This is a genomic window from Rhodococcus sp. P4_F5 (assembly GCF_056401315.1).
The window spans coordinates 1-55,755 of sequence record NZ_JBFUJP010000016.1 but is presented as its reverse complement, the minus strand read 5'-3'; the positions used below and the strand labels follow the sequence as shown (position 1 = coordinate 55,755).

Genomic DNA, 55,755 nt, shown 5'->3' with positions numbered 1-55,755 from the left:
TTCGCCCGGCTGGCGGAGTGGCAACTGGGTCTGCTGAACAGCCACATCCTGGAGCGGGTGGAGCGCGAACGGACCGGCCGCGAGGAGGTCAGCGTGCTCGCGGTCGCCGCGCAGGCCGCCCTCGTCGCGGAGCAGATGCTCCCCACCCTGCAGGAGTTGCAGTCGTACGTGTGGCGTCGCCACCTGGCCTCGAACGCCGCCCGGTTCCTCGACAACCGCGGGGAGGAATCCGAGACCCGCACCCTGGTCATCGGTTTCGCCGACATGGTCGGCTACACGAGCCTGACCCGGCGGATCGACGTCACCGAGCTCACCCGACTGCTGGAGTACTTCGAGTCCACCGTCACCAACGTGATCAGCCAGGGTCGCGGCTGGGTGATCAAGAACGTCGGCGACGAGGTGATGTTCGCGGTCGAGAACCCCGCCGACGCCGCCCGGATCGCGCTGGCGCTGCAGGACGCGGCGCACAGCACCGAGGAGCTGCCGGACCTGCGGGTCGGGCTGGCGATGGGCACGGTACTGGTCCGGTTCGGCGACGCCTACGGCTCGGTGGTCAACGTCGCCGCGCGGCTGACCAGTTCGGCGCGGCCCGGCACCGTGCTGGTCGACACCGACCTCGCGGACGCACTCGCCGACGACACCGAGGTTCAGTTGCGGTCGCTGCGGACCCTCCGGGTGCGTGGATACAACCGCCTCAAGGCCCACGCCCTGCGCCGGGCCTGAACCCGCCAGGCCCGGCGCCGCGCAATCAGATCCCCTCGGCTCCCAGCGATTCCAGGGTGTCACGGGCCTCCGCCAGCTGCCGGCTGAGCTCCTCGACCCGGCGGGCTGCGGCCTCGCGGGCCGCCGAGAGCACCGACGCGACCGCCTGCTCGGCGGCCGGGTCGCCGAGTTCGCGGACCGCCCGCTCCACCGCGTCCGCGGACACCGGAGCGGCCTTGCCTGGACGCCGTTCGCCGTGGGTGACCGTCACCGTCCATTCGTTGCCCGCCTCGGCGTGCAGCGTGACGCTGACGCTGGCCGGGTCCTTCGCGCGGCGGGCCCGCCGCGGCGCGGGTGCGGTGTTCTCGGACGCCCGGGTGTCGGGATCGGCCTTCGGTGCGGTCACGGTTGCCTTCGGTGGAGTGGCGGAGACCGTCGCCGCAACCGGCGCCGGCTTGGGCGGGGCGGCGGGCGCCACCCGGGTGTCGACAACCTTGGCGGGCACCGACTTCGGGGCCGCGGCCACAGCGGGCTTCGCTACCGCGGACTTGGCGGCCGCGGGCTTGACCGACGCGGACTTGGCCGACGGAGACTTCGCGACCGCGGGCTTGGCCGACGCGGCCTTGGCCGCCCGGGCCGCCGTCTTTGCCGGGAGGCGGGTACGGCGCAGCTCGTCGGCCTCGAACGGCAACTCGTCGTTGACACCCTTCGGCCGGATCAGCACGGTGGCGCCGTCAATGGACAGCACTCGGGCCGAACAACCCTCTGCCAAACCGAGACTCGGGGTGGCGTCGTTGAGGTACACGGTCGCGCGTTTACCGGCGGCGACCGCTGCTGCCAGTTCTGTCAGGTCCTGCTCGGTCAGGCGGTCGACGCTGTTCTTACGAGGTGGCATCGGCGGCTAGATCGGGCGGAAGCCCGCGCCGGCGCCGCCACGAGCGTTGATGTCGCTCATGATGACGTCGATGTTCGTGCCGAGCTCCGGGCCCAGACACGCGAATCCCACGTACGCATTCACCATGCCCACCAGGGTAGTGCCGAGCACCACCGGGCTTCCCGAGTCACCCTCTATAACGCACATCTGGGTCCAGGTCTCGTTGCTCTGCAGCAGGTCTCCCCACACCACGCCACAGGTGTTACCCGTCGTCAGACCCTCTTTGCACACGATGGCCGGGAAGCTCGCGGGCGCACCGATCCCGGTGATGGTGACGTTGCCGACACGGTTCACCGGAGTCACCCGGGACGCGTCGAACTCGATCACCGAGTAGTCGAGCTCCCGGCTCTTGGCGACCATGTGCCCGAGGACGCCGAGATCCTGCCGGTCCGGTGCCTCGACAGCCATCCCCGGTTCACCGCAGTGTCCCGCGGTGATGCCGACCAGGCGGCCGGCGTTGTCGTGGCCGATGGTCGTCAGCGTGCACATCGCCTCTCCGCCGAGGAGGATCCCGGAGCCACCGCCGAGGACGGCCCGCTCCGCGGCGGCCGCGGGCCCGACCGCCAGGAACCCGAACATCGCCATCGCCGTCACGATCAGCAGTGCAATTCTCTTGAGCATCGTGCGTCCCCTTATCGCCAGGTCCGACGCCGCCAGACTCTGCCCGTACCGGGACGGACCGGAATGGCATCTGCCACTTCCATCGAACCCGCGGCGGCCTGACACATGCTGCGCTCGATCCTCAGCCGCACCGGGTCGTCGAGCTGCGCTGATTCATAGTATCCGCGCGACCGACCGCCGTGCGAGGCCGAACAGCGAATTCACACCCTCAGGGGGAGCGCGAGGATCACTGCGCCGCGGACCTGGCCCGCAGGAAGTCGTCGACGATCCGCTCGCAGGCGTCCGGTCCCAGTGGGGGCAGGGTCGCGAGCCGGGTGAACACGATCGGCCCGACCAACTGCGCCAACGCCAACTCCCGATCCATGTCGCCGAGCAACTCGCGAGCCGGGGTGCCGGCGAAGATCCGGTCGAACGGCAGCCGGTACTGCTCGGCGATGTGCCGCCGCAGCGACCGCAGCTCCGGACGGTCGGAGTGGTCGGGGTGGTCACCGAGCCCGGGCCCCATCCCGAGCCAGCACATCGCGGTCAGCTGCATCGGCGCCTCCTCGATCAGCTTGGCCTGCGCGGTCAGCAGCGACACGAGCTGTTCGCGGAGGTCGCCGCCCTCCGGCTCCGCCACCACGGGTGGCACCAGTCGCCCGAAGGCGGCCGCGAGAAGTTCGGTGCCGCTGTCGAAGTGGCGGTACAGCGTCGCACGGGCCACCTTCGCCGCGCGCGTGACCGCGTCGATGGTGACGGCCTCGGTCCCACCCTTGACCAACAGTGCGGTGGCCGCGTCGAGCAGCCGGGTCCGTGAGCGCACCTTGCGCGGGTCCTCACGGGACCCGGCATCGGCCGCGGTGGTGGGCTGCTCGCCCATGACGCCTCCGAGGGGGTTGTGGAACCGCCGGCCACAAACGATACTGGCGGTCTTGTTACTAACGATACCAACGGTCTTGTTTCGCTATCGAGAGGTCGACATGATCCGGCAATCCCCGCTCGACGAGACGAAATGGTCCGCCCGGGAAGTATGGACGCTCACCGTCGTGTGCGCCGCGGTGGCGATGGTCATGGCCGCGGCCGCGGCCCTCTACTCCGCCCTGCCCGGCCTCGCGCTGGACACCGGGGCCACCCAGAGCCAGCTGACCTGGATCGTGGACGGTTACACCCTCACGCTGGCCGCGCTGCTGCTACCCGCGGGCGCGCTCGGCGACCGGTACGGCCGCCGCGGCGTGCTGATCATCGGGCTGCTGATCGTCGCCGCGGCATCCGTCGTCCCGATCTTCCTCGACTCGCCCCAGTGGCTGATCGGATCGCGCGCGGTGGCCGGCGTCGGCGCCGCCCTGGTGATGCCCGCGACCCTGTCGCTGCTGACCGTGAGCTTCCCGCCGGCGCAGCGGTCGAGGGCCGTGGCCATCTGGGCCGGGGTCGCCGCGTCCGGCGGGATCGCGGGACTACTGGTGTCGGGCCTGCTGCTCGAACTGTGGCAGTGGCAGTCGATCTTCGTCGGCTTCACCGTGGCGGCACTCGTCCTGTTCGCCCTCGCCTGGACCCTGCCGTCGTCCCGGGACCAGGACTCGCCCGCCTTCGACATCCTCGGGGCAGTGCTGTCCACGGCCGCGATCGGGCTGTCCGTGCTGGGCCTGCTCGAGGGACCGATCCGCGGCTGGACCGATCCCCTGGTGGCCGTCGCGCTGATCGTGGGCATCGCGGCCGGGGTCGCATTCGCCGCCGTCGAGCTGCGTCGCGAGCATCCGCTGCTGGACGTGCGACTGTTCGGGATCCGCGGGTTCGGTGCCGGCGCAGCCTCGCTGACCCTGCAGTTCGTCGGGACGCTCGGCCTGTTCTTCCTGCTCATCCAGTACATGCAGCTGGTGCTCGGCTACAGCGCGCTGCAGGCCGCGCTCGCCCTGGCCCCGATGGCCGTGCCGATGATCGCGGTCTCCGCCGTCACGCCCTGGCTGATCCCCCGGGTCGGGATGCGCGCGCTCACCGTCGCCGGGCTCGCGCTGGCCGGGCTCAGCCTGGTGCTGATCGGCAGGCTGGAGGCCGACGGCGGATACGGGCCCGCCGTGGTCGCGTTGCTGATCTTCAGCCTCGGGCTCGGCCTGTGCACCGCGCCGGCGACCACCGGCATCGTCGAGAACACCCCGGACGGCAAGCAGGGCGTCGCGTCCGCGGTGAACGACACGACCCGGGAGATCGGCGCGGCGGTCGGGACCGCGCTGGCCGGCAGCCTCCTCGCGGCCACCTACAGCCACAACATCGCGCCCGCCGTCGCCGCGGCGCCGGAGATCGCGAAGGAGCCGGTCGGCAGTTCGCTGGCCGCGGCGCTAGAGGTGGCCAAGTTCGCCGGCGGCCCGCAGGGCGAGCAGCTCGCGGAATTCGCCCGGTCGGCGTTCATGGCCGGGATGTCGCACGCGTCGTACGTGCTGGCCGGGGTGATGCTCGTCGCGGCGGTGGCCGTCGGCATCTGGGCACCCGGGCGCAAGGGCGCCCCCGCGCCGACCACGGCCGAGGAACTCGCCACCGCCGACGCCGGCTGACCTCCCGCCGGCCGGTCGCGGTCCACGACCGACCGGCGGTGGCGAGTCGGTGCGCCGAGGGCCGGGTCAGCCCCCGACGACCGTCAGCACCAACAGCGCCGCGTTGAGTGCGACGATGACGCCGGTGGCCGTCCACGCCGCCACCGTCGTGCCACGCCGGTTGCGGTGCTCGCCCATCAGGGCGGTCTCCGACGTCATCCGCACCAACGGGATCAGTGCGAACGGAATGCAGAAGCTCAGCACCACCTGGCTGATCACCAGCGCCATGGTCGGGTCGATACCCAGGGAGAGCACCACCAGCGCCGGGATCAGTACCACGGTGCGCCGCAACAGCATCGGGATCCGGTAGTGCAGCAGCCCCTGCATGATCTCCGCGCCCGCCGCGCATCCGACCGACGTCGACGCCAGGCCGGACGCCAGCAGTCCTACCGCGAACACCACCGCCACGGCCGGGCCGAGCGCGCTGGAGATGGCGGCGTGGGCGCCCTCGATGGTGTCGGTGCCCTCGAACCCGCGCAGCGCGGACGCGGCCAGCAGCAGCATCGCGATGTTCACCGAGCCCGCCACCAGCAACGCGAAGCCCACGTCCAGCTTGGTGGCCTTGAGCAGCCTCGGCAGCAGAGCGGCCTTGATCCCACGGCCGTGCCGATCGCGGGCCAGCGCGGAGTGCACGTAGATGGCGTGCGGCATCACGGTCGCGCCGAGCATGCTGGCGGCCAGCAGCACGGTCTCGGTGCCCTCGAACCGCGGCACCAGCCCGCGCAGTGCCTCCGCGCCGTCGACGTCCGTGAACGCGAGGCCGCTCACGAAACCGAGCGTGATGATCGCGAGCAGGCCGATCACCACGAACTCGAAGGTGCGCTGACCGCGGGACTGGGTGGCCAGGATGGCCATCGACACCGCGCCGGTGATCAGCCCGCCGAGCGGCAGCGGCACCCCGAACAGCAGGTTCAACGCGATGGCGCCACCGATCACCTCCGCCACGTCGGTCGCGACGGCGGCCAACTCGGCCTGCACCCAGAACGCCTTGCGCTGCGTCGGGCGCAGTCGCTCGCCGAGCATCTCCGGCAGCGACCGACCGGTCACCAGGCCGAGCTTGGCGGAGAGGTACTGCACGAGCACCGCCATCGCGTTGGCCGCGACCAGCACCCATACCAGCAGGTATCCGTACTTGGCGCCGGCGGTGAGGTTGGCGGCGACGTTCCCGGGGTCCACGTACGCGATCGCCGCGACAAAGGCCGGACCCGCGAGCGCAATGAGCCGCCCGACGCCCGAGCCCCGGCGCGCAGGCGCCCGTTCGACCGTCTCGACACGGACGCTTTCCACCGATCACCTCGTTCTACTCGTTAATATTTGATCGACCATATCAAAAAGTTTGGCGACCCGAACTTACGGCGGTCCGACCGATTCCGAGTGACTGTTGTCACACCATCCCGGCAGCAGTACAGTCCGAGTAACTGTTACTCGTTGTTACATAAACGAAGGGCCGGGAATGACCACCGCCATCCCGATTCAGCGCCACCCGGTCTCCGATCGCGAGGAGACCGCCGCGAGACTGCTGGCCTCCTCCGCACGCAAGTCCTACGACCCGATGATCGAGGTCGACTGGGACGCCCCGGTGCCGACCGACAAGTACGGGCTCACCCCGGAGTGGAGCACGCTCTACGGCACCGCCCTGTGGGACGAGATGACCATGGAACAGCGAGTCGAGCTCACCAAGCACGAGGCGGCCAGCGTCTCCGGCGCAGGATCCACGTGCTGGAGGAGGCGCGGCACATCCGCTTCGCCCGCGAGGAGGTCGGCCGCCGGCTCGAGGGGGCGAGCAGGGGCCGGCTCGCGGCCGAGAGGGTGTTCACCGCAACCGTCGTGTTCTTCGTGATGAAGTCGATGATCAGCAAGGACGTCTACGCCAATGCCGGCCCGGACCCGCGGCGCGCCATCGCGGCCGCCAGGACCAACACCCACTACCAGGACCGGGTCCGCAGGTCCGGGGCGAAGCTGATGCAGTTCCTCGACGGTTCCGGCCTGGTGGGTGGACCGTCGAGGATCTTGTACGAGAAGGTCCACCTGCTCTGACCGCGCCCGCCCATCGCCCTCCCCCGCCCATCGCCCGCCCCGTCATCCGCTCCCGAGGAGCCGTCTGTCATGGCCTACGTGATCACCCAGGCGTGCTGCAACGATGCGTCCTGCGTCGCGGTGTGTCCGGTCAACTGCATTCACCCGACGCCGGAGGAGGCGCAGTTCGCCACCACCGAGATGCTCTACATCGAGCCGCGGGCCTGCATCGACTGTGGGGCCTGTGTCGACGCCTGCCCGGTCAACGCCATCTTTCCGGAAGATCAACTGGCCGAGAAGGACTCGCGGTACACCGAGATCAACGAGAACTACTACGCCAAGCACCCGATGTCGGCGGGCTGGGCGCCGCTGCGGCCGACCGAGGCCAAGCGGGTGGACCTCGGCACGCTGCGGGTGGCGATCGTGGGCGCCGGCCCCGCCGCCTGCTACGCCGCCGAGGAGTTGCTCGTCCACTCGGACGTCGAGGTCGAGGTCTTCGAGAAGCTGCCCACCCCATGGGGGCTGATCCGAGCGGGCGTGGCACCGGATCATCCCGGCACCAAAGCCGTCTCGGACTCCTTCGACTGGACTGCGGCCAAGGACGGCTTCCAGTTCCACCTCAACGTCGAGGTGGGCCGGCACCTGAGCCACCAGGACCTGCTCGACCACCACCACGCGGTGATCTACGCGGTCGGCGCGCCGCACGACCGCCGCCTCGGCATCCCCGGCGAGGACCTGCCGGGCAGCCACGCCGCGACGGAGTTCGTCGCCTGGTACAACGGGCACCCCGACCACACCGACGCCCGATTCGACCTGTCCGGCGAGCGGGTGGTGATCGTCGGCAACGGAAATGTCGCGCTCGACATCGCCCGGATCCTCACCATGAGCGTCGACGAACTGGCCGCCACCGACATCGCCGACCACGCGCTCGAGGCCTTGCGCCACAGCAAGGTTCGCGAGGTGGTGCTGCTGGGTCGACGCGGGCCCGCGCAGGCCGCGTACAGCGCGCCGGAGTTCCTGGCGCTCGGCGACCTGGCCGGCGTGGACGTGGTGATCGACCCCGCCGACCTCGAACTGGACGCGGCCACCGCCCTGCGGTTCGACCGCGGCGAGCTCGAGCCGTCGACCGTGTTCAAGATGCAGCTGGCGCGCGAGTTTGCCGACCGCACACCGGATCCCGGACACAGGCGGATCGTGTTCCGGTACCTGACGTCGCCGACCGGGGTGGTCGGCGACGCCCGTGTCGAGGCCGTCGCCGTCGTCCGCAACGAACTGGTGCCCGGCGACGGCGGCGTCCTGTCGGCCCGCCCCACCGCGACCACCGAGCAGGTACCGGCGTCACTGCTGCTCCGGTCGATCGGCTACCGCGGCAGGGCCGTCCCCGGCGTGCCGTTCGACGAACGCCGCGGCATCATCCCCAACGACCACGGCCGCGCCCGGTACGCCGGGAGGACGGTGGACGGCGTTTACGTCACCGGCTGGATCAAACGCGGACCGAGCGGCGTGATCGGGACCAACAAGTCCTGCGCCAAGGACACCGTCGCGCGTCTGCTCGAGGACTTCCAGGCCGGCCGGCTGGACCGCCCGGTCGGCAGCCGCACCGACCTGAACAGGCTCGTCGCCGCTCGTCAGCCGGCCCGCATCGACTACCGCGGCTGGCAGGCGATCGACGCCGCCGAACGTGCCCGCGGCGCCGCGTCCGGGCGTCCCCGCGTGAAGCTGACCGACGTCCGGGAGCTGGTCGACGCGGCCCGGGTCAGGCGGCGGTTGCCACTGCTGCGCCGCTGACCGCCCGCTCCCCCACCCGCTCTCACTCCGACTCTCCCCAACGTCACATCGGGTATCCCGGTGTTCCCCAATGTGACGTTGGGGAACACCCAAAAAGCCGGGTACGGTTTCCTTCGGTCGTGTCGGACGGCCGTACGAGCGGGAACGGCGGTAGGGAGTCAGGTGAGCGGGCGGGCGGTAGGGCTCTTCGCGGGCATCGGCGGCCTCGAACTGGGCCTGAGCGAACACGGCTGGGACACCGAGCTCTACTGCGAGATCGACACCGGCGCACAGGCCGTGCTCGCTGCGCGGTTCCCCGGTGCGGACCTGCACACCGACGTCACCGCACTGCGATCCCTACCCTCAGGCATCGATCTCGTCACCGCCGGTTTCCCCTGCCAGGACCTGTCCCAGGCCGGCCGGACGGTCGGCATCACCGGCTCCCGCTCCGGCCTCGTCGACGAGGTGTTCCGACTGGTCAAGCGGAAGAAGGGTCCCCGCTGGCTGCTGCTCGAGAACGTGCCCTTCATGCTGCAACTCGGCCGCGGTGCCGCGATGCGGCACGTCACCTCGGCGCTCGACGAAATGGGCTACCGGTGGGCGTACCGGGTGGTGGACGCGCGCGCATTCGGGCTGCCGCAGCGCCGGCAGCGGGTGCTGATGCTGGCCTCGCGCACCGAGGACCCCCGCGAGGTGCTCTTTGCCGACGACGCCGGCCCAGCCGACGAGGGCGACCCCGGCGATCACCCGTGCGGCTTCTACTGGACCGAGGGGACCCGCGGTCTCGGCTGGGCCGTCAACGCCGTCCCCACGCTCAAGGGCGGCTCGTCGCTCGGCATCGCCAGTCCCCCGGCGGTGCGGATGCTCACCGGCGAACTGGTCACCCCCGGCATCATCGGCGCCGAACGGCTGCAGGGCTTCGACCCCGACTGGACCCGACCGGCACTGGAGGTGCCCGGGTTGCGTGCCGGACACCGTTGGAAGCTGGTCGGCAACGCCGTGAGCACCCGGATGTCGTCGTGGGTCGGCGACCGGCTGGCGAACCCGTTGCCCTACGACGGCTCCACCGACCGGCCACTGAAGCCGGGCGACGCCTGGCCGATCGCGGCCTGGGGACAGGGCGGCTCCGCCTTCCGGGCTGACCTCAGCACCTGGCCGGTGCAGGACCGGTACGAGGATCTCGGCGGGTTCCTCGACGACTCGAAGCTGCTCTCCGCGCGGGCCACCGCCGGCTTCCTGCGACGGGTCGGGATGGGCAGCCTCCGCTTCGTGCCCGGCTTCCTCGACGACGTCACCGAACATCTCGACCGCATGGGTGGGTATCCGGCCCGCGCCGCGTGACAATGGCGTCATGGCTCTGCCCGACCACGAGCCGACTGCGGACCACGAGCCGGCCTCGACCCCGGTACCCGCGTCCGCGTCGGTCCGCGCCCGGATGCGTGAACAGCGCCGCCGCGACACCGCGCCGGAGCTGGCACTGCGCCGCGAACTGCACCGGCGCGGCCGCCGCTACCGGGTGGACCGGGCGCCGCTGCCGGGCCTGCGACGACGCGCCGACCTGGTGTTCCCGACCGCCCGGGTGGCGGTGTTCGTCGACGGCTGCTTCTGGCACTGCTGCCCCGTGCACGGCACCCGGCCGAAGAACAACGCCAGCTGGTGGGCGGCCAAGCTGGACACCAACGTCGCCCGCGACCGCGACACCGACACCCGGCTCGCCGACGCCGGCTGGCGGGTGGTGCGGGTGTGGGAGCACGAGGACTCGGTGACCGCGGCCGACGCCGTGGACCGGGTGCTCGACGGCGCTCCGTGATCAGCTCGAGTTGCCCACCAGGCCGTCGTGAAGAACGCCGGACAGGAAGCTGCGCATCATCTGTTCGTACAGCTGCTTCGGCGTCCGTTGATTCGATGCGAGTGCGGCGTCGAGGACCGGGTGGGCAACTCGGTCGACGTTGGCGAAGACGGCGGAACGCGTGGCCTCGGGCCTCATCGCCTCGGTGAGGGTGGCGCCCAGCGCGAGCTTCTCGAGCCCGTCGAGTATCTGAACATGCAGCCGCGCAGGAACTCCCGCGCCGGCGAGACACACCGCCGCGGCCTCGAAGTAGTCGGTGACGAGGTTGCGCGGGAGGAACTGCAGCATCAGCGGCGCAGCATAGCGGTGCCGCATCACCACATCCCGGAAGTTCAAGCCGTACGCGACAACCCAGTCCTGCCAATTGTCGAAGTCCTCTTGGCGCGGGATCGCGGTCTCGAGCACGATCCCACGCGCCACCTCGGTCAGGATCTCCGTCCTGTCGGAGAAGTGGTGGTACAACGACGGCGCCTTGACGCCCAGATGCTTGGCCAGACGCGGGAGGCTGAACGCGTCCAGACCCTCGCCGTCGATGATCGCGATGGCCGCCGCCACCGCGGCGGTGCGACTGATGAAGGGTTTCGACGGTCGAGCCATGGTGCGCGGTCCCCTCCGAATCGGAATTGGACGATCGTACAAGTTCCGATCGCCGAACCGTCGGGCCGCCGGACAGGTGCGCCGAACCGTCCCCGAGCCTGCGCGGTGACACCGAAAAGTCGTGTGAGGGGCCGATCGCGCCTATCGGCGGTGCGTCACGCGCAGGGGTTCGGTGAGCGCCTCCACCGGGTCCTCGCCTCGACCGCCCAGTCCCACGCGGGCCAGCACCGCGACCGCGACCGGCGCCAGGACCACCGTCACCGCCACCGTGATGGATGCGCCGAACACCAGCCCGGCCACCACGTCGTGCGGGTAGTGCACACCGCTGACCACCCGCAGCGCTGCGGTGACGACGGCCGTCAGCACCGCGACCACCATCAGCCAGGTCCGCCGGCTCCCGGCCGCCAGGCCCGCCAGCACCACCGCCGTCGCCAGCGCCGCCGCCATGCCGGAGTGGTTGCTCGGGAAGGACCAGTCGCCGATCGGCGGGCACTCGGAGAGCGCATGCATGTCGGGCACCGCCTCACACGGCCGCGGTTCCGCGATCATCGCCTTGACCACCAGCGTGGACGCCGCCGACCCGACGAAACCGGCCGCGCCGGCCACCCCGACCGCGACGACACGGATGTCGGCCCTCGCCCACCACACGGTCAACGCCAGCAGCCCGGCGAGCACCACCAGCAGCCCCTCGGTGACCAGCTCGGTGAGCGTTCCGGCCTGCGCCGACCAGCCCGACGTCGCCTCGTCGACCCAGCTGTACATCGACGTCGAGTCACGAATCAGCGGGTTGGTGGCCATCTTCCAGGGCCCGAGCACCGTCACCGCGAGGGCGGCGATCAGCAGGGCCAGGACGACAAGGGCCCAGTCGCGGGGAAGTTCAGTGAGTCGGCGGTGCATCCGCCGAAATTTACTCAGTGAAACTGGCAGGACGCTGAGAGGCACCCATACCGCGCAACCCGGGCAACCGGGAGGTCAAACGCCCACGGGAACGCCCGAGCAGGTGTATCAATACACCCTATAACGAAATTGTCGTCGGCAGGAGTACGCACATGACCAGCAGCGCGCCCGATCTCCCCGCGGGCTTCGACATCACCGACCCCGACATCTACGCCCAGCGGCTGCCGCTGCGCGAGTTCGCCGAGCTGCGACGCGCCGCGCCGATCTGGTGGAACCCGCAGCCCCGCGACGTCGGCGGGTTCGACGACGACGGCTTCTGGGTGGTCACCAAGCACGCCGACGTCAAGGAGATCTCCCGGCGCAGCGACGTCTTCTCGTCCTGGGAGAACACCGCGGTGCCGCGCTACGCCGACGACATCACCCGCGAGAGCGTCGAGATGCAGCGCATCGTGCTGATGAACAAGGACGCCCCCGAGCACACCCAGCTGCGACAGCTCGTCTCGCGGATGTTCACCCCGCGGGCCGTGTCGTCCCTGCGCGAGACCCTCGCGGAGCGGGCCGCGCTCATCGTCACCGCGGCCGCGCAGAACCCCACCGGCGACTTCGTCACCGAGGTGGCCAGCGAGCTGCCGCTGCAGGCCATCGCGGAACTGCTCGGCGTGCCGCAGGAGGACCGCGGCAAGATCTTCGACTGGACCAACCAGATGACGGCCTACGACGACCCGGAGGTCGCCGGCGACCCGTTGCAGGCCTCGATCGACATCCTCGGGTACGCGTACCAGATGGCGGAACAGCGGCGCGCCTGCCCGGCCGACGACATCGTCACCAGCCTGGTCCACGCGGACGTCGACGGGCACGCGCTGGCCCCGGACGAGTTCGGCTACTTCGTGATTCAGCTCGCGGTCGCGGGAAGCGAGACCACCCGCAACGCCATCACCCACGGCATGCTGGCGTTCCTCGACAACCCGGACCAGTGGGAGCTGTTCAAGCGGGAGCGGCCCTCGACCGCCGCCGACGAGATCGTGCGCTGGTCCACGCCGGTGATCGCGTTCCAGCGCACCGCGTTGGCGGACACCGAGCTGTCGGGCACGCCCATCAAGAAGGGGCAGCGGGTGGTCATGTACTACAGCTCCGCCAACTTCGACGAGGACGTATTCGATCAGCCGACCAAGTTCGACATCACCCGGAACCCCAACCCGCACCTGAGTTTCGGCGGCACCGGGGCGCACTACTGCCTGGGCGCCAACCTGGCCCGGGTGGAGATCGACCTGATCTTCAACGCCATCGCAGACCATCTGCCGGACATCTCCCGCCTGGGTGACCCGCAGCGGCTGCGTTCCGGCTGGCTCAACGGAGTCAAGGAACTGCAGGTGAACTACGGCGCCTGCCCGGTCGCGCACTGACCGACCCGGGGGCTCAGCCCGCCCGACCGGTCCTGCGCTTGATCGCAATCAGGCGCAGGACCGCCCGGGCCTTGCGGAATCGGCTGGGCCGACGCACCGTCCCCAGGCTTCCCACGGGCGCCGCGTCCAGCTGGTCGAGCAGGCGACGGAACCCTTCGATCTGACGCGCCATCAGGTCGACGTCGACCAGCGACTCGCTGCCCGGTTCCCTCAGTGCCAGGAGGTACTGGGGCGCGGTGACAAGCGCGACCGACGGAATGCCGCGCTCGTACATCGGTTCGGCCTCACCGAAGTGCACCAGTGGACCCGGCGCCGAGATGACGGTGTCAGGCGCGACCGCGGCCCGCCAGGTGCCCGCCACCATGTCCCGCAGCTCGGATGTGGTGGCGTAGAGCAGTTCTGGCTCCGTATCGGCGGCCACGCTGTACGTGCCGGCCGCAATGTCCTCGACATCCGCCCTCGCGCCGAGGTGCTCCAGGCACAGCCCCGCGACGGCCCGCGCCCCGCTCGGGCCGCCTTCCCACAGTTCCGGGTGCGCCCCCATCCAGGCGCTGGTTGCCTGCCCGTGACTGGAGATCGCCGGGATGCGCAGGTGCCCCGTGGTGAGCACGAAAACGAAGGTGCGTCGGTGCTGGTGCCGGGCCGCGTGGCGGGCGAGCTCGAGCAATCCCAGGTGGCCGTTCTCCTCGACGCCGTTGGTCCCGTCGCTGTGGGTCACCACCAGGATCGTCTCGGAGCGTTCCGATCCGGCGGAGACGGCCCACACCATGTCCGTCCTGCAGTGCCGATCGATACTGCCGTTCATCCGGAGCGTCGCGCGGGTACCGGCCCGGGCCGCGGCCAGGAGGCGCTCGCCGGATTCGCCGGCCACCCAGACCGCCGGGAGATCGTGGTACGGCTGGGTGAACGGCAGGTATTGGCCGCGGGCGTTGTCCTCGGTCATGTCGCGCCACACCGCGACGACCGCGAGCACGCCCGCCTTCCGGGCCTTGTCCAGGTCCGGGCCGAGCAGCGTCGCCGACAGCACCGGGTTACGCAACCTCTGCGTACTCGCGTCCGCGTCCCAGTCTCGAACCAGCAGGTCCCGTGGGAACTCGGGGTGCGCGACCTCCACGACCGCGATCTCGCCACGAGCCTGCGACCAGCGCCGGCCGGCACCGAGGTACCGCAGCGTGGCCGTGACTCCCGCGGTGCCCGTCAGACCCGAGTACGGGAACACCGACGAGATCCGCACCGGCCCGTCGGGCAGGTCCAAGCCCAGGCTGTCGGGTCCCTCGGGCAGGTCCCAGCGATCGAACCGGTGCTCGTCTCGATGCACCTCGTACCCGAGTTCGGCCAACTCGTCGGCCACCCCGTCGATCACCCGGTTGTGCGCCGCGGTGCCGGTCAGCCGGGGACCGAGGTCGTCCAGTTCACGCTGCCTGCGGGCGAGGTCGTCCGGATCGATGTCGGTCATGCACCGAGTATTACCTACCCCCAGCGGGACTGGCCGCCGTCGAGCGGGATGGTCGCGCCGGTCAGGTACCGGGAGTCCTCGGAGACCAGGAAGACGACGGCCCGGCCGATGTCGGTCTCGGGGTCGCCGACCCGGCCCATCGGGATGCTCGCGACGAACTCCGCGGCCTCCTCCGGGTTGTTCTCCATCCACCATTTCAGGCCCGGCGAGAGCGCGTGCGGCGCAACAGAGTTGACGCGGATGTTGTCCGGTCCCCACTCGCATGCCGCGGCGCGGGTGAGCGAGCGCATGCCCTCCTTGATGGAGCCGTAGACGCCGTAGTTACTGGCGTCCCAGCGGACCGCCGCGGAGGTCACCAGGTTGATGATCGAGCCGCCGCCGCGGGCCTTCATGTGCGGATGGCAGGCCCGCATGGTGCGCAGGGTGGCCAGCGGCCCGGTCGCGAACGACTTCTCGAACTCGGCGTCGTCCGCGTCGAGCAGCATCCCCGGCTTGCAGTCGTTGGCGTTGTTGACCAGCACGTCGACCCCACCGAGTTCGGCGACCGTGCGGGCCACCGCCGCCTCGATGTCCTGCGCGTTGCTCACGTCGCAGCGCACCGGGATCGCGGTACCGCCGATCGCCTCGATCTTCGCGACCGTCTTGTCCAGCTTGGCCTCGGTCCGACCGGCCACCGCGATCGCGACACCCTCCTTCGCCAGGGCCAGCGCGATGCCGCGCCCGATGCCCTGCCCGGCGCCGGTGATCAGCGCGACCTTGCCGTCGAGGATTCCCACAGTTGCTCTCCGTTTCAGCGGTGCGTTCTCCAGGTGCATGCCCGACAGGCACGCGAGTGTGCCTGTGGCTCAGGCGAGCTCGGGATGAGTCGCCAGGTACCGGGCAGGGTACTCGCCGCCGCCGTGCACTGCCAGGTCCGCGCCGTTGACGTACGACGACAGCGGCCCGGCCAGGAAGAGGCAGGCGCCGGCGATGTCGTTCGGCACCGCCATCCGCCCGATCGGCAGGGTCCGCGTCACCGCGGCACCGCCGTCCTCGCCGTACACCGACGCCGCGGACTCGGTCCGGATCAGTCCGGTGGTGATGTGGTTGACCCGCACCTTCGGCGCCCACTCCAGTGCCAGCGAGCGGGTCAGCACCAGCAGGCCCGCCTTGGCAGCGGAGTACGCGGCGGTACCGGGCTGCGGATCGTGGGCGGAGACCGAACCGATGTTGACGATCGACCCGCCGTCGGACTGCTCCCGCATGATCCGGTTCGCTGCCTGCGCAACGTAGAACGGCGCCAACAGGTTCAGCGCCACGATCTTCTCCACGAACCGCGGCGACACCTCCGCGGCGTCCGCGTCCGGCGATCCGCCGGCGTTGTTGATCAGCACGTCGAGGCGACCCATCGCCGCGGCGGCCTGCTCGACCATCTCGCGGACGGCCTCGGGGTCCCGCACGTCGACGGCCAGGAACGCGGCCCGGCGGCCGTCGGCCTCCGGCAGCGTCTCGGGCTCGGACCGCGCGCACACCGTCACCTGGGCGCCGGCGGCGAGGAAGGTCTCGGCGACGACGCGCCCGATTCCCTTGGTGCCGCCGGTGATCAGTACCGCGCGGCCGGTGAAGTCGGCCGGGTTCTCGAGCAACGTGCTCACCGTGCGAACTTCGCGCGGGCGCCGCCGATGGCCACGGTGTCCGCGCCCACCTCGAACTCCACCGTGGCATCGGACGACTCGGCGTCGCCGCGCCACCCGCGGACCGGCAGCGTCTGGCCCGGGAACGCCGGGGCCGCAAAGCGTCCGGAAAGCTCCACCAGGTCCGCCGGGTGCACGCCGAGCTCACGCGCCAGCGGCAACGTGCTCGCCGCCAGGGTGCACAGCCCGTGCATGATCGGGCGCGGCTGGTTGATCCGGGCCGCGGCCTCGGGATCGATGTGGATGTGGTGCCGGTCCCCGAGCAGGCGGTACAGCGCGGTCTGGTTCTCCCAGGTCGCCAGCTCCGCGGCCACGTTCGGCTCGCCGACCGGGCCCGCGGGCTTGGACGGCCCCCGCTCCCCGCCGAAGCCGCCGGAGCCCGGCGCGAACAACGACCACGTCGCGACGAAGTACTCGCACTCGACGAGCACCTCGAACACGGCCGCCGCGCCCTTGTCCCACACCTCGCCGACGGAGGCCGTCAGCGTCACCTCGCCGGACCGCGGCAGCGGCTTGAGGACCCGCAGCTCCTGCGAGCCGTGCAGCGCGGTCTTGGTGTCGAATGCCCCGCGACTGCCGAGCTCGTCGGGCGCCCACTGCGCCAGCGTCAGCGCGAAGGTCGGCAGCACCCGCAGCCGGTCCTCGAAGACGAGGTCCAGTTCGGTGGCGTGAGCACCGACGGCGAGCGCGTAGATGATCGCGTCGCGCTCGGTGTAGCTCACAGTGCGGGTACCCAGGTCCGTGCCGCGCCAGCTGCCGGCGTTCTCGACCACGGTTTCGGTGGTGCTCATCTACTCCACTCCCAGAATCAGTGCACTGGTCGGGACCGCGGTGCCCGCGGTGACCAGAACGTTCTCCACGCCATCCGGCTGGTTGGTCGAGGTGCCACGCAGCAGCCTCACACCTTCCGCAATTCCGTTGACGCCGTGCAAGTATGCCTCGCCCACCTGACCGCCATGAGTGTTCGACGGCAGGCGCCCGCCGATCTCCAGGTTGCCCTCGCGGATGAAGTCCTTCGCCTCGCCGGGCTTGCAGAAACCGAGTTCCTCGAGCTGCGGGAGTACCAGCGGGGTGAAGTGGTCGTAGAGGACCGCCGCGTCGATGTGCTCCGGCGTGAGGCCGGACTGCGCGTACAGCTGCCGACCGACCAGCCCCATCTCCGGGATGCCGCTGATGTCGGGACGGTAGTAGCTGGTCATCATGTGCTGGTCCTTCGCGGACCCCTGCGCTGCGGCCTTGATGACGACGGGCTTGTTGGCCAGCGTCCTGGCCCRCTCGGCCGAGACGACGACCAGGGCCTGGCCGCCGTCGGTCTCCTGGCAGCAGTCGAGCAGGTGCAGCGGCTCGGCGATCCAACGCGAGTTCTGGTGGTCCTCGAGCGTGATCGGACGCTCGTAGAACCACGCCTTCGGGTTGTTGGCGGCATGCTTGCGCGCCACCACCGCGACCCGTCCGAAGTCCTCACTCGTCGCACCGTACTGATGCATGTAGCGCCGGGCGAACATGGCGACCCACTGAGCGGGAGTCGACAGTCCCTGCGGGGTCATCCAGGCATACGCCGCGCGGTCCGCGGTGCTGTCCATCGGCCGGTCGTGCTGGCCGAGGCCGTAACGCACGCCGGAGCGTTCGTTGAAGGCGCGGTAGCAGACCACCACGTCCGCGACGCCGGTCGCGACGGCCATCGCGGCCTGCTGCACGGTCGCGCAGGCCGCGCCGCCGCCGTAGTGGATGCGGGAGAAGAACTTCAGCTCCCCGAGACCGCAGTTGCGGGCGACGATCGCCTCGCCGTTGGTCTCGGAGGTGTACGTCGACAGGCCGTCGACCTCGGACGGGTCGATGCCGGCGTCGGCGAGCGCGGCGACGATCGCCTCGCAGGCCAGCTGCAGCTCGCTGCGGCCGGAGTTCTTGGAGAATTCGGTGGCTCCGATGCCGACGATCGCGGCGGCGCCGGAGAGCGGGCTGACTGCCATCAGGCGGCCCCTCCTGTGCTGGTGCGGTCCGGGAACGCGACGGTGACGGTGCCGGTCGCGTGGTGGCCGAGGCTGTTGACGCCGCGGACGTTGACCACCACCTGCCGCTCCGACTTCGAGGCGACCTCGCCGGTCATCGTCATGACGTCACCGGGGTAGTTGGGCGCGCCGAGCCGGATCGCGACGCGGCGCAACGTCGCGTGCGGGCCCGCCCAGTCGGTGACGAACCGCCCCACCAGGCCGTTGCTGGTGAGGATGTTCATGAAGACGTCCTTCGAGCCGCGGTCGCGGGCCAGCTCCGGGTCGTGGTGCACGTCCTGGAAGTCGCGGGTGGCGATCGCGGTGGAGACGATGAGGGTGCGGGTCAGCGAGATCGCGAGCTCGGGCAGCACGTCGCCGACCTCGATCGCGTCGTAGCTGCGTCCGGTGGCCACGGCGGTCATGCGACCACCTCCACACCGGCGGCGAGCTGTGCACCGAGGCGGGCGAGGTCGGAGCTGGCGCCTCCCAGGGTGGCGGCGATCTGCTTGCCCCACAACAGGTGACGGTGCACCGGGTAATCGGTGTCGACGCCCATGCCGCCGTGCACGTGGGTGGTGCGGTGCACGACGCGCTGCCCGCCGTCACTGGCCCACCACTTGGCGACCAGCACCGAGGTGCCCGGGTCCAGGCCCTCGGACATCCGCCATGCGGCCTGCCACAGGGTCACCCGCATCGCCTCGAGGTCGATGTAGCAGTCGGCGAGCTGGTGGTTGACGGCCTGGAAGGTGGCGAGCGGGCGCCCGAACTGCTTGCGCTCGTTGAGGTAGGTCACCGCCTGGCTCACCGCGCCCGCGCCGACACCGAGCTGGATCGCGGCCAGCGCGAGCTCCACCCGGTCGATCAGCCAGGAGACGGTGGTGCCGTCGGCCGCACCGAGCAGCTCGGCCGGCGCCGCGTCGAAGTCGACGTTGGCGCAGATCTCGTGCGTCGTGGACTGGGTCTGCTCGAGCGTGACCCCGGCCGCGGCGAGGTCCACCAGGAACAGCGCGGGCCCGGTCTCGGTGGTCGCGGAGACCACCGCGCGGTGCGCGATGTGGGTGACCGGCACGACGGCCTTGGCCCCGGTCAGGCGCCACTGGCCGGACGCGTCGACCACGGCCGCCGTGGCGGGCGCGGCGTCGACGTAGGGGCCGAACTCCTCGAGCCCGACGGTGAGGAAGTGGCTGCCGTCCGCGGCGCCGGGCACCAGTGCGGCGGCCTGCTCCTCGGTGCCGAACTCGCTGATCGCTAGCGCGGCGAGCACGGTCGGCCAGATCGGCACGGGCGCGACGTGGCGGCCCTGCTGCTCGAGCAGCACGTACAGCTCGGACAGACCGAGCCCGCCGCCGCCGAGGTTCTCCGGCAGCGCGATGCCGAGCAGACCGGTGCCGGCGAGCTCTCGCCACAGGTCGCGGTCCACCCGCTCGGCGGTGCCCTCGACCGCCTTGATGCGGTCGATGTCGGCCTTGCTGGTGAAGACCTCGTCGGCGAGGCCGCGGATCGCCTCTTGCTCTTCGGTGAAGTTGAAGTCCATCAGGAGTCCTCCCGTGCGGCCGGCCGGAACGCGGGAAGCGTCAGTTCCGGGTCGGCGTCGATCCAGTCCAGTTCCACCGGCATGCCGATCTCGACCTGATCGGGCGCGATGCCCGTCATGTTCGCGATCAGCCGTGTGCCCTCCTCGAGCTCGATGGTCGCCACGATCAGCGGGTAGTCGAAGGCATCGATCTTCGGGTGGTGGTTCACGACGAAGCTGTAGACGATGCCGCGGCCCGAGGCGTCGACGGTGTCCCAGTCCAGCGAGCGGCACTCGCCGCACATCGGGCCGGTGGGGTGGCGCAGCACGCCGCAGTTCGTGCACCGCTGGATGACCAGGCGGTGCTCCTTGGTGGCCTCGAACCAGAAGGCGTTGTCCTGGTTCAGCGCCGGGCGCGGGCGCAGGGCCCGCGGCTGCTCCGGCGTGGCGGCCGGCTCGTCCGACTTGGGCCGGAAGCGCAGCGTCCGCCACCGCTGGGTGCCGACGACCTCGTCGTCGCCGTTGCGGTACGTCTTGAGGGTGGTGACGAAGTGTCCGGCGCCCAGGCCGGTCTTCTTCTCCTCCGAGACCGACTCCACGACCTCGGTGACGCTGACCCGGTCGCCGGGACGCAGTTCGGCGAAGAACTCCTGGTCGGAGTCGGTGGCCACGACCGAGCTGAAGCCCGCCTCGTCCAGGGTGCGGATCAGGTCCGTCCACACCGTCGACGGGTCGTTGCCGGCCATCTTGTCCGCGAAGGTGCGCATCGTCCACACCTGCAGCATCTGCGCGGGCGCCACGGCGCCGTCGCGACCGGTCGCCCGGGCGGCCTCGTCGTCGAGGTGGATCGGGCTGGTGTCGCCCATCGTCTCGACCCAGTGCCGGATCATCGGGGTGTTGACCTCGTCCGGCCCCCAGGTGGCGGGGACCAGCGTGCGACCCTCGAAAGCCTTGAGCTTGGTGAGGAACTCGCTCACTTGACCCTCTTTTCCCGCACCAGGCCGAGGCCGATGGTGCCGACCATGTCGCGGAGCACCTCGTTGACGCCGCCGCCGAAGGTGTTGACGACGCCCTGCCGGGAGATCTGCTCGATCTGACCGGCGAGCAGCGCGCCCGGGGACTCGGGGCGGATCCGGCCGGCGGCGCCGAGGATGCCGAGCAGGGTCCGGTACACGTCGACGTGCGTCTCGGTGCCGTAGGTCTTGGTGGCACCCGCGTCGGCGCCGGACAGCGTGTCCTGCGCGACCGCGGAGGTCATCTTCCAGTTCAGCAGCCGCATCGCCTCGAGCTTGGCGTGGGTGCGCGCGAAATCCTGCTGCACCCAGGGGATCTCGATGACGCCGTTGTCCTTGGCCCACTGCAGCACCTGGTGCCACAGGCCGTAGGTGCGGCCGCCGATCGCGGCCAGGCCGATCCGCTCGTGGTTGAGCTGCGCGGTGATCAGCTGCCAGCCGCCGTTGACTTCGCCCACCACGTCCTGCGCACCCACCCGGATGCCGCTGTAGTACGTGGAGGTGACCATCAGGCCGCCGACGGTGTTGATCGGCGACCACGAGAAGCCCTCGTCGTCGGTCGGCACGATCAGGATGGAGATGCCCTTGTGCTTGGGCGCGTCGGCGTCGGTGCGGCACGCCAGCCAGACGTAGTCCGCGGTGTTGGCGCCACTGGTGAAGATCTTGTTGCCGTCGACCACCCACTCCTCGCCGTCGAGGACGGCGCGGGTCTTGAGCGAGGCCAGGTCGGTGCCGGCCTCCGGCTCGGTGTAACCGATGGCGAAGACGATGTCGCCGGCGAGGATGCCGGGCAGGAAGCGGTCCTTCTGCTCCTGCGTGCCGTACTTCATCAGCGTGGGGCCGACCGTGTTCACCGTGACGAACGGGAAGGGCAGCCCGGCCCGCTGGACCTCGTCGAAGAAGACGAACTGCTCCTCGATCGAGCGGCCCTGTCCGCCGTACTCCACGGGCCAGCCGATTCCCAGCCAACCGTCCTGGCCCAGCAGCTTGACGATCTCGCGGAAGTACTCGCCGCCCACGCCCTGCTCGCCGGCAGCCCGGCGCTTCTCCTCGGGCAGCAGGGCCGCGAAATACGCGCGCAGCTCCTGCCGAAGCTCGGCCTGCGCCGCCGACTCCCTCAACTCCATCGATGTCTCCCATGTCTCGCGTCACTAGCCGCAGCTCGGACGCTACGTCGGAGCGCCGATCGCCTCCCGGGAAATCTCACTGAGCGGTAGCCGGGCGGCAGCTGCGCGGGGTGGCGGCCGCATACTCGGTGGATGACCGCCGCCAGTACCCTCACCGCGCTCGCCGACCGTCTCGCATTGGCGGACCTGGCCGGCCGGTACGCCGCAGCCGTGGACGCCCGCGACGCCGCGGCGCTGACCGCGTTGTTCACCCCGGACGCGGTGCTGGTGCAGCCGCCGGCCCTGGTGCGACGCGGCCAGAGCGCCGAGGTGTCCGGCGCGGAGGCCGTCGTCGCGACCGTGCTGGGCGCGACGGCGCACCTGCACTCGACGCATCACGCGGTCGGGCAGCAGGTGCTCGACGTCGGAGATGCCACTGCGACGGGCCAGACGTACTGCCTGGCGCACCACGTCTACGCGGGCAAGGACGGGTTCCGGGACAACAGCCTGGCCCTGCGCTACCAGGACGAGTACCGCAGGGTCGACGGCCGCTGGCTGCTCGCGCGGCGCCGACTGGTGGTCGACTTCGCCGAGGACCGAGCCGTCACCGTGCCGGGCGCCTGACCGGTCAGGGCACGCCGAGCAGCCGGAGCCCCGCCGCGACGACGGCGGCCGCGACGACCGCCACCACGAAAGGCGCTTTGCGCCAGGCCAGTACGCCCCCGACCAGTACCCCGACGGGCCGGGCGATGCCCGCCGCGCCCTGGTCCTCGGTCAGCGCGGAGGTGGCCGCCACCGCGACCAGCAGCACCACCGCGGCGGTGCCCATCAGCTTCTCGGTCCGTGCCGGAACGCCCGCGCGGGTCCGCAGCGCCGGGCCCGCGAACCGGATGGCGAAGGTCCCGGCGGCCAGCAGCGCCACCGTGATCATCACCGCCACAGAAGCATTCACCGGAACGCCGCCTTCTTCCCGACCACCGCGACCACCCCGACCAGCGCCGCCAGCACCGGGATCCCGGCCGGCAGAAAGGGCGTGGCGGCCACCGCCACGGCGGCACCGACGAGGGCGGCCTTGGCCGTGCCGACGTCCCGCAGGGCCGGGAGCACCAGCGCCAGCAGCACGGTCGGGAACATCGCATCGAGCCCGAACACGTCGGTGTCCCCGATGACGGTGCCCGCCGCGGCACCGACGAGGGCGCCGAGCGGCCAGCAGATCAGGATCCCGAGTCCGGCGAGCCAGAAGGCGGCGCGCCGGCGCGCGGGTTCGGGTTGGCCCAGCGCGAAGACGACGCTCTCGTCGTTGAGCAGGTGGCTGCCGAGCACCCGTCGCCAGCCCCGCCCGGTGACCTCGCCGACCGCCAGACCGAACGGCAGGTGCCGCGCGTTGACCAGCAGGCCCGCGACCATCGCCGCGACCGGGCTGCCACCGGCCGCGACGATCCCGAGGTAGAGGAACTCCGAGGCCCCGGCGAGGACCAGCACCGCCATCAGCACCGGCAGCCACGGCTCGAACCCGAGACCGACCGCGATCGCGCCGTACGAGATGCCGACGACACCGTCGGCCAGGCACACCAGCGCGATGTCCGCCCGCAGGCCGCGGTCAAGTGTTCGCCATGTCGAACGCATGGACTTTATGATGAACACTCCGCGGTTCGTTCGTCAAGCCGAACGCATCGACCGATAGAGTGAACGCATGACATCGGGAGGCAAGGCGCCGCTGGCGGTCATCGCGGCCTCGCTACGGCAGGAACGCGAGCGGGCCGGGCTCTCGCTCACCGAGGTGGCGCGCCGGGCCGGGGTGGCCAAGTCCACCCTGTCCCAGCTCGAGTCCGGCAGCGGGAACCCCAGCGTGGAGACCCTGTGGGCGCTCTGCGTGGCACTCGACATCCAGTTCTCCCGGCTGATCGACCCGCCGCGGCCGCGCGTCCAGGTGATCCGGGCCGACGAGGGCCCCGCGGTGCACTCCGAACGGTCCGACTACCAGGCCACCCTGGTGGCCTCGTGCCCGCCGAACGCGCGCCGCGACATCTACCGCCTCACGATCGAGCCGGGTCCGGCGCGCGAGTCCGATCCGCACCCGCCCGGGGTCGTCGAGCACGTCGTGCTCAGCGCCGGCCGCGCACTGGTCGGCCTCGCCGGCGAGCCGGTGGAACTCGGCCCGGGCGACTACATCTCGTACCCGGGCGATGTCGCGCACGTCTTCCAGGCGCTCGAACCGGGCACCCGCGCGGTGCTGGTCTCCGAACACTCCTGACGGGCCCGTCAGCTACGCCCCTACTCCGGACCCGCGGCCGGCCCGGTACGCGTCCATCGCCCGCGCGACCTGCTCCTCACTGACGTTCGGGGCGACCCGCAGCTCAGACAGCGGAACCTCGCGGCCCGACTCGCTGCGCACCTGCACCCGAACCCGCTCGCCAGTCGTGTCGTCGAGCAGCCCCAGTGGGCCGCCGTGCCCGCCCTGCAGGTACTTGTCGCCCCACTGCATCAGCGCCAGGACGGCGGGCAGCAGGTCCCGCCCCTTCTCCGTCAGCACGTACTCGTAGCGCGTCCGCTGCCCCGGCTCCTTGTACGGCCTGCGCTCGAACAATCCCTCCGCCGTCAGTTCCCGCAGCCGGGACGCCGCCACCGCCTCGGTGATGCCGACGCGGCGCGCGAAGTCGTCGAATCTGGTTGTCCCGTAGTAGGCCTCACGCAGGATAAGTATCGCCGAACGGGTGCCGACGACCGCCATCGCCCGGCCGATCGAGCAGTACGAACCGGCCTGCCACGCCCCTCGATCCGCGAGAAATCCGTCCAACCGTGCCGCATCCATGCCGTCCAGCATACCCCTGGCTTGCCAAAAGCATAGCCAGTGTCTACGTTGCTGACTATGCAAACCAATAGTCAGGTGGTCGGGGCGCGGACCCCCACACCCACTCGGATCGGCCCACTCCTCGCGGTCCTGTCGGGAGCGGCCTTCGTCGCCAGCCTCGACCTGTTCGTCGTGAACGTCGCGTTCGACGACATCGCCGAGAGCTACCCCGGACACTCACTCGGCCAACTGAGTTGGGTTCTCAACGGCTACGCGATCGTGTTCGCGGCGCTGCTCGTCCCGATGGGGCGGTGGGCCGACCGGGTGGGCCGGCGACGCGGCTTCCTCCTCGGCCTCACGCTGTTCACCGCCGCCAGCGCGGCCTGCGCGCTGAGCCCGACGCTCTGGCTTCTCGTCGTCGCCCGGCTGCTCCAGGCGGTGGGTGCCGCGGCCCTGACGCCGTCGAGCCTGGGCCTGCTGGTCAGCACGGTTCCCGAGGCGAAACGCGCAGGGGCGGTTCGGATCTGGGCAGCATCCGGCGCCGCGGCGGCAGCGCTCGGTCCGGTGGTCGGCGGGCTCCTGGTCGAGGCGTCGTGGCGCTGGGTGTTCCTGATCAACGTCCCGATCGGCATCGCCTTCCTGGTGGCCGCGACCCGGATCGTGCCGGCCACCCACCCGGACCCCGACGACCGCCCGCTCGACCTGTTCGGCGCGGCCCTGCTGACCGGCGGCATCGGCGCGCTGTCCCTCGGCCTGGTCCAGGGTCCCGACTGGGGGTGGACCGATCCGCGGATCCTCGGCGCCTTCGTGGGCGCCCTCGTGGCGGTCGCGGGGTTCTGGCTGCGCAACACCCGGCGCCCGGCGCCGCTGATCGAGCCGGCACTGCTCCGGGTACGCACGTTCGCGTGGTCGAACGCGACCGCGCTGGCCTTCAGTGCCGCCTTCGCGGCCGGATTGCTGGCGAACATCCTGTGGCTGCAACAGGTCTGGGACTACTCGGCCCTGCGTACCGGGCTGGCCATCGCGCCCGGCCCCCTGCTCGTCCCGGTGTTCGCAGTGGTGGGCCAGCGGCTCTCGAAGCGGTACGCACCCGGCACCCTCGCCGCCGCCGGGTGCGCGCTGTGGGCCGCGGGCACCGCGCTGATCCTCGTCTCCGTCGGCCCCGACCCGAGCTACGCGACGCAGATCCTGCCGGGCTGGCTGATCGCCGGAATTGGTGTGGGACTTGCCCTGCCGACCATCCTGTCCGCGGCCACCGCGACCCTGCCACCGGACCGCGCCGCCACCGGAAGCGCCGTCGTCAACATGACCAGGCAGATCGGCTCGGTTCTCGGGGTGAGTCTGCTCGTCGCCGTCCTCACCGTCGACCCTGCCGCGGGCTACGACGCCACCCACAGCGCGTTCCGGACGGCGTGGTGGCTGATCGTCGCGGTGGCCGTCGTCGCGGCGCTCGCCTCGGCCGGCATGAACTCTCCCACCCACGATCCGGAGGCAAGGCGATGACCTCGACCACCGCACCCACGTACAGCGTCGAGTTCGATTCCAGCTGGCGCAGTTTCGACGGCATCCACGGCGGGCTCGTCGTCGCGACGATGCTCCGGGCGGCCGCCGAGGCCACGGGAGCCGTGCCGGCCGCGGTCAGTGCGCATTTCACCCGGCCCGTCCCGCCCGGCCCGGCGGAACTGACGACCGGTCGTGAGCACGGCGGGCGCACCGTGAGCTCGCTGGTCTCCCTGTCCGACGCGGCGCTCGCGCTGGTGCGGCTGACCCGGGACCCGGGCGCGGTGACACTGCCCGCCTCGGTGGTCGAGCCGAGCCCCACCGCCCCCGAGGCCACCGAGCGCCTGCGGATTCCGGTCGACTTCGTCCCGTTCTCCCAGCACCTCGACATCCGGCCGATCAACGACGCGCGGCCGTTCGCCGGCGGCGACGTCCCCGAGTTCGACGTCTGGATCCGCCTCGATCCACCGATCGGGTTCACCGGGGCCGAGCTCGCCGCGGTGCTGCTCGACGCCCTTCCGCCCGCGCTCTACGCCACCCGGACCACTCCGGTCCCCATCCCCACCGCCGAGTACAGCGCGCACTTCGTGCCGACCGTCCGCTCCGGTTCGCCGTGGCACCGGCTCCGGCACCGCACCGTGTGGGCGACCGACACGCTGTGCGTCGACGAGACCGAACTGTTCACCGACGACGGCCGGCTCGCCGCCCAGGCCCGGCAGCTGCGCCGGATACTCGGGTGACCTGCCGCGGAGGCGGACAATGGGGCCATGACCGAACGGAAGCCCCCGGACGTCCCCTTCGAGTCGTGGGTGGAGCGGCAGATCCGTGTCGCGCAGGAACGCGGCGAGTTCGACAACCTGCCGGGTGCCGGACAGCCGATCCCCCACCTCGGTGACGACGACGAACTGTGGTGGGTGAAGAACAAGCTGAGGCGCGAGGGTCTGTCGACGGAGGCGCTGCTGCCGCCGTCACTTCAGCTACGACGCGAGGTCCAGCGGGTGCCCCACACGGTCGCGGACCTGCCGACGGAGTCGGCGGTGCGCGAGGTTGTCGCCGACCTCAACCGCCGCATCGCCGCCCACCTGCTCGCGCCGAGCGGGCCCCTGGTGCCGGTCCACACCGTCGACGCCGACGAGGCGGTCGCGGCCTGGCGCGCGAGCCGGGGCGGCGGCGGCCCCCGGGACAAGTGACGGGGCAGGCGGTTTCGGAGGATGACCCCCGCTTTCCGGGGCTGATCCTGCCGAAACGCGGGTCAGGACAGGCCGAGCCGGGCCGAGCACTCCGCCATCTCGTCGAGGACCGCCTCGAAGGTCGTCGCGCGGCGCGAGGCCGACAGCAGGATCCGGTCCGAGCCGAGCGAGTTCGCCCACTCGATCTTCGACTCGTCCATCCTCGGCAGCACGTGGCCGAGTACGAGCGCCACCTCGGCCGGGTCGCGGCCGGCGTCCGACGCGGCGGACCGCATCAACGCGACCGCCGCGTCCAGGTCGTCCCCGCCGAGCCCGAGCGGCTGGAAACCGTTGCCGAGGCGTCCCGCCCGACGCGCCGCCGCCTTGCTGTGCCCGCCGATGTAGAGCGGCACCCCCGACTCACGCACCGGCTTCGGGTACGAGTACGCCCGCGCGAACCGGTAGTACTCGCCGTCGAAGTCGACGCCGTCCGCCCCTCCGGACCACAGCGCCCGCATCACCGCGACCGCCTCGTCGGCCATCTTGCCGCGGCGCTCGAAGTCGCCGCCGCAGGCCTCGACCTCCTCGCGCATCCACCCCATGCCGAGGCAGATCCGCAGCCGGCCGCCGGAGAGCCGGTCCAGCGTCGCCAGCCGCTTGGCCAGCACCACCGGGTTGTGGTTCGGCAGCACCAGGACCCCGGTCGCGAGCCCCAGCGTCCTGGTCGCGCCCGCCACGAAGGACAGCAGCTCCAGCGGGTCCGGCAACGGGCAGTCGTCGGGCAGGTGCGACTTGCCCGTCGGCGAGTACGGGTACTCGCTGCCCGTGTCGCCGATGACCACGGCGTGCTCGACCGCGGAGATCTCGTCGAAGCCCAGTGACTCTGCCGCGCGGGCGAATTCGAGCATCCGGTCCGGGTCCCCGGCCACGCCTAACTCCACCGGAACCACTACGCCGAGCTTCAACGGGACATCCTCTCGTCGGGCGAGGCGGCTCCGCCGCCTGTGCGCACTCTTGGTAGCTCCAGCTACCAGAGCGGCGCACAGGCGCGGAGCGCCTACAGGAAGCGCTGGCGGCCGAAGCTGTCGAACTCGGCCTCCAGTGCGGTCTTGTCATCCTCGGTCATCGCCCGGTACTCGACGCCGCCGCGTCCCTCCCAGCGGTACACCGGTTCCCCGGTGCGCCACTTCTCGGCCTGCAACTCGCGCTTGAGCACCTTGTTCGAGCCGGTCACCGGCAGGTTCGTCGACACCCGCAGGAACCGCGGCGTCGCCTTGCTGCCCAGGTCCGCCTGCCCGTCCAGGTAGGACGCGAACTCGGCCGCGTCGAACTTCTCCAGGTCCGCCACCTCGATCGCGGCCATCACCTGGTCGCCGGAGCGCGAGTCCGGAATCGCGTACACGCCGGTCGCGATGACCGCCGGATGCCTGCGCAGCACCCGCTCGATCATCAACGCGGAGGTGTTCTCGCCGTCGACGCGGATCCAGTCGCCCTTGCGGCCGGCGAAGTACAGGAAGCCTGCCTCGTCGACGTAGCCGAGATCGCCGGTCCAGTACCAGCCGTGCCTGATCCGCTCGGCGTCCGCGACGTCGTTCTTGTAGTAGCCCTCGAAGGCGCGGGCGCCCTCCTTGTTGATCATCTCGCCGATCGCCGCGTCCGGGTTCAGCACCCGGCCGTGCTCGTCGAGGATCGCGCGGGCGCACTCCTCCCGGGTCTCCGGGTTCACCACCGCGATGCCCTCGTGCGCGGGCCGGCCGAGCGCGCCCTCCGGGGCCGCCGGGTCGAGCTTGACGGACCCGGCACCCTCGCTCGAGCCGTAGCCCTCGAACAGTTCGGCGCCGAAGCGGCGGACGAACTCGACCTTGTCCTCGGGCGAGGCCTCGGTGCCGAACGCCCGGACCAGGGTGTTGTCGATGTCGCTCGGCGTCTCCGGCGTCGCCATCAGGTAGCCGAGCGCCTTGCCGACGTAGGTGAAGAAGGTGGCGCCGTAGAACTTGACGTCCGGCAGGAACCCGGAGGCCGAGAACTTCCGGGTCAGGCACACGGTTGCGCCGTTCGCCAGCGCCGGCGCCCACAGCGCCATCAGCGCGTTGCCGTGGAAGAGCGGCATGCAGCAGTAGTCCACGTCCTCCCGGACGTGCCCGTACTTGACGGAGTTCGAGTAGGCGAGCCGGGCCAGCCGGCCCTGGCTGCACTTGACGCCCTTCGACATGCCGGTGGTGCCGGAGGTGAACAGCAGCAACATCAGCGTGGACTCGTCGACGTCCGGCTCGATCACCGGCCGGTCCACCGTGTGCGCGGCCAGCCGGTAGGAGTACGCCGGGTCGTCGACCAGCAGGAACCGGTCCGGCTCCAGCCCGAGGTCCAGCTCACGCAGTTTCGCCATGCCGGCCGCGTCGGTGACGATCAACTGGCAGTCGACGTACCGGATCTCGGCCTCGAGTTCGGTCGCGCCGCGGGTCGGGTTGATGCCGACGATCGTGGCGCCGGACAGTGCCGCGCCGCCGAGCCAGAACAGGAAGTCCGGCACGTTCTCGAGCAGGACACCGATGTGGAAGGGTCCCTCGCGGCGCAGCGACTTGGCCAGGGCGCCGCGGGCGGCCGACTCGCGGACCACCTCGTCCCAGGTCCAGTCCTGCTCACGGGTGCGCACGCCCAGGCGCTGGTCGCCTAGGCGGTCCAGCAGCATTTCGGCGATGGTGGCGCGTTCCAACTTGACTCCTGTACTGGTGACCTCGGTTGCGCCCGTCATCACGCGGGCACCGGGTGGTTGGCGGGCTTCGGGTTGAGTACGCAGTGGGTGCCACCGTAGACGGCGCACATGCACCTGTCCTGCGTCGTCATGCCGACTCGGCCCGACACGGGCCTACGATGGAAATCGATGAACTCGTCGGTCATCAACCCCTTCGGGGTCAGGCCCTCGAACGTCGCGGCCTCGACGGCGCGGTTGCGCCGGGTCGGCGGACCCGACGCCGCGGGGGCCAACGGGTCCGGCGCCTTGAGCCTGGGCGGGTCGAGATCGGTCATGACAACTCCTCGTACTGCAATTTGTCCCGACGCTATCGACGCCGTGCGCGGGCCAGCGGGCCGAGTCCCGGTCAGTGGAAAAGCCTTCCGCACGGGTGGGTACCCGTGACATGTTCTGTGCAGTTCGCGCGCTCGAGAAAGGCACTTCCACCTATGACCACTGCCGCTGACCAGCAGGCCTTCGTGGCCTCCGTCATGACCCGACTGACCGGACCGGACGCCCCGTTCGAGCTCGTCGAGGAAGACGTGCTCGGCGCCCGGATGCCCGTCATGCGTCACCGCGGCCGGGCGGTCCACGAGCTGCTCAGCGCCTCCGTCGCGTACGGCAACCGCGACTACCTGGTCACCGCGGACCGCCGGATGTCCTTCGCCGAGCACGCCGACGCGGTCGCTGCATTCGCCGCGGTGCTGCGCGAGGACTACGGCGTCGGCGCCGGTGACCGGGTCGCGATCCTCGCCGCCAACACCATCGAGTGGGTCGTCGCGTTCTGGGCAACCCAGGCGCTCGGCGCCGTCACGGTCGGCCTCAACGCCTGGTGGGTGCCGCGCGAGATCGAGTACGGCCTCCAGCTCAGCACCCCGAACGTGGTCATCGCCGACGCCAAGCGTGCCGCGCTGCTGGCCGACGCTGACACCGACGTCCCGGTTGTCACCATGGAAGAGGACATGCCGCGGCTGATCGCGTCCCGCGCGGGCAGCGAGCTGACGGTCACCGAGGTCGGCGAGGACGACCCGTCGGTCATCCTGTTCACCAGCGGAACCAGCGGAAAGCCCAAGGGCGCCTTGCACTCCCAGCGCAACCTGCTGGCGGTGTCCGACTACCACCGTTACAGCGACGCACTCGCACTCGCCTTCACCGGCCGGGACTACGACCTGGCCGTGCCGAGCGATCTGCGCTACCTGCTGACCTCCCCCCTCTTCCACATCGCCAGCCTCCACAACCTCGTGGTGCCGCGGCTGGCGACGGGCAGCGCCGTGGTCCTCTACCAGGGCGCCTTCGACGTGGACCGGGTCCTCGGCCTCGTCGAGCGGGAGCGGGTCACCAACTGGGGCGCGGTGCCGACGATGGCGTCGCGGCTGATCGAGCACGGCAATGTCCGCAAGTACGACACCTCGTCGCTGACCGCGTTCTCCCTGGCCTCGGCCCCGTCCTCGGTGGCGTTCAAGGAGCGACTGCGCGAGGAGGTGCCGTTCGCGCACGACGCCCTGGTCGACAGCTACGGCCTGACCGAGTGTGGCACCGCCATCGCCGTCGCCCTCCCGGCCGACATCGACTCGTTCCCGGGCACCCTCGGCCGGCCCGTCTTCGGTGTCGCGCTGGAGATCCGGGACCCGCTGGGAGAGAAGGTCGCCGACGGCGTCGAGGGCGAGGTGTGCGTGCGGAGCCCGTACGTCATGCTCGGCTACTGGCAGAACCCGGAGGCGACGGCCTCGTCCATCGACAAGGGCCGCTGGCTGCACACCGGCGACTTCGGCAAGGTGGTGGACGGCCGGCTGAGCCTCACCGGACGGCGCTCCGACCTGATCCTGCGCGGCGGCGAGAACATCTACCCCACCGAGATCGAGCAGTGCCTCGACGAGCATCCCGACGTGGTCGAGTGCGCGGTCGTCGGCGAGGCGCACCCCGACCTCGGCCAGGAGGTTGCCGCGATCGTGGTGGTCGCCAACGGCGGCACGGTGAACGAGGACGAGCTGCGGCAGTTCGCGGCCGAGCGGCTGTCCTACTTCAAGGTGCCGTCCCGGTGGCGCCTGACCACCGAGCCGTTGCCGCGCAACGCGACCGGCAAGATGGCCCGCGGCAAGATCGCGCTGTAGGGCCACGGTGGACATCCGGCACACGATCGAGCGGCTGGCCGCGACCGAGGCGATCCGCGACCTGATCTTCCAGTACTCGCACCTGGTCGACCTCGGCGCGCTGGCCGAGGTGTCGGAGCTGTTCGCCGACGCCGTCTACGGCCAGTGCGACGGCGCGGGCGTCCCGGTCGGCACACCCATCGACCGGGACGCTCGCGCCGTGCGCGCGGCCAACGAGGCGTTCATCAAGATGCACGGCGACCCGGCCTCGCCGCGCACCAAGCATGTCACCACCAACGTGCGGATCACCGTGGCGGACAGCAACACCGAGGCCTCCTCGCTGGCCTATGTCACGGTGCTGCAGGCGGCCGGGAACCTCTCGCTGCAGCCGATCCTCACCGGCCGCTACTTCGACAGGTTCGCGCTCGTCGACGGGCGGTGGCGATTCACCCAGCGGCTGTGCTGCATCGACCACACCGGTGACCTCACCGAGCACGCCCGACGACCGCTGCACCGGGACTGAGGGACCGGGCATGCAGGTAGGGCTCAACGTCCTGGAGGCCGAGAAGCTCTTCGGCGGCGCGATCCGGCCGGTGATCGAGCTGGCCGCGCTGGCCGACCGCACCGGAGTCGACCTGATCTCCACCGGGGATCATCTCGGCTTCAATGCGACTGCGCACGCCGAACGCGTTTCCGCACACGGATTTCCGTTCGCCCTCGACCAGCCCTGGTACGAGCCGGTCTCGCTGCTCTCGGCCGTCGCTGCCGTCACCGAGCGTGCCCGGCTGGGGGTTTCCGTACTGATCGCCACGGTACGACCTCCGGCGCTGCTGGCCAAGCAGCTCGCCACCCTGGACGCGCTGTCCGGCGGCCGGGTGTCGATCGGCCTGGGCGTCGGCTGGCAGGAGGCGGAGTACAACGCCGTGGGCATGCCCTTCGACGCCCGCTTCGGCCGGATGGAGGACACGGTGCGCGCCTGCCGCGAACTGTGGACACGTGCACCCGCCACCTTCACCGGTCGCGAGTTCGCGTTCGAGGACTTCCACTCGCTGCCGTTCCCGGTCCAGGAGCGGGTGCCGGTGCTGTTCGGGTTCGGCCCCAGCAAGCGGAACTTCGACCGGATCGCCCGGGTGGCCGACGGGTGGACCGTCAACCCCACCGACATGGCCTCGTTCCCGCAGGACGTTGCGCTGCTGCGCGAGTGCTTCGCCGAGCACGCACGCGACCCACTCTCGCCGCGGATCCAGGTCTCGGTGACCCCCGAACGCACGGTGGGCGGCGAGGTGGACCTGGACGCGACCGGCGAGAAGGCACTGCGCTGGCATGACGCCGGCGCCACCGTGGTCGTGTTCCGGCCCGCGGCGTTCCAGACCGCGGCAGAGGATCTTCCCGAACTCCTCGACTGGATGGTAGGCCTGAAGTCGCAGGCGACCGCGTAGGCGTCGGCCGAACGAGAGGCAGAATCCATGACCCTGGCAGACAACGGTTTCGACGCGCGAGCGCTCGGCGAACTGCTGGACAAGCAGGCCATCTACGAGGTGGTGATGCGGTACTGCCGTGGCATCGACCGCCTCGACTACGACCTGGTGCGCGGCGCGTACCACCCGGACGGCATCGACCACCACACCGGATTCGACGGCAGTGTCGAGGAGTTCATCGAGTGGGTGCACCCCAAGCTGTCCGTCATCGGTGGCACCATGCACCACATCGGCAACCACCTGGTGGAGCTCCACGGCGACTGGGCGATCAGCGAGTCCTACTCCACCGCAACGCATTGGGGTGGCCCCGAGGGTGCCGGCATGGTCAACTTCACCAGTGGTTGCCGCTACGTGGACCTGATGGAACGCCGCGACGGCCGGTGGGCCATCGCCGAGCGCTGGGCAGTCCGCGAGTGGACCCGCTCCGACGCCGGTCGGCTCACCGAACCAGAGAGCGCCGGCCCCCGAGGGCGACGGGACGGCACCGATCCGCTCGATGCGCTGCGCGCCCGTGAGGCAGATAGGACCGGCGCCGTCCCGCGGCAAACCCGTCAGTGTCGGCAGTCAGGGTCGACGGGCGTTGGTGAATGACCCACCTGCCGTGTCGTGTCGACCTCGCCAAGCACCCACGGCGACTGCTGCATATCCCTGCCGTCAGCTGCCGAGGGACTGCCCGACGCTGCCGTTACCGAAATCCAACGTCACGCTGCCGAAGCTGACAACTCCGGTCCGGCCCTCGTCCAGCGTCACCGACTGACCGCCGACGGGGGTGAATGTCGTCGCTCCGCCGTCGTCGAGGCAGACGGCCCTGACGGTGTACTTCCCGTTCGGCAACTTCTCCGAGACGTAGGACCCCTGACCTCCGGTCAGATACGCCACGTTGCCTGCGACCTGGTTGCCCCTGGCATCCACCACCTCGGCCCAGCAGCCGACCAGCGTCGGCGAGCCGACCCCGGTGAACGCGACTGTGATCGTGTTGTCGTGGGTCGTCACGGCGGCGGTACCGGTGACGGTGGCGGAGCCGAGGGCAGGGTTCACGACCAATGCGAGCGCGGCGAAGCCGCCAACGGCACCGATGCGGGCGACGTTCATACGGGAGGTTCTCACAGCATGTCCATTTCTCGAGGATTGTCCGTTTCGAGCCGACTGTCGGGCTCTTCAGTCGTGCACGTACGCACAGACCGCAGACATCATGCATCGTTCACGTCGCTCGAACCGGGCTTCTCGAAATCTTGCCGACGCCACCCTCGCCGCCACCGTCGCCGCCGACCTGGTAGGTCACCGTCCGTTCTGGATCAACTTCTCGGACAACAACACCGAGGCACGCTGTGCGATCTGCATGACGGTGGCGCGCCAAGGGGCGATCAGCTCGACGATGTCGAAGGTAGCCAAACCGGACCTGACGATATTCATCTWATCATTGTGTCTAACACTACAAGTCGATGCGCGTCAGTCATCCGCGTGGCCCGTGTCCGGTTTGCCTGCGCCATCGCGGCGCCCGCCCGGCGGCACCCTCGTGCCGCAGGCCGTCCTCCCACCGGCGCCCTCGGGCCGCGCGATGGCCGTAGTATCGGCACTGTGTCGCACTCCGGCGGTACCCCCGAACTGACCTCGGCGGTGGCAACTCTGCGCACGCGCATCGCGGGCGAGGTGGACGACGCCACCCGGCGCCGCGCGGAGTACTCCTCCGACGCCTCGAACTACCGGGTGGTCCCGGCCGCGGTGGTGTTCCCGCGCTCCGCGGAGGACGTCGCCGCCACCCTCGACCTCGGCCGCGAACACGGCCTCCCGATCACCGCGCGAGGAGCGGGAACCTCGGTGGCGGGCAACGCCATCGGCCCCGGACTGGTGCTCGACTTCAGCCGCCACCTGGGCCGGATCCTCGAACTCGACCCCGGGTCCCGGACCGCGGTGGTCCAGCCCGGCATGGTGCTCGGCGCACTGCAGCGGGCGGCCGCGCCGCACCGACTCCGGTTCGGTCCGGACCCGTCCACCCAGGACCGGTGCACCCTCGGCGGCATGATCGGCAACAACGCCTGCGGGCCCCGCGCGGTGGCGTGGGGTCGCACCTCCGACAACGTGCGCAGCCTGCGGATCCTGGACGGCACCGGCAAGCCGCGCACCCTGGGCGACGACCTCGGCGCCGTGCCCGGGCTGGACCGGCTGGTCACGGCCAACCTGGCCGTGCTCCGGACCGAACTGGGCCGCTTCGACCGGCAGGTCTCCGGCTTCTCGCTCGAACACCTGCTGCCCGAGCGCGGCCACCGACTGGCCCGGGCGTTCGTCGGCACCGAGGGCACCTGCGGGCTGATCCTCGACGCCACCGTGGACCTGGTCCCGGTACCGGCCGCGACGGCGCTGGCCGTCCTCGGCTACCCCGACATGCCCTCCGCTGCGGACGACGTGCCCGCTCTGCTCACCGCGCAGCCCCTGGCCGTCGAGGGCATCGACGCCCGCCTGGTCGACGTGGTGCGCCGGCACCACGGCACCGTGCCCGACCTGCCGCGCGGCGCCGGCTGGCTGTTCGTCGAGATGGCCGGCGACACGGCCGCGGAGGCCCTGGACCGGGCGGCCGCCGTCTGCCGGGCGGCCGGCGCGGTGGACACCCGGGTGCTGGCGACGGGCGCGGAGTCGGCGGCACTGTGGCGGATCCGAGCGGACGGCGTCGGGCTGTCCGGACGCACCCGGGACGGGCACCCCGCGTGGCCCGGCTGGGAGGATGCCGCGGTCCCGCAGGACCGGCTCGGCCGTTACCTGCGCGAGTTCGAGGACCTGACCCGCGAGCACGGCGTGGACGGGTTGCTCTACGGCCACTTCGGCGACGGCTGCGTGCACGTGCGGCTGGACCTGCCCATCGCGGACGCGCCGGCGCGGTTTCGTGCTTTCCTCGTGGACGCCGCCACTCTCGTTGCCTCGCACGGCGGTTCGATGTCCGGCGAGCACGGCGACGGTCGCGCACGCTCGGAGCTGCTGCCGTTGATGTACTCCCCCGCCGCGTTGTCGGCGTTCGCCGGGTTCAAGGACCTGTTCGACCCCGACGGCCTGCTCAACCCCGGCGTGGTGGTCCGACCCGACGCCGTGGATGCGCACCTGCGGCTGGCCGGCGTGCGGAGCGTGCCGACGGCCGGTGGCCTCGCCCTCCGCGAGGAGGGTGGCGACCTGACGACCGCCGTGCACCGTTGCGTGGGCATCGGGAAGTGCCGCGCCGACAACTCCGCCGCGGGCGGGTTCATGTGCCCGTCGTTCCTGGCCACCCGGGACGAGAAGGACAGCACCCGCGGCCGGGCCCGGGTGCTGCAGGAGGTGCTCAACGGGACGCTGGTGACCGCCGGATTCGACGCCCCTGAACTCGCCGAGTCGCTGGACCTGTGCCTGTCCTGCAAGGCCTGTGCCTCGGACTGCCCCGCCGGGGTGGACATGGCGGCCTACAAGTCGGAGTCGCTGTACCGAAAGTACAAGGGCCGCAGGCGCCCGGCCGCGCACTACACCCTGGGCCGGCTCCCGCTGTGGACCCGCCTCGGCGCCCGGGCGCCCGCACTCGCCAACACGGCCACGGGACTCGCGCCGGTACGCCGCGTCGCTCTCCGGTTGGCCGGCATCGACCCGCGCCGCGACGTTCCGGCGTTGGCGCCGCAGTCATTCCGGAAGTGGTGGGGGCGCAGGGGCGATTCGCCGGGCCGCGGCACCGAGGTGCTGCTGTGGATCGACACCTTCACCGACGCCTTCTCGCCGGCCGTCGCGAGGGCAGCGGTCGCCCTGCTCGAGGATGCCGGGTACCGGGTGCTGGTCACCGAGCGTGCGGCATGCTGCGGGCTCACCTGGATAAGTACCGGCCAGTTGGACGGGGCGAGAAGACAACTCACCGCCACACTCGACCAGCTGCAGCCACACGTGCGGGCCGGTCGTCCGATCGTGGGACTCGAGCCGTCGTGCACCGCGGTGCTGCGCTCCGACCTGCTCGAACTGCTGCCCGACGACCCGCGCTCACGCCTGGTCGCCACATCGACTCACACCCTGGCCGAGTTCCTCACCGCCACAGTCGGACCCGATGGCGAGCCGTGGTCGCCGCCGCGACTGGACGGCGCGCGCGTAGTGGTGCAACCGCACTGTCACCAACACGCGGTGATGGGTTTCGAGGCGGACCGGCGACTGTTGGAACGGTCCGGTGCGAGCATCACCGAACTGGCCGGATGCTGTGGCCTGGCCGGGAACTTCGGCATGGAACGTGGGCACTACGACGTCTCGGTCGCGGTCGCGGAGAATGCTCTGCTCCCGGCGCTGCGCGAGTCGGGTCCCGACGTGGTGTTGCTGGCGGACGGTTTCTCGTGTCGAACCCAGGCAGACCAGTTGGCGGGCCGCCGCGGCGTCCACCTTGCGGAGCTGCTGACGAACAGGCGCAACGGCTGATCTCACCCCTGCAGGACGGCTGAGGTGGGCGCCCGCCGAAGAGTCTGCTACGAATTAGCTGCGGTCACCGTCCCGAATCCGGGACACGCACCTGAAGGGGGAATCTCACTGTGATGGATTCGATCTGGGATCTGCTCTGGTACACGCTCTTGGTTTTCGCGTTTGTCGCTTACCTGCTGGTCCTGTTCCAGGTCCTCACCGACCTGTTCCGCGATCGAAAGATGTCGGGCGTTGCCCGCGTCCTGTGGATCATCTTCCTGATCCTCCTGCCGTACCTGGCTGCCTTCGTCTACCTGCTCACCCGCGGCAAGGGCATCGCGGAGCGGAACCGCGAGGCAAACGTCGAGGCCAAGCAGGCCGCCGACAGCTACATCCGCGAGGTCGCCGGCCAGTCCGGGGCGGCCCAGATCGCCGAGGCAAAGACACTGCTCGACGCGGGCACCATCACGCAGGCCGAGTTCGAGCAGCTCAAGGCCAAGGCCCTGGTCTGACGCTCGGCTGCGGCTGATCGTCACCCGTCCGATGTCGGTGGGCGCCATGTCACCTGCGCCCACCGACCGGCCGAAACGGCGCTCCCATCGGAGACCGCCACATCAGCGGCACTGGCGTCAGGTCACGAGCGAGTGCCTGTCCGACGCCCAGTGACCGCCGAATGGCGCGAATCGCATCACTTCCCGCGGCGCGTGCCTGCCGACGACGTGTTCAGTGCCACGGCGGCATGAACGAGTGCCTTCAATGCCTCTTCGTCGACAACATCGCCCTCATGGAAGTCGATGGCACGCCTGGTGTTGCCTTCGAGGCTGGAATTGAAGAGGGAGGCCGGGTCGGCCAACGACGCGCCCTTGGCAAAGGTCACCTTCACCGCGCTCTTGTACGTCTCACCGGTGCAGATCATGCCGGCGTGCGACCACACCGGGACCCCTCGCCACTTCCACTCCTCCACCACGTCGGGGTCGGCCTGGTGGATGAGACGCCGGATCCGGTCGAGTGTCTCGCCCCGCCAGTCGTCCAACTCCTGGATTCTCGCGTCGATCAGCTGAGAGGGAGTACCTCCGCCTTCTCCGTCCATCGAGCAGCTCCTCACCGGTCGTCCTCGTCACGATTGTCGTCCGTMGATTCGAGTATCCGCGCCGACCGCCGTGACCGCATCGCGAATCGGGTCGGGATGACGATTCAGTCCACCTGCGGCGCCCACTGCACACCGTTGATGTGTCCGCCGCCGTCGACGAACATCGTGTTCCCGGTGACGTACCGCGACTCGTCACTCGCCAGGAACGCCACCACCGGACCGATGTCGTCGAGCGGGTCGCCGATGCGTCCCATCGGGTTGGCCGAGGCCATCGACGCGGCCATCTGAGGATTGGCATCGGCCACCCGCTGGTAGGCCGCACTCTGCGCGCCGGGGCAGATCACGTTGCAGCACACCTGCTTCGGTGCCCACTCCCGGGCAGCTGTGCGGGTGAGGGTGCGCAGAGCCTCCTTGGCCGCGTTGTAGGACACGGAGTACATGTGCGCATTGACGCCGTTGAGACTGCACATGTTGACCACGCGCCCGGTGCCGTGCTTCGCGAGTTCCGGAAATGCACGCTGCATCGACCAGAACGCGGCCATCACGGCCATGTCGAAACCGGCCCGCATACTCTCCGCGTCGGTCCTCTCCAGGCGGTCGTACCCGAGTGTGCGCCAAGCGTTGTTGACCAGGATGTCGAGCCGGCCGAACTCCTCGACCGCCGCGTCGACCATCGCGTGCACCTGGTCCTGCTCCGTGACGTCGGTGCTCACGAACCTCGCCCGCACGCCCCACTCGTCGCGCAGCCACTTTGCGGTGTCGGCGCCCGCGCGGTCGTCGATCTCCGCGACCAGCACGTCCGCGCCCTCGCGGGCCAGCGCACCCGCGACGCCGCGGCCGATGCCCATGCCCGCACCGGTGACGATGGCGACCCGTCCGGCCAACTTGCCCATGCTCGCACTCCTCTGCAACAGAAACTTCGGCTCGCTCCGGTCGACCGAATGTCGCATTCGTTCATCTGAACTGAACGAATGCGACATTCGGTCGGGTGTGGGGGTGGGTCAGCGGGGGCGCGGCACCGCCGCGTCGATGAACAGACCCTCGACCGAGACGCACACGTCGCCGGCCTCCGTCTTGATGTCGCCGACGGTGTGGATCTTGCGACCCTCCACCGATATCTGCTTGCCGGTGATCGTCAGCGGCTCGAACAGCGGGGTCGGGCGGTGGTACCGCACGTTCAGCTGCGCGGTCATGCCTGCCTTGCCGCCCCACGCGTTCGCGACGCCGAGCACGTGGTCGAGGATCAGCGCCGAGACGCCGCCGTGCACGCACCCGGGAGGTCCCTGGTACGGCAGGGTCAGCGTGACGACGCCCTGCACCGAGCCGTCATCGAGTCCCGCCAGTACCAGCGGCGGCGCGATCGCGTTCTCCGGTCCGGTCACCGGGTCGTGGCGCGTGACGCCCTCGCCACCCCACATGTCGATGAGCCGTTCCGCCACCTCGGGAGCGTGCTCCTCGAGATGGTCGGCGATGCTGTTGAGCTCCTCCGCGACCCGGTCCAGGTTGGCATTGCCCCGGTCGGTGCGCAGCATCGCGTCGATCACGCGGCGGGCCGCGGCGGTCGCCCGGTCCACCGGCGCGTCCTGCGGCGCCGACGTCAGCACCGTCCCGTGTGCGTGGGTCTGGGCGGTGGGGTGCTCTCCGACGTTCAAGACCGAACCTCCATGGTTGCGTGGGTCAGCACGGTCGAGCCGTCCCGTTCCGGACAGGTCGCGAGCAGGGTCAGGCTGTCCCCGTCCCGCCAGACGGAGGTCTCGATCGTCTCGCCCGGGTACACCGACCCCGCGAAGCGCACCGACAGGCTGCGCACCCGCGACGGGTCGCCGTCGAGCAGCCCGTCCACGACCGCCTTGCAGACGATGCCGAACGACGCGAGCCCGTGCAGGATCGGCTGCTCGAAGCCGGCCATCTTCGCGAACGCGGGGTCCGCGTGCAGCGGGTTCATGTCGCCGCTGAGCCGGTACACCAGCGCCTGCTGCGGGCTGGTCGCCGACACCAGCACCGCGTCGGGCGCACGCTCGGGTACGGCCGCGGAGGCCTCGGGTCCGGCGTCGCCGCCGAAACCGCCCTCGCCGCGGGCCCAGATCTGCATCTCGGTGGTCCACAACGGGTTTCCGTCGAGGTCGGCGGCGGCCTGTTCGAGCACGATCATCGCGGCCTTGCCCTTGTCCCACACGTTCGCCACCCGGGACGAGACCCGGGCCGCGCCGTTCGCGGGGATCGGGGCGTGCACGGTCAGCGACTGCCCGGCGTGCAGGATCTTGCGCAGGTCGATGTCGATGCCCGGCATGTTCATCCCGGCAGGCTTCAGGTTGCCGGCCGAGACGCCCTGGCCGGCGACCATGGCGAACGTCGGCAGCACCCGCAGGCCCTTCTCGTAGACCCAGCCGAGCTCGGCCGGATCCAGCGAGTTCACACCGGCACCCAGGCCCAGGTGGTAGAGCAGCACGTCGCGCTCGGTCCAGTTGGCCTCGCGGACAGTGGGTTCGGCGGCCAGTGCGGCCGCCACATCGATCGGCATGCTTACTGAGACTCCTTCGAGATGGTGCCGGCCCGGTACAGCGTGACCACGCACGCGCCACCGAGGCCGAGGTTGTGTTGCAGGCCCACGCGGGCGCCGTCGACCTGGCGGGCGTYGGCCTGGCCGCGCAGCTGCCAGGTCAGCTCGGCGCACTGCGCCAGGCCGGTGGCGCCGAGCGGATGCCCCTTCGAGATCAGCCCGCCGGACGGGTTGACGACCCACTGGCCGCCGTAGGTGGTGGCGCCGGACTCGACGAGCTTGCCGCCCTCGCCCGCGCCGCACAGGCCGAGGCCCTCGTACGTGATGATCTCGTTGATCGCGAAGCAGTCGTGCAGTTCGATGACGTCGACGTCCTCGATGGTGAGGCCGGACTCGGCGAACACCTGCTCGGCCGCGGCCCGCGTCATCGGGGCCCCGACCACGTCGATCATCGACTGCTCCGCGAACGCCTCCGCGGTGTCGGTGGTGAGCGCCTGGGCGACGATCTCGATCGCCTGGTCCTCGAGGCCGTGCTCGCGCACGAAGCGTTCGCTGACCACGATCGCGGCGCCCGCACCGTCCGAGGTGGGCGAGCACTGCGAGCGGGTGAGCGGGGCGTGGATCATCTTGTCGTCCAACACCTGCGCCAGCGTGTACTCGTCACGGAACTGCGCGTACGGGTTGTTCACCGAGTGCTTGTGGTTCTTCACCGCGACGGACGCGATCTGCTCGACGGTGGTGCCGTAGCGCTCCATGTGCTCGAGCGCCGCGTTGCCGAACAGCTGCGCCGTCATCGGGCCGCGACCCCACTCGTGCTTGGCGGTCATGACCTCGAGGTGGTCGTCGAGCGTGGAGACCTTGGGCACCTCGCCGGTGCCGGTGAGGGCCGTCTTGGTCATCTTCTCGAAGCCCACCGCGAGCGCGACGTCGACGATGCCGCCCTGCACCCACTCGCGGGCCATCATCAGCGCCGACGAGCCGGTGGCGCAGTTGTTGTTGACGTTGACGATCGGGATGCCGGTCAGGCCCGTCTCGTACAGCGCCCGCTGGCCGGCGGCCGACGGCTGGAAGACGTAGCCGACCGCGGCGCGCTGCACCTGGTCGTACGAGACGCCGGCGTCGGCGAGCGCGGCACCCACGGCCTCGGACACCATGTCCGGGTACTGCCAGTCACGAGACTCGATCTTCTCGAACTTGGTCATGCCGACGCCGACGACGAAGGTTCGGTTGGTCTGCATTTGATCCGACACAGTAGAACTCACTTTCCGGGCTCGGGGTCACGCGGGAGCCCGAGGATCCGCTCGCCGATGATGTTCAGCTGAACATTGGTGGTACCACCTGCGATGGACATGCACTGGGAATTGAGGAACATCTGGGTCGCCGACATCCGGTGCTGGTCGCCGAGCAGCGAGGACGGCCCCGCCCACTCCATCGCGACGTCCCACACCTGCTGCAGGTGCTCGACGCCGATCAGCTTGGCCACCGAGGACTCCGCGCCCGGCTGGGCGCCGGTGAGCGAACGCAGGGTGGTGCGCAGGCCCAGCAGTCCGCCGGACTGCGCGTCGCACAGCACCTTTCCGAGGACGGTGAGCTGCTCGTCGTCGATGCCGCCGGGCAGCGTGTCGACGAGGTCGAGCAGCGCCTCGCCGCCGGAGCCGAGGGACGAGTCGTTCGAGAGCGAGACCCGCTCGTTGGCCAGGGTGGTGCGGGCCAGCTTCCAGCCGTCGCCCGGCCCGCCGACCAGCAACTCGTCCGGGACGAAGACGTCGTCGAAGAACACCTCGTTGAACAGTGCCTCTCCGGTGATCTCGCGCAGCGGCCGGATGTCGAGGCCCTCGGTGTTCCGCATGTCGATCAGGAAGTACGACAGGCCCTTGTGCTTGGGCACGTCGGCATCGGTGCGCGCGAGGCAGATGCCCCAGTGCGCGTCGCGGGCCATCGACGTCCAGACCTTCTGGCCCTGCAGCTTCCAGCCGCCGTCGACCTTGGTGGCCTTGGTGCTCAGGCCGGCGAGGTCGGAGCCGGCGCCCGGCTCGGAGAACAGCTGGCACCAGACGATGTCGCCGCGCAGCGACGGCGGCACGAAGCGCGCCAACTGCTCGGCGTTGCCGTGCGCGATCAGGGTCGGAACGACCCAGTTGCCGATGATCATGTCGTGCGGTTCGAGCTCCGCCGCGCGCAGTTCCTCGGCGATCACCAGCTGGCCGACCGCGTCGGCACCCTTGCCCCAGGGCGCCGCGAAGTGCGGTGCGGTGTAGCCCTTCTCGGCCAGGTACGCGGTGCGCTCGGCACCGGAGAGCTGGACCGCGGCGGCCAGCTCGGCGCGCACGTCGGTGCGCACCTGCTCGGCCTCCGGCGGCAGTTCGACGCTGAGCACGCGACGGGTCCCGTCGACTGTCAGCTGGGCGACGCGGCGACGCCAGCTCGCGGTGGAGCCGAGCAGGATGCGCAGCGACTGGGCGCGGCGCAGGTAGAGGTGCGCGTCGTGCTCCCAGGTGTAGCCGATTCCGCCGAGCACCTGGATGCAGTCCCGGGTGACCGAGAAGCCGGCCTCGACCGCGGTGGCGCCGGCCACGGCCGCCGCGAGGGAGGCCTCGACCGCGGTGACACCGTTGCCGGGGGTCATCGCCCGCGCCGCGTCCCACGCGCAGACCCGGGCCTGCTCGGCCAGGGTGAGCATCCGCGCGGCCTTGTGCTTGACGCCCTGGAACTGCCCGATCGGCCGCCCGAACTGCTGACGCACCTTCGCGTACTCCGCGGCGGTGGCGACCGCCCAGTCAGCGAGGCCGGACGCCTCGGCGGCGAACAGCGTCGCGGCCAGGTCCGGCACCCGCTGCGGGTCCACCGCGAGCAGTTCGTCGGCAGCGAGCTCGAGGCCGTCGACGGTGAACTCCGCGTTGCGACGGACCACGTCGTAGCTGTGCAGGTCGGTGAGCTCGAGGCGGTCCCTGCGCAGCAGCACCCACGCGGTGGCGTCGCCGTCGCGGGCCGCGACGAGGAGGAGGTCCCCGACTTGCCCACCGAGCACGTGGCTGGAGGTGCCCGTCAGCCGGACACTGCCGCCCTCGCGAACCAGGCGCAGCGTCCCCGGCTGCAGCGCGACCGCGCCCAGTGTGGAGCCGTCCGCCAGGCCGGCGAGCTCGCCGGTGCGGCCGGCGTCCGCGAGCACCGCGCTGACCAGCACGGTGGGCAGGAACGGGCCGGGGACCATCGAGCGTCCGAGTTCCTCGACCACCACGGCGAGCTCGACCAGCCCGTAGCCGGCGCCGCCGAACTCCTCCGGCAGGTGCAGTCCGAGCAGCCCCTGCTCCGCGAGCGCCGCCCAGTACCCGGGACGCTCCTCGCGCTTGGCCTCGACGGCGTCCCGGACGACGGCGGGCGTGGCGTGGCGCGCGGCCCAGCCCCGCACCGAGTCGCGGAGGTCGCGGTCTTCGTCACTCAGTCCAATGGTCATCGACAGTCCTCAGAAAGTAGAAGAAATTCTATAGGTCTCGGTGAGCATGGCCCACCCCTGAGGGGTCGGCCGGACTCTCCGGTCAGATGCGTTCGATGACGGTGGCGGTCGACAGGGCGCCGCCGGCGCACATCGTGATCAGCGCCGTGGAGGTGTCCGACCGCTCGAGCTCGTGCAGCGCGGAGGTGATCAGCCGGGCGCCGGTGGAGCCGACGGGGTGGCCGAGCGCGATGGCGCCGCCGTTGACGTTGACCTTGCTCATGTCGGCCTCGAGCACCTGGGCCCAGGACAGCACGACCGCCGCGAAGGCCTCGTTGATCTCGACGCGGTCGATGTCGCCGAGGGTCATGCCGGCCTTGGCCAGCACGTGCCGGGTGGCGTCGATCGGGCCGTCGAGGTGGTAGTACGGGTCGGATCCGACCATGCCCGAGCTGACGATCCGGGCGCGGGGACGCAGGCCCAGCTCCGCGGCCTTCTCCTCGCTCATCAGCAGCACCGCCGCCGCGCCGTCGCTGATCTGCGAGGAGTTGCCCGCGGTGTGGACGCCGCCCTCGACGACCGACTTGAGCGCGGCCAGCGCCTCGGCGGTGGTCTCGCGCAGGCCGCCGTCGCGGGTGACGGTGGCGATCTCGCCGGAAGGGGTGCCCTCCTTGTCGACGACGGGCGCCTGCACCGGCACGATCTCGCGGTCGAAACGCCCCTCCGCCCAGGCCTGGGCGGCCCGCCGCTGGGACTCGAGCCCGAGGGCGTCGACGTCGCCGCGCTTGATGCCGCGGTTGATCGCGATCCGCTCGACGGACGTGAACTGGTCACCCAGGTCGATGTTCCAGTCGGCCGGGTAGGGCAGCCCGGTGCCCGGCGCCAGTGCCTGCCCGAGGAACACCCGGCTCATCGACTCCACGCCGCAGCCGATGCCGGCGTCGACCTGGCCGGAGGCGATGAGGCCGGCGACCAGGTGCACGGCCTGCTGCGAGGAGCCGCACGCGCAGTCGATCGTGGTCGCTGCGGTGGTGTGCGGCAGTCCCGCGTGCAGCCAGGCGTTTCGCGCGACGTTGTTGGACTGCTCGCCGACCTGGGTGACGGCGCCGCCGATGATCTGGCCGATCTGCTCCGGGGCCACCCCGGCGCGCTCGAGGACGCCGCGCTGGGCGGCACCGAGCAGTTCGGTGGGGTGCAGGCCGGCCAGGGCGCCGCGGCGACGGCCGATCGGCGTCCGGGCGGCCTCGACGATGACGACATTGCTCATGACAGTTCCCCTTGCTCAGATGCCGACGCACGGCGCCGGGACCGGGGCTCGACCGCGGCGCAGTTCGAGCTCATTTCTGGAATGTATTCTATTTACAATTCGGTGGCAATGGCCGGTCCGCACGCCCGTCGTGGCGACGCCTCGAGCACCCCGGACACGACGCGACCCCGGTGCCGCGAGCGGCGACCGGGGTCGTGGACGGAAAGGTGCGGGCGGTCAGCGGCGCCCGGGCGAGCTGGACAGGTCCACCAGCAGCAGGTCGCAGGCCGTGCGCAGGTCCGACTCGGTGTCCGGGATCGACGCCCGACCGTTCAGCCCCGACTGGATCAGGCCGAACCACAGGGCGACCATCAACCGGATGACGGTGGTGTCCCGGACGGTCGGCTCCACGATCCCCGCGGACCGGAGCAGCATCGCCTCGAAGTGCCGGTCGATCTTCGCGACGTCCGGAATGGTCGCCGCGTTCGAGCTCGCCGTCGACTGGATCATCGCGGTAGCCAGCTTGGGGCGGCGCATCAGCGCACGGTTCGCCCGCAGCAGCAGGTCGTACACCCCGTCGGCCGGCGACGCGAAGGTCCGCGGTCGCCGCGCGAAGCCGTCCGCCATCTGGTCGATCTGGTCCACCATCACCGCGACGAACAGGTGCGTCTTCGACGGGAAGTACCGGTAGAGGGTGCCGATCGCGACCCCCGCCAGCTTCGCCACCTCGTGCATCTGGACCCGCTCGAGGTCCTTCTCCGCTGCAAGCTGCGCGGCCGCGTCCAGGATCCGGCCGTGCCGGGCCACCTGTTCCACCGAACTCGGTTCGGCCGCGTCCCGCGCTTCCGAAAGCCTCGGCATGATCCCCACCTTCTGTTCACACTTCACATACGCCGGTCAATCCTTACATCTGTAGAGCATGCACGACCCCGGGTTCCGCTCAGTGGGAATGCGGGTCCCACCGGGGACCCTCCTGCGATTGCCTTTTGCCGGTGAGTCGACACTGCCCAGTGCGTCGACCGGCACGATGGAGGGAAATCCAATGCAGGCTTGGACCGACGAGTTCGACGTGGTGGTGGTGGGGTCCGGCGGCGGCGCCCTGACCGGTGCATACGCTGCGGCGTCACAGGGGCTGCGCACCGTGGTGCTGGAGAAGACCGACCTGTTCGGCGGCACCTCCTCGTACTCCGGCGCCTCCATCTGGCTGCCGGGCACTCAGGTCCAGGAGCGCGCGTCCCTGCCCGACTCCACCGAGAACGCCCGCACCTACCTCCGTTCCCTGCTCGGCGACGCCGAGTCGGCGCGGCAGGACGCCTACGTCGACACCGCCCCCGCCGTCGTTGCGCTGCTCGAGCAGGACCCGAACATCGAGTTCGAGTTCCGGGCCTTTCCCGACTACTACAAGGCCGAGGGTCGGATGGACACCGGCCGCTCGATCAACCCGCTCGACCTCGACCCGGCCGCCATCGGCGACCTGGCCGACCAGGTGCGTCCCGAGCTGGACCAGGACCGCACCGGGCAGGGCCACGCACCCGGCCCGATGATCGGTGGACGGGCCCTGATCGGACGCCTGCTCGCCGCCGTGGTGGGCACCGGGAACGCCGTGCTGCGAACCGGTGTCCGGGTCACCGGCCTCGTCGTCGAGGACGGTCGCGTGGTCGGCGTCGAGGCGGAGAGCAAGGGCGAGAAGCTGCGCATCGGCGGCAGCCACGGCGTGCTGATGGCCGCCGGCGGCATCGAGGGCAACGCCGAGGTCCGCGAGCAGTCCGGCACCCCCGGCAAGGCGGCCTGGAGCATGGGTCCGTTCGGCGCCAACACCGGCGAGGCGATCGCGGCCGGCGTCGCGGCCGGCGGCGCCACCGCGCTGCTGGACCAGGCCTGGTTCTGCCCCGGCGTCGAGCAGCCGGACGGCTCGGCCGCGTTCCTGGTCGGCATCCGCGGCGGCATCGTGGTCGACGCGACCGGCGAGCGCTACCTGAACGAGTCGCTGCCCTACGACCAGTTCGGCCGGGCCATGCACGCACGCAACACAACCGGCGATGCCGTCCCGTCGTGGATGATCTTCGACTCGCGCGAGGGTGGCAGGCTGCCCGGCATCAGCATCCCGAACACCGCGCCCGCGAAGCACCTCGAGGCCGGCACCTGGGTGCAGGCGGACACCCTCGAGGAACTCGCCGCCAAGACGGGGCTGCCYGCGGACGCGCTGCGCGCCAGCGTCGAGCAGTTCAACGGCTTCGCCAAGACCGGCGTCGACGAGCAGTTCCACCGCGGCGAGGACCCGTACGACGCCTTCTTCTGCCCGCCCAACGGCGGCCCGAACGCGGCCCTGACGGCGATCGAGAACGGCCCGTTCTACGCGGCGCGGATCGTGCTCAGCGACCTCGGCACCAAGGGCGGCCTGGTCACCGACGTCGACGCCCGGGTGCTGCGCGCCGACGGCACCGTCGTCGAGGGCCTCTACGCGGCCGGCAACACCAGCGCCTCGCTCAGCGGCGCCTTCTACCCCGGCCCCGGCGTCCCGCTGGGCACCGCGATGGTGTTCTCCTACCGCGCGGCGCAGCACATGGCACGCTGACCACCTGAGCGGAACACGACGACGGCCCCGCCCGACCGAGAGGTCGGACGGGGCCGTGGCCTTCCGGTTCAGACTGTCAGTTCGACGACCAGCTCGGCGCCGGTCGATTCCTGCACCTGCTCGACCGTCACGCCGGGCGCGAGCTCACGCAGCACCAGTTTCTCGCCCTCGACGTCGATCACGGCCAGATTCGTGATGATCCGCTGCACCACGCCCCTACCGGTCAACGGCAACGTGCACTCGTCCACGATCTTGGCGCCGCCGTCCCGGTCGGTGTGTTCCATGACCACGATGACCCTCCGGGCGCCGTGCACCAGGTCCATCGCGCCGCCCATGCCCTTGACCATCTTGCCCGGCACCATCCAGTTGGCGAGGTCGCCGTTCCGCGAGACCTGCATGCCACCGAGAACCGCGGTGTCGATGTGCCCACCGCGAATCATGCCGAACGACAACGCCGAATCGAAGAACGCCGCGCCGGGATTCACCGTGACGGTCTCCTTGCCCGCGTTGATCAGGTCCGGGTCGACCTTGTCCTCCGCCGGGTACGGACCGGTGCCGAGGATGCCGTTCTCCGAGTGCAGAACCACCTTCACACCGTCGGGGAGGTAGTTGGGGATCAGGGTCGGCAGCCCGATCCCCAGGTTCACGTACTCGCCGTCAATCATCTCGACCGCGGCGCGCGCGGCCATCTGCTCCCGTGACCAGCTCATGCCGACACCGTCCGCTTCTCGATTCGCTTGTCCTGCAGACCCGTCTGCACCACTCGCTGGACGAACACCCCCGGCAGGTGCACCTGCGCGGGATCGAGTTCACCCGGCTCGACCAGCCTCTCGACCTGGGCGATGGTGACCCGGCCGGCCATCGCGGCCAGCGGGTTGAAGTTCATCGCGGTCTTGTTGAACACCAGGTTGCCCTCGGTGTCGCCGATCTCGGCGTGCACCAGCGCGTAGTCCGCGACGATCGACTCCTCGAGCACGAAGGTCTTGCCGCCGAACTCCCGCGTCTCCTTCGCCGGTGACGCGATCGCGACCGAACCGTCGGCGTGGTAACGCCACGGCAGCCCACCCTCGGACACCGGGGTGCCGACGCCGGCCGGGGTGAAGAACGCGGGGATCCCCGCGCCGCCGGCCCGCAGCCGCTCGGCAAGCGTGCCCTGCGGCGTCAACTCCACCTCCAGCTCACCGGAGAGGTACTGCCGGGCGAACTCCTTGTTCTCGCCGACGTACGACGCCGTCACCCGGCGGATCTGACGCGCGGACAGGAGAATTCCCAGACCGCAGTCGTCGACGCCACAGTTGTTGGAGAACACCTCGAGCCCGGACACACCGCGCTCGGCGAGCCCGTCGATCAGCGCGTTCGGGATTCCGCACAGGCCGAACCCGCCGACGGCCAGCGAGGCACCGTCCTGAACGTCCGCGACGGCCTCGGCCGCGCTCGCGTAGACCTTGCTCATCGGGCACCGTCCGTCACGGCCGGGAGGATTCGGGCTCGGACCTCGCCGAAACCGATGCGGGAGCCGTCGGCGCCGGGGGCGGTCGCGGAGATCGAGACCTCGTCCCCGTCCTCGAGGAAGGTGCGCTGCTCGTCACCGACGGCGACGGGTTCGGCCCCGCCCCAGGTCAGTTCGATGAACGCGCCTCGCTGATCCTTCTCCGGACCCGAGATGGTGCCGGACCCGAACAGGTCGCCCGTGCTGGCGGCGGCACCGTTAACGGTGGTGTGCGCCAGCATCTGCGCGGGCGACCAGTACATCTGGGCGTAGGGCGGACGGGACACGACGTCGCCGTTCCACTCGACCTCGAGATCGATGTCCAGGCCCCACTTCTCGTCGCCCTGCAGGTACGGCAGCGGCGTCGGATCCTGGACCGGGGTGTCGACGCGGGCGGCCTCGAGCGCCAGCAGCGGAACGACCCACGGGGAGATGGACGTCGCGAAGCTCTTGCCGAGGTTCGGGCCCAGCGGGACGTACTCCCACACCTGGATGTCGCGGGCCGTCCAGTCGTTGAGGATCACGGCGCCGAAGCAGTGCTCGGCGAACTGGTCCGGGGTGATCGAGGAACCCAGCGGCGAACCCACACCGACGATGAAGCCCATCTCGGCCTCGATGTCGAGGCGGATCGACGGACCGAACGACGGCGCGGCATCGGCGGGAGCCTTGCGCTGACCGCACGGCCGCACGATGTCGGTGCCGGAGACGATGACGGTGCTGGAGCGGCCGTGGTAGCCGACCGGCAGGTGCTTCCAGTTCGGCATCAGTGCAGCCGAATCCGGGCGGAACAGCTTGCCGAGATTGGTCGCGTGGTTCTCCGACGCGTAGAAGTCGACGTAGTCGGCGACCGCGATCGGCAGGTGCATCGCGACGTCACCGACGGAGAAGACCGCGTCGTCGGCGATCTCGCCGGCCACCAGTTCGGTGATCTGCGCGCGGACCGCGACCCAGCGCTCGCGGCCCTGGGCCATGAAGGCGTTGAGGGTCGGCTGCGCGAACACGTCGTCGCCGAGGGCCCTCGCGAGGTCGACGACGCTGTCGCCCACCCGGACACCCACCCGTGGGCCGGAATCCGCCGTCGAGAACACGCCGTACGGCAGGTTTGCGACGCCGAAGAGCGAATCGTCTGAGATCGAGATGACTGTCATGCGATGGATCCTTCGTCGAGGGTCGTGGAAACAGTGGCGGGCACCAACCCGAGGTCGACCAGTTCGGTCAGCGGGTCACCGATGCTGCAGGTGCCGAAGGACAGGAAGCACGCGCGCAGCGTGTCCACCGCCTCGGCGGGCAGGGCTGCCAGTTCGGCGGCCAGGCGAGCCCCGTCCCGGTCGGCGAGCGTCGCGGCGATCTCCTCAGCACCCGCACCGACGGCGGCCCGATGGGTGGCCAGCATGACGTTGAGGAAACCGTGCTGCTCGAATCCCGTGTCCGGGTCCGTGTTCCGGACTGCGTGGTGCAGTCCTGCGGTCGCCTTGAATCGCCCGCCCGATCCGGCGACGGCCGAGATCGCGGCGGCCAGTTCGGCCTCGTCCGGGTAGGCGGCAGCCACGACGCCGCCGGTGCGGAACTTCGCCGCGTATGGCGTGCCGGCCAGTCCGCCGAGAACGTCGGCGCGACGGGCGTCCCGCGGCACCTCGACAAAGATGTCCACACCCGGTGCCGCCGTGGCGATCTCGTCGAGCGCAGCGAACAGGTCCGACGTGGCCTGCCCCTCCGGCACGGCGATCTCCATGGCGACCAGCGTCGCGCCGTCGATGGCGCGCAGCTTCTCGAGCGCCGCCGGAACGGCGTCGGTGCCGCCGGGCACGGTCAGGCTCAGCTCGAACTCGCCGGCCTGCGCCGCGACGATCGCGGGCAGCTCATCCAGCCGCGGCGCCGGAAACACGAACGGCCCCACCAACGCAGCGTGGTCACTGCACAGGTGGGCGAGGTGCGCGGGCACCGCGGCGTCCATCGGCGCATTCCCGGGGGGAAACAGCGCCGCGTCGTCGCACAGGCCCTTCAGCAGAGGAGAAATGGTCACTTTCCGGGCCCCCGTCCTGACCAGGACCACGCGTAGGCGTCGTCCTCGCAGGCCAGCGCGCCCTCCCCCAGCTCGAGCGGACGGAAGGTGTCGACCATGACCGCAAGCTCGTCGAAGAACTCGACGCCGATGCTGCGCTCGTACGCGCCCGGCTGCGGGCCGTGCGCGTGACCGCCGGGGTGGATCGAGATCGAGCCCTGGCCGATGCCCGAGCCCTTGCGGGCCTCGTAGTCGCCGCCGACGTAGAACATGATCTCGTCGGAGTCCACGTTGGAGTGGTAGTACGGCACCGGGATCGACAGCGGGTGGTAGTCGACCTTGCGCGGCACGAAGTTGCAGATGACGAAGTTGTCGCCCTCGAACGCCTGATGCGCCGGCGGCGGCTGGTGCACGCGACCGGTGATGGGCTCGTAGTCGGAGATGTTGAACGTGTACGGGTACAGGCAGCCGTCCCAGCCGACGACGTCGAACGGGTGCGTCGGGTAGACCATCCGGGTGCCGACGATGCCCCGGGAGGTGCGGTGCTTGACCAGGACCTCCACGTCGGTGCCCTCGGCCAGCAGGGGCGCCGCGGGGCCGTGCAGGTCACGCTCGCAGAACGGGGCGTTCTCGAGCAGCTGACCGAACCGGGAGAGGTACCGCTTGGGCGGCACGATGTGACTGTTCGCCTCGATGGCGTAGGCACGCAACGCCTTCTCGCCCTTGGGGATCCACCGGTGGGTGGTGGCCCGCGGGATCAGGACGTAGTCGCCTTCGCGGGCTTCGAGCACGCCGAAGACGGTCTCGACGGTCGCCTCACCGGATTCGACGTAGACCATCTCGTCGCCGATCGAGTTGCGGTAGAGCGGCGACTCCTTCGCCGCGACCACGTACGACAGGCGCACGTCGGCGTTGCCGAGGATCAGCCGGCGACCGGTCACGACATCGGTCTCGGCCCAGGTCTCCTCCGGGAAGAGGTCGTGGAGCTTGAGGTGACGCGGCTTGAGCGGGTGGTTCGGGGTGGTGCTCTGGTCCCGCAGTTCCCACACCGTCGCGTCGACGATGGCCGACGGAATCTCGCGGTGGTAGAGCAGCGAGGAGTCCGAGGAGAAGCCCTCCTCTCCCATCAGCTCCTCGAAGTAGAGGGCTCCTGCGTCGTCCCGGTGCTGGGTGTGACGCTTCGGCGGAACATTGCCGAGCTGCCGATAGAACGCCATGGCCGGCCTCCTGTGTCGTCGTGCCCCGGTCGAACCGGGGTGGGTGGTCGTCACGTCGGCGGAGCCGCGACGCGAGCGGCGCCCGCCGGTCTCAGGGCGAGCGATGCTCGCAGATTCCCACCGAAGTTAGTAAACAGATTAACTAATTCGCGGGCATGGACGCAACCATCGGACCGATCCAATTTTCGGAAGACGACCGGACGCGGGCGCCGGGCCGGGAAGCGTCAGTTCCGTCCGCGGACGTCGAACTGGCTGCGGTTGGTGATCAACTTGTCCAGCAACATCACGAGAATGTGCTGCTCAGCCTCGGTGAGCACGCTCGCCCACGCGTACTCGCGCTCGTTGTGCTCCCGGTAGGTCTCGGCCATCTCCCGCCGGCCCTTGTCGGTGAGGGACAGCTGCACCGATCGACCGTCCCGCTCGTCCGGCGCCCGGTCCAGCAGACCGCTCGCGACCAGCGACTTCGTCAGGTTCGAGACGGCAGCGCGACTCATCCCGGTCAGGCCGGCCGCGGTCTTGGACTCGATCGGACCCGCCAGCCAGGTCACGAACAACAGCCGGAACGCGGACCACGACAACCCCCTGGGCCGGTGCACCGAGGACTCCAGGTCGTAGGTGACCACGTTCGCGGCACGATTGAGGGTGAGCAGGACCTGCGTCGCCAGCTGGTGACTGGACCCGTACTCGGTGCTCAGCCGCTGGTTGGCGAGGTCGATGAACGACCAGAAGTCGAGCGGGCCGGGCGCGGCCTCGGCCGGCTCCCGGGCCTCCGTCGCGCGGTCCTGGTCCCTCGTCATACCTTCGCCCCTGGTCATCCGTCCACCCTCTCGCGGCCACCCTATCGTGGCGCAGCCCCCGGCCCGCACGGCTCGTGCGGCGTCCGCAAGTGTGTGCCATCGCGAACATTTAGTATACCTCTGAACTATTTCCCGGGTCGGTAACCCGACCAGGCGCCGCGGCCGGGGACTTCCACGAGCCGCCCACCCGGAGGGCGCGGCACAGACTGTGCCGCAAGGGGTTATTCGCCCCGGCTACTGTCTGCACACAGGACTTCCCCTCGAGTTCCGTCTCGACAACGAGCGCGGACGAAACCCCGACAGGATGAACATGAGCACCCTGCAGACCCTCGATCGTGGGCTGCGCGCGCTCGACATCGTCGCCCAGGCGCCCGCCGGAATCTCGGTCGCGGACCTGGCGAAGGAGCTCGACGTGCATCGGGCGATCTGCTATCGGATCGTCGCCACCCTGGAGGCGCATGCACTCGTCACCCGCGCCGAAGACGGCCGCATTCGGCTCGGGGTGGGCGCCGCGGTGCTCGCCTCCCGCTTCGAGCCGCAGTTCGCCCGCGACGCCGCACCGCTGCTCCGCGCCCTCGCGAACGAGACGCGGGCGACCGCCTTCGTCTCCGTCGCAGAAGCCGCGGACTGCGTGGTCATCATGGTCGCCGAACCCGAGGGCACCCTGCTGAAGGTCGGCTACCGCGTCGGCAGCCGGCATCCCCTCGACCAGGGCGCCGCTGGAATCGCGATCCTTGCGATGCGGCCTGAACAGCCCCGCGACTCGGACGCCGTGCGGCAGGCGCGCGCCGACGGCTTCAGCCTCACCCGTGGCCAGCTCGAACACGGCGCCGTGGGTATCGCGGCCGGAATCGCGCTGCCCGCCAACCTCGCCGCCACCGCCGGGTTCGAACGCAGCGTGGGCGTCGTCGCGATCGACGGCCTCGACACCGACCAGGCCGCCGCGGCCGTGCAGCGGACCGCGCGGCGACTCGCGGTACTGGTGGCCGTCTGATCCCCACCGCCTGAACAGACACGACCGAAGGCCGGCGCCCCACTGGGGCGCCGGCCTTCTTCGTCTGCCACGCACGCCCTCGCCGTGCACGCAGGGAGTCGCGGACCAGCCCGTTCGGGCCGCTGAGCGGGGCCGTCTTGACCCCGAATGTGACCGCGCTTACTC

General features: G+C 70.6%; 56 protein-coding genes and 1 pseudogene (1 of these 57 only partly in view). 20 read left to right on the top strand and 37 right to left on the bottom strand.

The features are described from left to right. A protein-coding gene (locus AC1DU4_RS09630; RefSeq protein ID WP_477839313.1) for an adenylate/guanylate cyclase domain-containing protein crosses the window boundary here: on the top strand, positions 1–723 show its 3' portion. 264 nt of this gene lie to the left of the window's left edge; the window shows 723 of its 987 coding nt (coding positions 265–987); its start codon lies off the left edge, out of view; the stop codon is at positions 721–723. A 25-nt stretch (positions 724–748) separates the two neighbouring features. Here the strand turns inward: AC1DU4_RS09630 and AC1DU4_RS09625 are convergent, their stop codons facing one another. The 3 genes from AC1DU4_RS09625 to AC1DU4_RS09615 all read right to left on the bottom strand — a co-directional run bounded on the left by AC1DU4_RS09625 (position 749) and on the right by AC1DU4_RS09615 (position 3,116). Continuing rightward, the gene (locus AC1DU4_RS09625) at positions 749–1,597 is read right to left on the bottom strand and encodes a translation initiation factor (protein WP_477839274.1); all 849 of its coding nucleotides are present in this window, start codon (positions 1,595–1,597) and stop codon (positions 749–751) included. A gap of 6 nt (positions 1,598–1,603) precedes the next feature. Continuing rightward, entirely contained in the window at positions 1,604–2,257 is a 654-nt protein-coding gene (locus tag AC1DU4_RS09620; protein WP_477839272.1) for a S1 family peptidase, read from the bottom strand. Between the two features lie 226 nt (positions 2,258–2,483). Further along, positions 2,484–3,116 (bottom strand): TetR/AcrR family transcriptional regulator, encoded by a 633-nt coding sequence (locus AC1DU4_RS09615; RefSeq protein WP_477839270.1) that lies wholly within the window; start codon positions 3,114–3,116, stop codon positions 2,484–2,486. A gap of 100 nt (positions 3,117–3,216) precedes the next feature. On the opposite strand from AC1DU4_RS09615, the gene AC1DU4_RS09610 reads away from it, so the two are divergent. Next, on the top strand, positions 3,217–4,782 hold the full coding sequence (locus AC1DU4_RS09610; protein WP_477839268.1) for an MFS transporter: 1,566 nt from the start codon (positions 3,217–3,219) through the stop codon (positions 4,780–4,782). Positions 4,783–4,848: 66 nt separating this feature from the next. On the opposite strand, the gene AC1DU4_RS09605 is transcribed toward AC1DU4_RS09610, so the two are convergent. Continuing rightward, positions 4,849–6,108, bottom strand: coding sequence for an Nramp family divalent metal transporter (locus AC1DU4_RS09605; RefSeq protein WP_477839266.1), 1,260 nt, complete (start codon positions 6,106–6,108; stop codon positions 4,849–4,851). A gap of 166 nt (positions 6,109–6,274) precedes the next feature. Here AC1DU4_RS09605 and AC1DU4_RS09600 point away from each other — a divergent pair. The 4 genes and pseudogenes from AC1DU4_RS09600 (at position 6,275) to vsr (ending at position 10,414) form a co-directional block, all read left to right on the top strand. Further along, a pseudogene (locus tag AC1DU4_RS09600) lies at positions 6,275–6,858 on the top strand (diiron oxygenase). Between the two features lie 69 nt (positions 6,859–6,927). Then, entirely contained in the window at positions 6,928–8,625 is a 1,698-nt protein-coding gene (locus tag AC1DU4_RS09595; protein WP_477839264.1) for an FAD-dependent oxidoreductase, read from the top strand. Positions 8,626–8,787: 162 nt separating this feature from the next. Then, complete coding sequence (locus AC1DU4_RS09590; RefSeq protein WP_477839262.1) at positions 8,788–9,945, top strand: DNA cytosine methyltransferase; 1,158 nt, start codon at positions 8,788–8,790, stop codon at positions 9,943–9,945. Positions 9,946–9,955: 10 nt separating this feature from the next. Then, positions 9,956–10,414, top strand: coding sequence for a DNA mismatch endonuclease Vsr (gene vsr / locus AC1DU4_RS09585; protein WP_477839260.1), 459 nt, complete (start codon positions 9,956–9,958; stop codon positions 10,412–10,414). On the opposite strand, the gene AC1DU4_RS09580 is transcribed toward vsr, so the two are convergent. After that, positions 10,415–11,050 carry a TetR/AcrR family transcriptional regulator gene (locus tag AC1DU4_RS09580; RefSeq protein WP_477839258.1) on the bottom strand — a complete coding sequence of 212 codons (636 nt, stop codon included), beginning with the start codon at positions 11,048–11,050 and terminating at the stop codon, positions 10,415–10,417. Between the two features lie 141 nt (positions 11,051–11,191). Next, positions 11,192–11,947, bottom strand: coding sequence for a phosphatase PAP2 family protein (locus AC1DU4_RS09575; RefSeq protein ID WP_477839256.1), 756 nt, complete (start codon positions 11,945–11,947; stop codon positions 11,192–11,194). A gap of 152 nt (positions 11,948–12,099) precedes the next feature. Here AC1DU4_RS09575 and AC1DU4_RS09570 point away from each other — a divergent pair, with 152 nt between their 5' ends. Further along, positions 12,100–13,350, top strand: a complete 1,251-nt coding sequence (locus tag AC1DU4_RS09570) for a cytochrome P450 (RefSeq protein ID WP_477839254.1) — start codon at positions 12,100–12,102, stop codon at positions 13,348–13,350. A 13-nt stretch (positions 13,351–13,363) separates the two neighbouring features. On the opposite strand, the gene AC1DU4_RS09565 is transcribed toward AC1DU4_RS09570, so the two are convergent. From AC1DU4_RS09565 to AC1DU4_RS09525, 9 genes are all read right to left on the bottom strand, one after another. After that, entirely contained in the window at positions 13,364–14,806 is a 1,443-nt protein-coding gene (locus AC1DU4_RS09565) for a hypothetical protein (RefSeq protein WP_477839252.1), read from the bottom strand. 14 nt (positions 14,807–14,820) lie between these two features. After that, on the bottom strand, positions 14,821–15,582 hold the full coding sequence (locus AC1DU4_RS09560) for an SDR family NAD(P)-dependent oxidoreductase (protein ID WP_072843442.1): 762 nt from the start codon (positions 15,580–15,582) through the stop codon (positions 14,821–14,823). 69 nt (positions 15,583–15,651) lie between these two features. Continuing rightward, positions 15,652–16,431: an SDR family oxidoreductase gene (locus tag AC1DU4_RS09555; protein ID WP_477839311.1), complete on the bottom strand. Its 780-nt coding sequence runs from the start codon at positions 16,429–16,431 to the stop codon at positions 15,652–15,654. Between the two features lie 5 nt (positions 16,432–16,436). After that, positions 16,437–17,270: a MaoC/PaaZ C-terminal domain-containing protein gene (locus tag AC1DU4_RS09550; RefSeq protein ID WP_477839249.1), complete on the bottom strand. Its 834-nt coding sequence runs from the start codon at positions 17,268–17,270 to the stop codon at positions 16,437–16,439. Then, on the bottom strand, positions 17,271–18,449 hold the full coding sequence (locus AC1DU4_RS09545) for a lipid-transfer protein (protein ID WP_477839247.1): 1,179 nt from the start codon (positions 18,447–18,449) through the stop codon (positions 17,271–17,273). Further along, complete coding sequence (locus AC1DU4_RS09540; RefSeq protein ID WP_477839246.1) at positions 18,449–18,892, bottom strand: MaoC family dehydratase; 444 nt, start codon at positions 18,890–18,892, stop codon at positions 18,449–18,451. The genes AC1DU4_RS09545 and AC1DU4_RS09540 overlap by 1 nt, the downstream gene beginning before the upstream one ends. Then, positions 18,889–20,004 (bottom strand): acyl-CoA dehydrogenase family protein, encoded by a 1,116-nt coding sequence (locus AC1DU4_RS09535; protein ID WP_477839244.1) that lies wholly within the window; start codon positions 20,002–20,004, stop codon positions 18,889–18,891. Before AC1DU4_RS09535 ends, AC1DU4_RS09540 begins: the two co-directional genes overlap by 4 nt. Further along, positions 20,004–20,960: a bifunctional MaoC family dehydratase N-terminal/OB-fold nucleic acid binding domain-containing protein gene (locus AC1DU4_RS09530; protein WP_477839242.1), complete on the bottom strand. Its 957-nt coding sequence runs from the start codon at positions 20,958–20,960 to the stop codon at positions 20,004–20,006. The genes AC1DU4_RS09535 and AC1DU4_RS09530 overlap by 1 nt, the downstream gene beginning before the upstream one ends. Continuing rightward, a complete protein-coding gene (locus tag AC1DU4_RS09525) occupies positions 20,957–22,123 on the bottom strand; it encodes an acyl-CoA dehydrogenase family protein (RefSeq protein ID WP_477839240.1) in 1,167 nt (388 codons plus the stop codon). Before AC1DU4_RS09525 ends, AC1DU4_RS09530 begins: the two co-directional genes overlap by 4 nt. Positions 22,124–22,255: 132 nt before the next feature. On the opposite strand from AC1DU4_RS09525, the gene AC1DU4_RS09520 reads away from it, so the two are divergent. After that, complete coding sequence (locus AC1DU4_RS09520) at positions 22,256–22,726, top strand: nuclear transport factor 2 family protein (RefSeq protein WP_477839238.1); 471 nt, start codon at positions 22,256–22,258, stop codon at positions 22,724–22,726. A 4-nt stretch (positions 22,727–22,730) separates the two neighbouring features. Here the strand turns inward: AC1DU4_RS09520 and AC1DU4_RS09515 are convergent, their stop codons facing one another. Together AC1DU4_RS09515 and AC1DU4_RS09510 are read right to left on the bottom strand one after the other, a co-directional pair. Next, complete coding sequence (locus AC1DU4_RS09515; protein ID WP_477839236.1) at positions 22,731–23,054, bottom strand: AzlD domain-containing protein; 324 nt, start codon at positions 23,052–23,054, stop codon at positions 22,731–22,733. After that, positions 23,051–23,728, bottom strand: coding sequence for an AzlC family ABC transporter permease (locus AC1DU4_RS09510; RefSeq protein ID WP_477839234.1), 678 nt, complete (start codon positions 23,726–23,728; stop codon positions 23,051–23,053). Before AC1DU4_RS09510 ends, AC1DU4_RS09515 begins: the two co-directional genes overlap by 4 nt. Positions 23,729–23,795: 67 nt before the next feature. Here AC1DU4_RS09510 and AC1DU4_RS09505 point away from each other — a divergent pair, with 67 nt between their 5' ends. Beyond that, a complete protein-coding gene (locus tag AC1DU4_RS09505; protein ID WP_477839232.1) occupies positions 23,796–24,356 on the top strand; it encodes a helix-turn-helix domain-containing protein in 561 nt (186 codons plus the stop codon). A 12-nt stretch (positions 24,357–24,368) separates the two neighbouring features. Here AC1DU4_RS09505 and AC1DU4_RS09500 read toward each other — a convergent pair whose 3' ends face one another. Beyond that, entirely contained in the window at positions 24,369–24,914 is a 546-nt protein-coding gene (locus AC1DU4_RS09500) for a winged helix-turn-helix transcriptional regulator (RefSeq protein WP_477839231.1), read from the bottom strand. Positions 24,915–24,971: 57 nt separating this feature from the next. On the opposite strand from AC1DU4_RS09500, the gene AC1DU4_RS09495 reads away from it, so the two are divergent. From AC1DU4_RS09495 to AC1DU4_RS09485, 3 genes are read left to right on the top strand one after another with little or no spacing between them, the layout of a single operon-like run. Beyond that, complete coding sequence (locus tag AC1DU4_RS09495) at positions 24,972–26,396, top strand: MFS transporter (protein ID WP_477839230.1); 1,425 nt, start codon at positions 24,972–24,974, stop codon at positions 26,394–26,396. After that, positions 26,393–27,133 (top strand): acyl-CoA thioesterase, encoded by a 741-nt coding sequence (locus AC1DU4_RS09490; RefSeq protein WP_477839228.1) that lies wholly within the window; start codon positions 26,393–26,395, stop codon positions 27,131–27,133. Before AC1DU4_RS09495 ends, AC1DU4_RS09490 begins: the two co-directional genes overlap by 4 nt. A 27-nt stretch (positions 27,134–27,160) precedes the next feature. Continuing rightward, complete coding sequence (locus AC1DU4_RS09485) at positions 27,161–27,583, top strand: DnaJ family domain-containing protein (protein ID WP_477839226.1); 423 nt, start codon at positions 27,161–27,163, stop codon at positions 27,581–27,583. A gap of 62 nt (positions 27,584–27,645) precedes the next feature. Here AC1DU4_RS09485 and AC1DU4_RS09480 read toward each other — a convergent pair whose 3' ends face one another. The 3 genes from AC1DU4_RS09480 to AC1DU4_RS09470 all read right to left on the bottom strand — a co-directional run bounded on the left by AC1DU4_RS09480 (position 27,646) and on the right by AC1DU4_RS09470 (position 30,589). Then, complete coding sequence (locus tag AC1DU4_RS09480) at positions 27,646–28,527, bottom strand: LLM class F420-dependent oxidoreductase (protein WP_477839224.1); 882 nt, start codon at positions 28,525–28,527, stop codon at positions 27,646–27,648. A gap of 92 nt (positions 28,528–28,619) precedes the next feature. Continuing rightward, complete coding sequence (casI, locus tag AC1DU4_RS09475) at positions 28,620–30,314, bottom strand: steroid-22-oyl-CoA synthetase (protein WP_477839222.1); 1,695 nt, start codon at positions 30,312–30,314, stop codon at positions 28,620–28,622. Then, the gene (locus AC1DU4_RS09470) at positions 30,314–30,589 is read right to left on the bottom strand and encodes a hypothetical protein (protein WP_477839220.1); all 276 of its coding nucleotides are present in this window, start codon (positions 30,587–30,589) and stop codon (positions 30,314–30,316) included. The genes casI and AC1DU4_RS09470 overlap by 1 nt, the downstream gene beginning before the upstream one ends. Before the next feature lie 153 nt (positions 30,590–30,742). Between AC1DU4_RS09470 and casG the strand changes: the two genes are divergently transcribed. Genes casG through AC1DU4_RS09450 form a run of 4 tightly spaced genes read left to right on the top strand, consistent with a single transcriptional unit; the run spans position 30,743 to position 34,452 of the window. After that, positions 30,743–32,404: a steroid-24-oyl-CoA synthetase gene (gene casG / locus AC1DU4_RS09465; protein WP_477839218.1), complete on the top strand. Its 1,662-nt coding sequence runs from the start codon at positions 30,743–30,745 to the stop codon at positions 32,402–32,404. Positions 32,405–32,411: 7 nt separating this feature from the next. Continuing rightward, positions 32,412–32,906, top strand: a complete 495-nt coding sequence (locus AC1DU4_RS09460; protein WP_083577076.1) for a nuclear transport factor 2 family protein — start codon at positions 32,412–32,414, stop codon at positions 32,904–32,906. 10 nt (positions 32,907–32,916) lie between these two features. After that, the gene (locus AC1DU4_RS09455) at positions 32,917–33,822 is read left to right on the top strand and encodes a TIGR03619 family F420-dependent LLM class oxidoreductase (RefSeq protein ID WP_477839216.1); all 906 of its coding nucleotides are present in this window, start codon (positions 32,917–32,919) and stop codon (positions 33,820–33,822) included. A gap of 27 nt (positions 33,823–33,849) precedes the next feature. Then, positions 33,850–34,452, top strand: coding sequence for a nuclear transport factor 2 family protein (locus tag AC1DU4_RS09450; RefSeq protein WP_477839215.1), 603 nt, complete (start codon positions 33,850–33,852; stop codon positions 34,450–34,452). A 63-nt stretch (positions 34,453–34,515) separates the two neighbouring features. On the opposite strand, the gene AC1DU4_RS09445 is transcribed toward AC1DU4_RS09450, so the two are convergent. Together AC1DU4_RS09445 and AC1DU4_RS09440 are read right to left on the bottom strand one after the other, a co-directional pair. Next, positions 34,516–34,968 carry a hypothetical protein gene (locus AC1DU4_RS09445; RefSeq protein WP_477839213.1) on the bottom strand — a complete coding sequence of 151 codons (453 nt, stop codon included), beginning with the start codon at positions 34,966–34,968 and terminating at the stop codon, positions 34,516–34,518. A gap of 171 nt (positions 34,969–35,139) precedes the next feature. Further along, on the bottom strand, positions 35,140–35,274 hold the full coding sequence (locus AC1DU4_RS09440) for a hypothetical protein (RefSeq protein ID WP_477839210.1): 135 nt from the start codon (positions 35,272–35,274) through the stop codon (positions 35,140–35,142). 165 nt (positions 35,275–35,439) lie between these two features. Between AC1DU4_RS09440 and AC1DU4_RS09435 the strand changes: the two genes are divergently transcribed. Together AC1DU4_RS09435 and AC1DU4_RS09430 are read left to right on the top strand one after the other, a co-directional pair. Then, a complete protein-coding gene (locus AC1DU4_RS09435) occupies positions 35,440–38,268 on the top strand; it encodes an FAD-binding and (Fe-S)-binding domain-containing protein (protein WP_477839208.1) in 2,829 nt (942 codons plus the stop codon). Positions 38,269–38,381: 113 nt separating this feature from the next. Further along, positions 38,382–38,759 carry an SHOCT domain-containing protein gene (locus AC1DU4_RS09430; protein WP_477839206.1) on the top strand — a complete coding sequence of 126 codons (378 nt, stop codon included), beginning with the start codon at positions 38,382–38,384 and terminating at the stop codon, positions 38,757–38,759. Between the two features lie 176 nt (positions 38,760–38,935). Here the strand turns inward: AC1DU4_RS09430 and AC1DU4_RS09425 are convergent, their stop codons facing one another. The 8 genes from AC1DU4_RS09425 to AC1DU4_RS09390 all read right to left on the bottom strand — a co-directional run bounded on the left by AC1DU4_RS09425 (position 38,936) and on the right by AC1DU4_RS09390 (position 47,377). Further along, the gene (locus tag AC1DU4_RS09425) at positions 38,936–39,337 is read right to left on the bottom strand and encodes a DUF1801 domain-containing protein (protein WP_477839204.1); all 402 of its coding nucleotides are present in this window, start codon (positions 39,335–39,337) and stop codon (positions 38,936–38,938) included. A 104-nt stretch (positions 39,338–39,441) separates the two neighbouring features. Then, entirely contained in the window at positions 39,442–40,230 is a 789-nt protein-coding gene (locus tag AC1DU4_RS09420) for an SDR family NAD(P)-dependent oxidoreductase (RefSeq protein ID WP_477839202.1), read from the bottom strand. Between the two features lie 108 nt (positions 40,231–40,338). After that, complete coding sequence (locus tag AC1DU4_RS09415; RefSeq protein ID WP_477839200.1) at positions 40,339–40,989, bottom strand: PaaI family thioesterase; 651 nt, start codon at positions 40,987–40,989, stop codon at positions 40,339–40,341. Then, positions 40,986–41,858 (bottom strand): MaoC/PaaZ C-terminal domain-containing protein, encoded by an 873-nt coding sequence (locus tag AC1DU4_RS09410; RefSeq protein ID WP_477839198.1) that lies wholly within the window; start codon positions 41,856–41,858, stop codon positions 40,986–40,988. The genes AC1DU4_RS09415 and AC1DU4_RS09410 overlap by 4 nt, the downstream gene beginning before the upstream one ends. A 2-nt stretch (positions 41,859–41,860) precedes the next feature. Next, positions 41,861–43,075, bottom strand: a complete 1,215-nt coding sequence (locus AC1DU4_RS09405) for a lipid-transfer protein (RefSeq protein ID WP_477839196.1) — start codon at positions 43,073–43,075, stop codon at positions 41,861–41,863. A 20-nt stretch (positions 43,076–43,095) separates the two neighbouring features. After that, positions 43,096–45,291 carry an acyl-CoA dehydrogenase gene (locus AC1DU4_RS09400; protein WP_477839194.1) on the bottom strand — a complete coding sequence of 732 codons (2,196 nt, stop codon included), beginning with the start codon at positions 45,289–45,291 and terminating at the stop codon, positions 43,096–43,098. A gap of 82 nt (positions 45,292–45,373) precedes the next feature. Continuing rightward, complete coding sequence (locus AC1DU4_RS09395; protein WP_477839192.1) at positions 45,374–46,537, bottom strand: steroid 3-ketoacyl-CoA thiolase; 1,164 nt, start codon at positions 46,535–46,537, stop codon at positions 45,374–45,376. A 216-nt stretch (positions 46,538–46,753) separates the two neighbouring features. Beyond that, positions 46,754–47,377, bottom strand: coding sequence for a TetR/AcrR family transcriptional regulator (locus AC1DU4_RS09390; protein ID WP_477839190.1), 624 nt, complete (start codon positions 47,375–47,377; stop codon positions 46,754–46,756). Positions 47,378–47,558: 181 nt separating this feature from the next. On the opposite strand from AC1DU4_RS09390, the gene AC1DU4_RS09385 reads away from it, so the two are divergent. Further along, positions 47,559–49,091, top strand: coding sequence for an FAD-dependent oxidoreductase (locus tag AC1DU4_RS09385; protein WP_477839188.1), 1,533 nt, complete (start codon positions 47,559–47,561; stop codon positions 49,089–49,091). Positions 49,092–49,159: 68 nt separating this feature from the next. Here AC1DU4_RS09385 and AC1DU4_RS09380 read toward each other — a convergent pair whose 3' ends face one another. The 6 genes from AC1DU4_RS09380 to AC1DU4_RS09355 form a co-directional block, all read right to left on the bottom strand. Further along, positions 49,160–49,801, bottom strand: a complete 642-nt coding sequence (locus AC1DU4_RS09380) for a CoA transferase subunit B (RefSeq protein ID WP_477839186.1) — start codon at positions 49,799–49,801, stop codon at positions 49,160–49,162. Then, on the bottom strand, positions 49,798–50,544 hold the full coding sequence (locus AC1DU4_RS09375) for a CoA transferase subunit A (RefSeq protein ID WP_072843473.1): 747 nt from the start codon (positions 50,542–50,544) through the stop codon (positions 49,798–49,800). Before AC1DU4_RS09375 ends, AC1DU4_RS09380 begins: the two co-directional genes overlap by 4 nt. After that, positions 50,541–51,728, bottom strand: coding sequence for a fumarylacetoacetase (fahA, locus tag AC1DU4_RS09370; RefSeq protein ID WP_477839184.1), 1,188 nt, complete (start codon positions 51,726–51,728; stop codon positions 50,541–50,543). The genes AC1DU4_RS09375 and fahA overlap by 4 nt, the downstream gene beginning before the upstream one ends. Next, entirely contained in the window at positions 51,725–52,603 is an 879-nt protein-coding gene (locus AC1DU4_RS09365) for a hypothetical protein (RefSeq protein ID WP_477839182.1), read from the bottom strand. The genes fahA and AC1DU4_RS09365 overlap by 4 nt, the downstream gene beginning before the upstream one ends. Then, positions 52,600–53,799 (bottom strand): homogentisate 1,2-dioxygenase, encoded by a 1,200-nt coding sequence (locus AC1DU4_RS09360; protein ID WP_477839180.1) that lies wholly within the window; start codon positions 53,797–53,799, stop codon positions 52,600–52,602. Before AC1DU4_RS09360 ends, AC1DU4_RS09365 begins: the two co-directional genes overlap by 4 nt. A 224-nt stretch (positions 53,800–54,023) precedes the next feature. Continuing rightward, complete coding sequence (locus AC1DU4_RS09355; RefSeq protein ID WP_477839178.1) at positions 54,024–54,596, bottom strand: MarR family winged helix-turn-helix transcriptional regulator; 573 nt, start codon at positions 54,594–54,596, stop codon at positions 54,024–54,026. Between the two features lie 310 nt (positions 54,597–54,906). Between AC1DU4_RS09355 and AC1DU4_RS09350 the strand changes: the two genes are divergently transcribed. Next, the gene (locus AC1DU4_RS09350) at positions 54,907–55,590 is read left to right on the top strand and encodes an IclR family transcriptional regulator (protein WP_477839176.1); all 684 of its coding nucleotides are present in this window, start codon (positions 54,907–54,909) and stop codon (positions 55,588–55,590) included. Positions 55,591–55,755 lie beyond the last annotated feature (165 nt).

Bases quoted from the DNA above. Each gene is read 5' to 3' on its own strand.
- AC1DU4_RS09595 (WP_477839264.1), top strand. From the start codon at position 6,928: ATGGCCTACGTGATCACCCAGGCGTGCTGCAACGATGCGTCCTGCGTC.
- AC1DU4_RS09430 (WP_477839206.1), top strand. From the start codon at position 38,382: ATGGATTCGATCTGGGATCTGCTCTGGTACACGCTCTTGGTTTTCGCG.
- AC1DU4_RS09390 (WP_477839190.1), bottom strand. From the start codon at position 47,377: ATGCCGAGGCTTTCGGAAGCGCGGGACGCGGCCGAACCGAGTTCGGTG.
- AC1DU4_RS09625 (WP_477839274.1), bottom strand. From the start codon at position 1,597: ATGCCACCTCGTAAGAACAGCGTCGACCGCCTGACCGAGCAGGACCTG.
- AC1DU4_RS09425 (WP_477839204.1), bottom strand. From the start codon at position 39,337: ATGGACGGAGAAGGCGGAGGTACTCCCTCTCAGCTGATCGACGCGAGA.
- AC1DU4_RS09505 (WP_477839232.1), top strand. From the start codon at position 23,796: ATGACATCGGGAGGCAAGGCGCCGCTGGCGGTCATCGCGGCCTCGCTA.
- AC1DU4_RS09355 (WP_477839178.1), bottom strand. From the start codon at position 54,596: ATGACGAGGGACCAGGACCGCGCGACGGAGGCCCGGGAGCCGGCCGAG.
- AC1DU4_RS09410 (WP_477839198.1), bottom strand. From the start codon at position 41,858: ATGCCGATCGATGTGGCGGCCGCACTGGCCGCCGAACCCACTGTCCGC.
- AC1DU4_RS09540 (WP_477839246.1), bottom strand. From the start codon at position 18,892: ATGACCGCCGTGGCCACCGGACGCAGCTACGACGCGATCGAGGTCGGC.
- AC1DU4_RS09485 (WP_477839226.1), top strand. From the start codon at position 27,161: ATGACCGAACGGAAGCCCCCGGACGTCCCCTTCGAGTCGTGGGTGGAG.
- AC1DU4_RS09520 (WP_477839238.1), top strand. From the start codon at position 22,256: ATGACCGCCGCCAGTACCCTCACCGCGCTCGCCGACCGTCTCGCATTG.
- AC1DU4_RS09525 (WP_477839240.1), bottom strand. From the start codon at position 22,123: ATGGAGTTGAGGGAGTCGGCGGCGCAGGCCGAGCTTCGGCAGGAGCTG.
- AC1DU4_RS09395 (WP_477839192.1), bottom strand. From the start codon at position 46,537: ATGAGCAATGTCGTCATCGTCGAGGCCGCCCGGACGCCGATCGGCCGT.
- AC1DU4_RS09620 (WP_477839272.1), bottom strand. From the start codon at position 2,257: ATGCTCAAGAGAATTGCACTGCTGATCGTGACGGCGATGGCGATGTTC.
- AC1DU4_RS09570 (WP_477839254.1), top strand. From the start codon at position 12,100: ATGACCAGCAGCGCGCCCGATCTCCCCGCGGGCTTCGACATCACCGAC.
- AC1DU4_RS09510 (WP_477839234.1), bottom strand. From the start codon at position 23,728: ATGCGTTCGACATGGCGAACACTTGACCGCGGCCTGCGGGCGGACATC.
- AC1DU4_RS09500 (WP_477839231.1), bottom strand. From the start codon at position 24,914: ATGGATGCGGCACGGTTGGACGGATTTCTCGCGGATCGAGGGGCGTGG.
- AC1DU4_RS09565 (WP_477839252.1), bottom strand. From the start codon at position 14,806: ATGACCGACATCGATCCGGACGACCTCGCCCGCAGGCAGCGTGAACTG.
- vsr (WP_477839260.1), top strand. From the start codon at position 9,956: ATGGCTCTGCCCGACCACGAGCCGACTGCGGACCACGAGCCGGCCTCG.
- AC1DU4_RS09360 (WP_477839180.1), bottom strand. From the start codon at position 53,799: ATGGCGTTCTATCGGCAGCTCGGCAATGTTCCGCCGAAGCGTCACACC.
- AC1DU4_RS09575 (WP_477839256.1), bottom strand. From the start codon at position 11,947: ATGCACCGCCGACTCACTGAACTTCCCCGCGACTGGGCCCTTGTCGTC.
- AC1DU4_RS09375 (WP_072843473.1), bottom strand. From the start codon at position 50,544: ATGAGCAAGGTCTACGCGAGCGCGGCCGAGGCCGTCGCGGACGTTCAG.
- AC1DU4_RS09400 (WP_477839194.1), bottom strand. From the start codon at position 45,291: ATGACCATTGGACTGAGTGACGAAGACCGCGACCTCCGCGACTCGGTG.
- AC1DU4_RS09455 (WP_477839216.1), top strand. From the start codon at position 32,917: ATGCAGGTAGGGCTCAACGTCCTGGAGGCCGAGAAGCTCTTCGGCGGC.
- AC1DU4_RS09535 (WP_477839244.1), bottom strand. From the start codon at position 20,004: ATGGACTTCAACTTCACCGAAGAGCAAGAGGCGATCCGCGGCCTCGCC.
- AC1DU4_RS09550 (WP_477839249.1), bottom strand. From the start codon at position 17,270: ATGAGCACCACCGAAACCGTGGTCGAGAACGCCGGCAGCTGGCGCGGC.
- AC1DU4_RS09610 (WP_477839268.1), top strand. From the start codon at position 3,217: ATGATCCGGCAATCCCCGCTCGACGAGACGAAATGGTCCGCCCGGGAA.
- AC1DU4_RS09470 (WP_477839220.1), bottom strand. From the start codon at position 30,589: ATGACCGATCTCGACCCGCCCAGGCTCAAGGCGCCGGACCCGTTGGCC.
- AC1DU4_RS09495 (WP_477839230.1), top strand. From the start codon at position 24,972: ATGCAAACCAATAGTCAGGTGGTCGGGGCGCGGACCCCCACACCCACT.
- AC1DU4_RS09490 (WP_477839228.1), top strand. From the start codon at position 26,393: ATGACCTCGACCACCGCACCCACGTACAGCGTCGAGTTCGATTCCAGC.
- casG (WP_477839218.1), top strand. From the start codon at position 30,743: ATGACCACTGCCGCTGACCAGCAGGCCTTCGTGGCCTCCGTCATGACC.
- AC1DU4_RS09615 (WP_477839270.1), bottom strand. From the start codon at position 3,116: ATGGGCGAGCAGCCCACCACCGCGGCCGATGCCGGGTCCCGTGAGGAC.
- fahA (WP_477839184.1), bottom strand. From the start codon at position 51,728: ATGACAGTCATCTCGATCTCAGACGATTCGCTCTTCGGCGTCGCAAAC.
- casI (WP_477839222.1), bottom strand. From the start codon at position 30,314: ATGACGGGCGCAACCGAGGTCACCAGTACAGGAGTCAAGTTGGAACGC.
- AC1DU4_RS09350 (WP_477839176.1), top strand. From the start codon at position 54,907: ATGAGCACCCTGCAGACCCTCGATCGTGGGCTGCGCGCGCTCGACATC.
- AC1DU4_RS09580 (WP_477839258.1), bottom strand. From the start codon at position 11,050: ATGGCTCGACCGTCGAAACCCTTCATCAGTCGCACCGCCGCGGTGGCG.
- AC1DU4_RS09450 (WP_477839215.1), top strand. From the start codon at position 33,850: ATGACCCTGGCAGACAACGGTTTCGACGCGCGAGCGCTCGGCGAACTG.
- AC1DU4_RS09420 (WP_477839202.1), bottom strand. From the start codon at position 40,230: ATGGGCAAGTTGGCCGGACGGGTCGCCATCGTCACCGGTGCGGGCATG.
- AC1DU4_RS09380 (WP_477839186.1), bottom strand. From the start codon at position 49,801: ATGAGCTGGTCACGGGAGCAGATGGCCGCGCGCGCCGCGGTCGAGATG.
- AC1DU4_RS09440 (WP_477839210.1), bottom strand. From the start codon at position 35,274: ATGAATATCGTCAGGTCCGGTTTGGCTACCTTCGACATCGTCGAGCTG.